This is a genomic window from Nocardia amikacinitolerans NBRC 108937 (assembly GCF_001612615.1).
In the GTDB taxonomy this organism is placed as follows: Bacteria; Actinomycetota; Actinomycetes; order Mycobacteriales; family Mycobacteriaceae; genus Nocardia; species Nocardia amikacinitolerans.
Genome location: NZ_BDAU01000019.1, coordinates 1 through 57,671, shown reverse-complemented (window position 1 = coordinate 57,671; position 57,671 = coordinate 1). Strand labels below are relative to the sequence as shown.

Annotated in this window: 47 protein-coding genes (1 of these 47 running past the window's edge); 29 read left to right on the top strand and 18 right to left on the bottom strand. The window is 69.7% G+C overall.

Going from position 1 to position 57,671, the window contains the following annotated elements; translation table 11 throughout:
• From NAM01S_RS15570 to NAM01S_RS15490, 17 genes are all read left to right on the top strand, one after another.
• On the top strand, nt 1-1,332 hold the 3' portion of the coding sequence (locus NAM01S_RS15570; protein ID WP_084482971.1) for a UDP-N-acetylmuramoyl-L-alanyl-D-glutamate--2,6-diaminopimelate ligase. The gene continues 243 nt to the left of window position 1, outside the view; the window shows 1,332 of its 1,575 coding nt (coding positions 244-1,575); its start codon lies off the left edge, out of view; its stop codon occupies nt 1,330-1,332.
• Between the two features lie 76 nt (nt 1,333-1,408).
• Entirely contained in the window at nt 1,409-2,926 is a 1,518-nt protein-coding gene (locus tag NAM01S_RS15565) for a UDP-N-acetylmuramoyl-tripeptide--D-alanyl-D-alanine ligase (protein ID WP_067785758.1), read from the top strand.
• 100 nt (nt 2,927-3,026) lie between these two features.
• The gene (mraY, locus tag NAM01S_RS15560) at nt 3,027-4,103 is read left to right on the top strand and encodes a phospho-N-acetylmuramoyl-pentapeptide-transferase (RefSeq protein WP_067786151.1); all 1,077 of its coding nucleotides are present in this window, start codon (nt 3,027-3,029) and stop codon (nt 4,101-4,103) included.
• Between the two features lie 49 nt (nt 4,104-4,152).
• On the top strand, nt 4,153-5,595 hold the full coding sequence (gene murD, locus NAM01S_RS15555) for a UDP-N-acetylmuramoyl-L-alanine--D-glutamate ligase (protein ID WP_067785755.1): 1,443 nt from the start codon (nt 4,153-4,155) through the stop codon (nt 5,593-5,595).
• Nucleotides 5,592-7,037, top strand: a complete 1,446-nt coding sequence (ftsW, locus tag NAM01S_RS15550) for a putative lipid II flippase FtsW (RefSeq protein WP_067785752.1) — start codon at nt 5,592-5,594, stop codon at nt 7,035-7,037. Before murD ends, ftsW begins: the two co-directional genes overlap by 4 nt.
• Entirely contained in the window at nt 7,034-8,194 is a 1,161-nt protein-coding gene (gene murG, locus NAM01S_RS15545) for an undecaprenyldiphospho-muramoylpentapeptide beta-N-acetylglucosaminyltransferase (RefSeq protein WP_067785749.1), read from the top strand. Before ftsW ends, murG begins: the two co-directional genes overlap by 4 nt.
• The gene (gene murC / locus NAM01S_RS15540; RefSeq protein ID WP_067785746.1) at nt 8,191-9,678 is read left to right on the top strand and encodes a UDP-N-acetylmuramate--L-alanine ligase; all 1,488 of its coding nucleotides are present in this window, start codon (nt 8,191-8,193) and stop codon (nt 9,676-9,678) included. Before murG ends, murC begins: the two co-directional genes overlap by 4 nt.
• A gap of 6 nt (nt 9,679-9,684) precedes the next feature.
• Nucleotides 9,685-10,425 carry a cell division protein FtsQ/DivIB gene (locus NAM01S_RS15535; RefSeq protein WP_084482970.1) on the top strand — a complete coding sequence of 247 codons (741 nt, stop codon included), beginning with the start codon at nt 9,685-9,687 and terminating at the stop codon, nt 10,423-10,425.
• A gap of 365 nt (nt 10,426-10,790) precedes the next feature.
• A complete protein-coding gene (ftsZ, locus tag NAM01S_RS15530; protein WP_067785743.1) occupies nt 10,791-12,038 on the top strand; it encodes a cell division protein FtsZ in 1,248 nt (415 codons plus the stop codon).
• A gap of 202 nt (nt 12,039-12,240) precedes the next feature.
• A complete protein-coding gene (gene pgeF, locus NAM01S_RS15525) occupies nt 12,241-12,969 on the top strand; it encodes a peptidoglycan editing factor PgeF (protein WP_067785740.1) in 729 nt (242 codons plus the stop codon).
• Complete coding sequence (locus tag NAM01S_RS15520) at nt 12,966-13,727, top strand: YggS family pyridoxal phosphate-dependent enzyme (RefSeq protein ID WP_067785737.1); 762 nt, start codon at nt 12,966-12,968, stop codon at nt 13,725-13,727. Before pgeF ends, NAM01S_RS15520 begins: the two co-directional genes overlap by 4 nt.
• Nucleotides 13,728-13,986: 259 nt before the next feature.
• Nucleotides 13,987-14,784 (top strand): cell division protein SepF, encoded by a 798-nt coding sequence (locus tag NAM01S_RS15515; protein ID WP_067785734.1) that lies wholly within the window; start codon nt 13,987-13,989, stop codon nt 14,782-14,784.
• 89 nt (nt 14,785-14,873) lie between these two features.
• A complete protein-coding gene (locus NAM01S_RS15510) occupies nt 14,874-15,176 on the top strand; it encodes a YggT family protein (RefSeq protein WP_067785731.1) in 303 nt (100 codons plus the stop codon).
• A gap of 66 nt (nt 15,177-15,242) precedes the next feature.
• Nucleotides 15,243-16,094, top strand: a complete 852-nt coding sequence (gene wag31, locus NAM01S_RS15505) for a DivIVA-like cell division protein Wag31 (RefSeq protein WP_067785728.1) — start codon at nt 15,243-15,245, stop codon at nt 16,092-16,094.
• Nucleotides 16,095-16,260: 166 nt separating this feature from the next.
• The gene (locus NAM01S_RS15500) at nt 16,261-16,461 is read left to right on the top strand and encodes a hypothetical protein (RefSeq protein ID WP_067785725.1); all 201 of its coding nucleotides are present in this window, start codon (nt 16,261-16,263) and stop codon (nt 16,459-16,461) included.
• 286 nt (nt 16,462-16,747) lie between these two features.
• Nucleotides 16,748-19,876, top strand: coding sequence for an isoleucine--tRNA ligase (gene ileS, locus NAM01S_RS15495; protein ID WP_067785723.1), 3,129 nt, complete (start codon nt 16,748-16,750; stop codon nt 19,874-19,876).
• A 336-nt stretch (nt 19,877-20,212) separates the two neighbouring features.
• Entirely contained in the window at nt 20,213-20,725 is a 513-nt protein-coding gene (locus NAM01S_RS15490; protein ID WP_372511669.1) for an NlpC/P60 family protein, read from the top strand.
• 21 nt (nt 20,726-20,746) lie between these two features.
• Here the strand turns inward: NAM01S_RS15490 and NAM01S_RS15485 are convergent, their stop codons facing one another.
• Complete coding sequence (locus NAM01S_RS15485; protein WP_084482998.1) at nt 20,747-21,634, bottom strand: UTP--glucose-1-phosphate uridylyltransferase; 888 nt, start codon at nt 21,632-21,634, stop codon at nt 20,747-20,749.
• Nucleotides 21,635-21,925: 291 nt separating this feature from the next.
• On the opposite strand from NAM01S_RS15485, the gene NAM01S_RS15480 reads away from it, so the two are divergent.
• The 3 genes from NAM01S_RS15480 (at nt 21,926) to NAM01S_RS15470 (ending at nt 27,269) form a co-directional block, all read left to right on the top strand.
• Nucleotides 21,926-23,233 (top strand): DNA polymerase IV, encoded by a 1,308-nt coding sequence (locus NAM01S_RS15480; protein WP_157107762.1) that lies wholly within the window; start codon nt 21,926-21,928, stop codon nt 23,231-23,233.
• A gap of 95 nt (nt 23,234-23,328) precedes the next feature.
• Nucleotides 23,329-23,829: a WKL family lipoprotein gene (locus NAM01S_RS15475; protein ID WP_067785720.1), complete on the top strand. Its 501-nt coding sequence runs from the start codon at nt 23,329-23,331 to the stop codon at nt 23,827-23,829.
• A 188-nt stretch (nt 23,830-24,017) separates the two neighbouring features.
• The gene (locus NAM01S_RS15470) at nt 24,018-27,269 is read left to right on the top strand and encodes an arabinosyltransferase domain-containing protein (protein ID WP_067785717.1); all 3,252 of its coding nucleotides are present in this window, start codon (nt 24,018-24,020) and stop codon (nt 27,267-27,269) included.
• A gap of 262 nt (nt 27,270-27,531) precedes the next feature.
• Here the strand turns inward: NAM01S_RS15470 and NAM01S_RS15465 are convergent, their stop codons facing one another.
• Nucleotides 27,532-28,458, bottom strand: a complete 927-nt coding sequence (locus NAM01S_RS15465; RefSeq protein ID WP_067785714.1) for an ADP-ribosylglycohydrolase family protein — start codon at nt 28,456-28,458, stop codon at nt 27,532-27,534.
• Nucleotides 28,459-28,785: 327 nt separating this feature from the next.
• Nucleotides 28,786-29,706 carry an EamA family transporter RarD gene (rarD, locus tag NAM01S_RS15460; RefSeq protein WP_067785711.1) on the bottom strand — a complete coding sequence of 307 codons (921 nt, stop codon included), beginning with the start codon at nt 29,704-29,706 and terminating at the stop codon, nt 28,786-28,788.
• A gap of 139 nt (nt 29,707-29,845) precedes the next feature.
• Between rarD and NAM01S_RS15455 the strand changes: the two genes are divergently transcribed.
• The gene (locus NAM01S_RS15455; RefSeq protein WP_067785708.1) at nt 29,846-32,269 is read left to right on the top strand and encodes a cation-translocating P-type ATPase; all 2,424 of its coding nucleotides are present in this window, start codon (nt 29,846-29,848) and stop codon (nt 32,267-32,269) included.
• A gap of 77 nt (nt 32,270-32,346) precedes the next feature.
• A complete protein-coding gene (locus tag NAM01S_RS15450; RefSeq protein ID WP_067785705.1) occupies nt 32,347-33,165 on the top strand; it encodes a PhzF family phenazine biosynthesis protein in 819 nt (272 codons plus the stop codon).
• 147 nt (nt 33,166-33,312) lie between these two features.
• On the opposite strand, the gene NAM01S_RS15445 is transcribed toward NAM01S_RS15450, so the two are convergent.
• A complete protein-coding gene (locus NAM01S_RS15445) occupies nt 33,313-35,373 on the bottom strand; it encodes an MMPL family transporter (RefSeq protein ID WP_067785701.1) in 2,061 nt (686 codons plus the stop codon).
• Between the two features lie 133 nt (nt 35,374-35,506).
• On the opposite strand from NAM01S_RS15445, the gene NAM01S_RS15440 reads away from it, so the two are divergent.
• Together NAM01S_RS15440 and NAM01S_RS15435 are read left to right on the top strand one after the other, a co-directional pair.
• A complete protein-coding gene (locus NAM01S_RS15440) occupies nt 35,507-36,871 on the top strand; it encodes a sensor histidine kinase (protein WP_169810859.1) in 1,365 nt (454 codons plus the stop codon).
• Nucleotides 36,868-37,524, top strand: coding sequence for a response regulator (locus NAM01S_RS15435; protein WP_067785694.1), 657 nt, complete (start codon nt 36,868-36,870; stop codon nt 37,522-37,524). The genes NAM01S_RS15440 and NAM01S_RS15435 overlap by 4 nt, the downstream gene beginning before the upstream one ends.
• 105 nt (nt 37,525-37,629) lie before the next feature.
• Here the strand turns inward: NAM01S_RS15435 and NAM01S_RS15430 are convergent, their stop codons facing one another.
• The 3 genes from NAM01S_RS15430 to lspA all read right to left on the bottom strand — a co-directional run bounded on the left by NAM01S_RS15430 (nt 37,630) and on the right by lspA (nt 39,996).
• A complete protein-coding gene (locus NAM01S_RS15430) occupies nt 37,630-38,241 on the bottom strand; it encodes a hypothetical protein (RefSeq protein ID WP_174554813.1) in 612 nt (203 codons plus the stop codon).
• A 160-nt stretch (nt 38,242-38,401) separates the two neighbouring features.
• Nucleotides 38,402-39,328 carry an RluA family pseudouridine synthase gene (locus NAM01S_RS15425; RefSeq protein ID WP_067785687.1) on the bottom strand — a complete coding sequence of 309 codons (927 nt, stop codon included), beginning with the start codon at nt 39,326-39,328 and terminating at the stop codon, nt 38,402-38,404.
• Complete coding sequence (gene lspA / locus NAM01S_RS15420) at nt 39,325-39,996, bottom strand: signal peptidase II (RefSeq protein WP_067785683.1); 672 nt, start codon at nt 39,994-39,996, stop codon at nt 39,325-39,327. The genes NAM01S_RS15425 and lspA overlap by 4 nt, the downstream gene beginning before the upstream one ends.
• 124 nt (nt 39,997-40,120) lie before the next feature.
• On the opposite strand from lspA, the gene NAM01S_RS15415 reads away from it, so the two are divergent.
• From NAM01S_RS15415 to NAM01S_RS15405, 3 genes are all read left to right on the top strand, one after another.
• On the top strand, nt 40,121-41,062 hold the full coding sequence (locus NAM01S_RS15415) for a hypothetical protein (protein WP_097246148.1): 942 nt from the start codon (nt 40,121-40,123) through the stop codon (nt 41,060-41,062).
• Nucleotides 41,050-41,772: a sensor domain-containing protein gene (locus NAM01S_RS15410; protein ID WP_067785677.1), complete on the top strand. Its 723-nt coding sequence runs from the start codon at nt 41,050-41,052 to the stop codon at nt 41,770-41,772. Before NAM01S_RS15415 ends, NAM01S_RS15410 begins: the two co-directional genes overlap by 13 nt.
• Nucleotides 41,773-41,890: 118 nt before the next feature.
• On the top strand, nt 41,891-42,358 hold the full coding sequence (locus tag NAM01S_RS15405; RefSeq protein ID WP_067785674.1) for a VOC family protein: 468 nt from the start codon (nt 41,891-41,893) through the stop codon (nt 42,356-42,358).
• 2 nt (nt 42,359-42,360) lie between these two features.
• On the opposite strand, the gene NAM01S_RS15400 is transcribed toward NAM01S_RS15405, so the two are convergent.
• The 9 genes from NAM01S_RS15400 to NAM01S_RS15360 all read right to left on the bottom strand — a co-directional run bounded on the left by NAM01S_RS15400 (nt 42,361) and on the right by NAM01S_RS15360 (nt 51,992).
• Entirely contained in the window at nt 42,361-42,795 is a 435-nt protein-coding gene (locus tag NAM01S_RS15400) for a Rieske (2Fe-2S) protein (protein WP_067786141.1), read from the bottom strand.
• A 298-nt stretch (nt 42,796-43,093) separates the two neighbouring features.
• A complete protein-coding gene (gene acs / locus NAM01S_RS15395) occupies nt 43,094-45,037 on the bottom strand; it encodes an acetate--CoA ligase (RefSeq protein WP_067785671.1) in 1,944 nt (647 codons plus the stop codon).
• Nucleotides 45,038-45,172: 135 nt separating this feature from the next.
• Complete coding sequence (locus tag NAM01S_RS15390) at nt 45,173-46,807, bottom strand: monocarboxylic acid transporter (protein WP_067785668.1); 1,635 nt, start codon at nt 46,805-46,807, stop codon at nt 45,173-45,175.
• Nucleotides 46,804-47,160, bottom strand: coding sequence for a DUF485 domain-containing protein (locus NAM01S_RS15385; RefSeq protein WP_067785665.1), 357 nt, complete (start codon nt 47,158-47,160; stop codon nt 46,804-46,806). Before NAM01S_RS15385 ends, NAM01S_RS15390 begins: the two co-directional genes overlap by 4 nt.
• A gap of 159 nt (nt 47,161-47,319) precedes the next feature.
• On the bottom strand, nt 47,320-49,065 hold the full coding sequence (locus NAM01S_RS15380) for a sodium/solute symporter (RefSeq protein WP_067785662.1): 1,746 nt from the start codon (nt 49,063-49,065) through the stop codon (nt 47,320-47,322).
• Between the two features lies 1 nt (nt 49,066).
• Nucleotides 49,067-49,432 (bottom strand): hypothetical protein, encoded by a 366-nt coding sequence (locus tag NAM01S_RS15375; RefSeq protein ID WP_067785659.1) that lies wholly within the window; start codon nt 49,430-49,432, stop codon nt 49,067-49,069.
• Entirely contained in the window at nt 49,429-50,223 is a 795-nt protein-coding gene (locus tag NAM01S_RS15370) for a LytR/AlgR family response regulator transcription factor (RefSeq protein WP_067785656.1), read from the bottom strand. The genes NAM01S_RS15375 and NAM01S_RS15370 overlap by 4 nt, the downstream gene beginning before the upstream one ends.
• 56 nt (nt 50,224-50,279) lie before the next feature.
• Nucleotides 50,280-51,479 (bottom strand): sensor histidine kinase, encoded by a 1,200-nt coding sequence (locus tag NAM01S_RS15365; RefSeq protein ID WP_067785653.1) that lies wholly within the window; start codon nt 51,477-51,479, stop codon nt 50,280-50,282.
• A 63-nt stretch (nt 51,480-51,542) separates the two neighbouring features.
• Nucleotides 51,543-51,992, bottom strand: coding sequence for a hypothetical protein (locus NAM01S_RS15360; protein WP_067785650.1), 450 nt, complete (start codon nt 51,990-51,992; stop codon nt 51,543-51,545).
• 316 nt (nt 51,993-52,308) lie between these two features.
• On the opposite strand from NAM01S_RS15360, the gene dnaE reads away from it, so the two are divergent.
• Nucleotides 52,309-55,854 (top strand): DNA polymerase III subunit alpha, encoded by a 3,546-nt coding sequence (gene dnaE, locus NAM01S_RS15355; RefSeq protein WP_084482968.1) that lies wholly within the window; start codon nt 52,309-52,311, stop codon nt 55,852-55,854.
• A 97-nt stretch (nt 55,855-55,951) separates the two neighbouring features.
• Here dnaE and NAM01S_RS15350 read toward each other — a convergent pair whose 3' ends face one another.
• Nucleotides 55,952-56,260, bottom strand: coding sequence for an NHL repeat-containing protein (locus tag NAM01S_RS15350; protein ID WP_067785647.1), 309 nt, complete (start codon nt 56,258-56,260; stop codon nt 55,952-55,954).
• Between the two features lie 59 nt (nt 56,261-56,319).
• Between NAM01S_RS15350 and NAM01S_RS15345 the strand changes: the two genes are divergently transcribed.
• Nucleotides 56,320-56,721, top strand: a complete 402-nt coding sequence (locus tag NAM01S_RS15345) for a hypothetical protein (protein WP_067785644.1) — start codon at nt 56,320-56,322, stop codon at nt 56,719-56,721.
• Between the two features lie 267 nt (nt 56,722-56,988).
• Here the strand turns inward: NAM01S_RS15345 and NAM01S_RS15340 are convergent, their stop codons facing one another.
• Nucleotides 56,989-57,603: a class I SAM-dependent methyltransferase gene (locus tag NAM01S_RS15340; protein WP_067785641.1), complete on the bottom strand. Its 615-nt coding sequence runs from the start codon at nt 57,601-57,603 to the stop codon at nt 56,989-56,991.
• Nucleotides 57,604-57,671 lie beyond the last annotated feature (68 nt).

The following is a 57,671-nucleotide window of genomic DNA, read 5'->3' as shown; positions in this document are numbered from 1 at the left end:
GTGTTCACCGACGCCGAGGGTGCCGCACTGGCCGGGGAACTCGGCGTTCCCGTGCTGGTGCGCGAACGCCCGCGCGAGGTGCTCGGCGAACTCTCCGCGGCCCTGTACGGCAACCCCTCCGAGCGCCTGCGCATCGTCGGCATCACCGGCACCTCCGGCAAGACAACCACCTCGTATCTGGTGGAGGCGGGCTTGGCGGCGGGCGGCCTGTCCACGGCACTGATCGGCACCATCGAGACCAGGATCGGCGGCCGCCGGGTGCCGAGCGCGCTGACCACCCCCGAGGCGCCGCAGCTGCACGCGATGTTCGCGCTGATGGTCGAGCAGGGCGTGGACGCGGTGGTGATGGAGGTGTCCAGTCACGCGCTGGCGCTGGGCCGGGTCGACGGCGTGCGCTTCGCGGTGGGCGCGTTCACCAATCTCTCCCAGGATCACCTGGATTTCCACGCCGATTTCGAGGACTACTTCGGCGCCAAGCGCAGGTTGTTCGAGCCGGGCTCGGCCGTCGCCGCACGCACCTCGGTGATCTGCGTCGACGACGAGTGGGGCCGCAGGCTGGCCGCGAGCCTGCCCGCGCCGACCACGGTCGCGACCACCGGACCCGCGGATTGGCACGTGGCGGGCGCGGTCGCCGCGCACGGCCCGGAGCAGCGGTTCACCGCCGCCGGCCCGGACGCGAATGTCGATGTGCGCCTTCGTCTTCCCGGCCGCTACAACGTCGCCAACGCGCTGCTCGCCGTGGCCGTGTGCGCCGCGGCGGGTGTCGATCCCGCCGCCGCGGCGCCCGCGCTGGCCACCGTCGACGTGCCGGGCCGGATGCAGCGCGTCGAGCGGGGACAGGACTTCCTCGCCGTGGTGGACTACGCGCACAAGCCCGCCGCGCTGGAGTCGGTGATCGCGACCCTGCGCGTGCACCTTGCCGCCGACAATCCGGCCGCGCCCGGTCGCCTTGCCGTGGTGTTCGGCGCGGGCGGCGACCGCGACGCGGGCAAGCGACCGCTGATGGGCGAGGTCGCGGCCAGGGGCGCCGACTTGGTCGTCATCACCGACGACAACCCGCGCTCGGAGGATCCCGCCTCGATCCGGGCCGCGATCGGCGCGGGCGCGCTGGCCGTGCCCGCTGACGAGCGCGGCGAGGTGCGTGAGATCGGTGACCGCGCCGCGGCCATCGCCGCCGCGGTGGACTGGGCACGGCCCGGTGACGCCGTGCTGATCGCGGGCAAGGGCCACGAGACGGGCCAGGAGATCCGCGGCGTGAAACACCCTTTCGACGATCGCGATGTCGTGGCGGACGCCTTGTCGCGCAGGGTGGCCGCGGAGGCGCGGGCATGAACTTTCAGGCGGCACAGCATGTTCAGCGAGCACAGCGAAGTCCGCACGGGACGGACGCGGAGGACTTGACGGTTTCATGATCGAGATGACACTGCGGGAGATCGCGGAGGTCGTCGGCGGCACGCTGCACGACGTACCCGACCCGGAGGTGCGAGTCACCGGTTCGGTCGAATTCGATTCGCGCCGAATCGGTTCCGGTGATCTCTTCCTCGCCCTGCCGGGCGAGCGAGTCGACGGACACGAGTACGCGGCGGCCGCGGTGGACGCGGGCGCGGTGGCGGTGCTCGCCGCGCGCCCGGTCGGCGTGCCCGCCATCGTGGTGACCCCGAGCCCTGGCACGGTGCCCGCGACTTCCGTTGCGCTGGTCCATGATTCGGACGGCTCCGGCGCCGCGGTGCTGGCCGCGCTCGCCGCACTGGCGCGCGCCAGCGTCGAACGGCTCACCGCCGAGGGCACCCTCACCGTCGTCGGGGTCACCGGTTCCTCGGGCAAGACCTCCACCAAGGATCTGCTCGCCGCGGTGCTCGCGCCGCTCGGCCCTGTCGTCGCGCCGCCCGGTTCGTTCAACAACGAGCTCGGCCACCCCTGGACCGCGCTGCGCGCCGACGAGAAGACGCGCTTCCTGGTGCTGGAGCTCTCCGCGCGCGGACCCGGCCACATCGCCGCGCTCGCGAAGGTGGCGCCGCCGAGCATCGGCGTGGTGCTCAATGTCGGCACCGCGCACCTCGGCGAGTTCGGCAGTCGCGAGGCCATCGCGCAGACCAAGGGCGAACTCGTCGAGGCGCTCCCGGAGACCGGTCTCGCCGTGCTCAACGCCGACGACCAGCAGGTCGCCGCGATGGCGAGTCGGACGAAGGCCAAGGTGGTCCGGGTCGGGCAGGCCGCCAACGCGGACATCAGGGCCACCGACGTGCGCCTCGATTCCGAGGCCCGCGCCGGTTTCACGCTGCACACCCCGGCGGGCAGCACGCCGATCCAGCTGGCCGTGCACGGCGAGCATCAGGTCGGCAACGCGCTGTCCGCCGTCGCGGTCGCGCTGGCCTGCGGCGCCGACCTGGACACCATCGCGCAGGCGCTGTCCGGCGCCCAGCGGGTGTCGGAGCGCCGGATGGACGTGCGCACCACCGCCGATGGCGTCACCGTCGTCAACGACTCCTACAACGCCAACCCCGACTCGGTGCGCGCCGCGCTCAAGGCGCTGGTGACGATGTCGCGCGCGGGCGACAAGCCGCGGCGCAGCTGGGCCGTGCTCGGTGAAATGGCCGAACTGGGCGAGGAGTCGGTGCTCGAGCACGACGGCATCGGCAGGCTCGCGGTGCGCCTCGACGTGGACCGTCTCGTCGTCGTCGGCACCGGAAGGCCCTCCCGCGCGATGCACCAGGGAGCGGTGATGGAAGGCTCATGGGGCGAGGAGTCGGTCCTCGTGCCCGATATCGGCGCGGCCATCGCGCTGCTCGACGACGAGGTCGAAGCGGGCGATGTGGTGCTGGTCAAGGCGTCCAAGTCGGTCGGCCTCTGGGCGGTCGCCGAACACTTGACCGGCGCGGAACGTGCCACGGGGCGCGGGGGCAGTAGCGCGGAGGCAGGGCAGTGAGCGAGCGGAGCGAGCGAACAATGGGCACAGCGGCCGTCGGGTGTACGACGACGCCGAGGATCGGTCGGGCGACGGAGCTGAGCGTCAGCGAGGCGCGGTCGTGAGGCAGATTCTCTTCGCGGCGGCTATCGCGCTGGCGGTGTCGATCCTGCTGACCCCGCTGCTGATCAAGTTCTTCGCCAAGCAGGGCTTCGGCCAGGAGATTCGGGTCGACGGCCCGGCCAGCCACCAGGCCAAGCGCGGCACGCCCACCATGGGCGGCGTCGCCATCCTGATCGGTATGTGGGCCGGTTACCTCGGCTCGCACCTGATCGGCATCGGCTACGACGCCGAGGGACCGACCGCGTCGGGCATGCTCGTCCTCGGACTGGCCACCGCGCTCGGCGCCGTCGGCTTCACCGACGACTTCATCAAGCTGCGCAAGCAGCGCAACCTCGGCCTCACCGCGGCGGGCAAGTACATCGGCCAGATCACCTCGGCCGTCATCTTCGGTGTGCTCGCGCTCCAGTTCCGCGGCGAGAACGGTCTGACGCCCGCGAGCCGCCACCTGTCCTACGTGCGCGACATCAACACGGTGTCGGCCGGGGTGATCATCTTCCTGGCGTTCGTGTGCTTCGTGGTGGTCGCCTGGTCCAACGTCGTGAACCTCACCGACGGTCTGGACGGACTCGCCGCAGGCTCGATGAGCCTGGTGCTCGGCGGCTACGTGATCATCACGTTCTGGCAGTACTACCACGCGTGCGCGACCAAGCCCGAGACCGGTTGCTACAACGTGCGCGACCCGTTGGACCTGGCGCTGGTCTGCGCGGCGGGCGCCGCGGCGTGCATCGGCTTCCTGTGGTGGAACGCCGCGCCCGCCAAGATCTTCATGGGCGACACCGGGTCGCTGGCGCTCGGCGGTCTGCTCGCGGGCATCTCCATCACGACCAGGACCGAGCTGCTGATGATCGTGATGGGCGCGCTGTTCGTCGCGGAGGGCGTGTCGGTGGTGTTGCAGGTGGCGGTCTTCCGCACCACCCGCAACCGGCTGTTCAAGATGGCGCCGTTCCATCATCACTTCGAGCTCAGCAAATGGGCCGAGACGACTGTGATCATTCGATTCTGGCTCTTGGCCGCCATGGCCTCCGCAGTCGGCCTCGGCTTGTTCTACAGCGAATACCTCTCCGCGGTCGGGTGATCTAGCGATGGTCGAACATTCTCCGCGGGCCCTGCGCTCTCCCGGGCCCATGCTCGAATTCCTCAAGGGCCGTGACGTGCTCGTCGCGGGCTGGGGCGTCTCCGGCCGCTCGCTGGTCGAACCGCTGCGCGATATCGGCGCGCATCCGGTGGTCACCGACGCGGGCGCGAAGGCGCTCGCCGAGGCGGCCGAACTCGGCCTGGAAGTAGCCACCTGCGTCGAACTCGAGTCGGCCGATCTGAGCCGCTTCGCGCTGGTGATCACCAGCCCGGGCTGGCGACCCGACTCGCCGGTGCTGGTCTCGGCGGTCACCGAGGGCATCCCCGTGTGGGGCGACGTCGAATTCGCCTGGTGGGTCGATCAAGCCAGGATCTACGGCCCGGTCCGCAAGTGGCTGGTGGTGACCGGAACCAACGGCAAGACCACCACCACCCAGATGACCCACGCCATCCTGCGCGCCGCCGGCATCGCCAGCGTGGCCTGCGGCAATATCGGCACCCCGATCCTGGACGCGTTGCGCCGCAACCCCGGCCCGCAGGTTCTCGCGGTGGAACTGTCCTCGTTCCAGCTGCACTGGGCGCCGTCGGTGCGGCCGGAGGCGGGCGTCGTGCTGAATGTGGCCGAGGATCACCTGGATTGGCACGGCGGCCTGGACGCCTACGCGGCCGCCAAGGCGCGGGCGCTGGTCGGACGGGTCGGCGTGGTCGGCCTGGACGACCCGGTGGCGGCTTCGCTGGCCCGTCGCTCCAAGGCCCGCCGCACCGTCGGCTTCCGCATCGGCGTGCCCGCCGACGGCGAACTCGGCGTGGTGGACGGCAAACTGCTCGACCGCGCGTTCACCAAGGCCGCGATTCTGGCCGAGGTCGGCGACATCAGCCCGCAGGGACCCGCAGGCGTCGCCGACGCGCTAGCCGCCGCCGCGCTGACCAGGGCCATCGACGTGGCGCCGCAGTTCGTCAAGGAGGGGCTGCAGGAGCACAAGGTCGGCCCGCACCGGGCGGCCTTCGTGCGCGAGCTGGCGGGCGTCGATTTCATCGATGACTCCAAGGCCACCAATCCGCACGCTGCGCGGTCCTCGATCCTCGCGCACCCGCACGTCATCTGGATCGCGGGCGGCCAGCTCAAGGGCGCCAACGTGGAGGATCTGATCGAGGAGGTCGCCGACCGGCTCGTCGCCGCGGTGCTCATCGGGTCCGACGCGCCGGTGATCGCGGCCGCGTTGGCGCGACACGCGCCCCAGGTCCCGGTCGTCGAGGTGCGCGCGGGGGACGATGCTGTGATGGCTGACGACCCGTCGAGATCCGACAAGGCCGACGCCGTCATGGCGCAAGCCGTCCGCGAGGCCGCCGGATTCGCCCGCTCGGGCGACACCGTGCTGCTGGCTCCCGCGGCCGCCTCCCTCGACATGTTCGCCGATTACACCCACCGCGGACGCAGTTTCGCCACCGCGGTGCACACGCTGGAAGACGGTGACATCGGGCGGCGGCTATGACGGAGACGACGCGAGCACCCGCCGCCAGGTTCATGGCTTGGCTGGCGCGCCCGCTCGCGTCGTTCCATCTGATCGTCACCATCGCCACCCTGCTGACCGTGCTCGGGCTGGTGATGGTGCTGTCCGCCTCCAGCGTCGAGGCGTATGCCGAGCGCGGGTCGGCGTACTCGCTGTTCGTCCAGCAGGCCATGTTCGCGGCCATCGGCTGCGTGCTGTTCTATGTCGCGCTGCGCATTCCGATGCGCAGGTTGCGGCAGTGGTCGTTTCCGCTTTTCGCGCTGTCGGTGCTCGCGCTGGTGCTGGTGCTGATTCCCGGTATCGGCAGCGAGGTGCAGGGCTCGCGGCGCTGGATCGACCTCGGTCCGGTGTCGGTGCAGCCCTCCGAGATCGTCAAGGTGACGCTGGTGGTGTGGGGCGCGCACCTGCTCGCCTCGCGCCGGTCGGAGCAGGCCGCGCTGAAAGACATTCTGGTGCCGCTGGTTCCGGCGGGCATGCTGGTGTGTCTGCTCGTGGTGCTCGAGCCCAACCTGTCCACCACCATCGCGCTCGGCATCGTGCTCGCCGCGCTGCTGTGGTTCGGCGGGCTGCCGGTGCGGCTGTTCGTCACCATCGCGGTGTCCGGCGTCGTGGCCGCGGCGGTGCTCGCCCTCTCCGCGGGCTATCGCTCGGACCGCATGCGCGCCTTCTTCAATCCCGGCGAGGACCCGCAGGGCATCGGTTACCAGGCGCGGCAGGCGCAGTACTCGCTGGCCGACGGCGGCATCTGGGGCCGCGGGCTCGGGCAGAGCCGGGCCAAATGGAGCTACCTGCCCAACTCGCACAACGACTTCATCTTCGCCATCATCGGCGAGGAGCTCGGTTTCCTCGGCTGCGCGCTGGTGCTCGGGCTGTTCGCGCTGTTCGTCTACACCGGCCTGCGCATCGCCAGCCGCTCGGTGGACCCGTTCCTGCGGTTGCTCACCGCGACCGCGACCACCTGGATCACCGCGCAGGCGCTGATCAACGTCGGTTACGTGGTCGGCTTGCTTCCGGTGACCGGTCTGCAGCTGCCGCTGGTCTCGGCGGGCGGTTCCTCGCTGGCCATCACGTTGTTCATGTTCGGCGTCATCGCCAACGCCGCACGGCACGAGCCGGAGGCGGTGGCGGCGCTACAGGCCGGGCAGGACGGGCGGTTCAGCCGGCTGCTTCGACTACCCAAGCCCGAGGTGTACTCGCCCGCCAAGGCGGAGGCCGCCAGGGCGCGCAACGCCGCCAAGGCCGCCGCGCAGAGAGCAAGGCAAGCCGACCGGTCGCGCCAAGCGCCGCCGCGCCGTGGACAATCCGGCGGGCAGCCGCGACGCCGCTCGCCGGAGAGCAGGGGCACCAGTTCGCTGCGTGCCACCAGGGCTTGGGAGCCGAACTATCCGATGCCACACGCTAGAGAACGGGGAAGATCCAGGTGAATGCGGGACCCGGGAGTACCGCCGACGCAACACAGCGGTCCGCGAAGGGATCCGGGCTTTCGGTGATCGTGGCGGGCGGTGGCACGGCGGGACATGTCGAACCGGCCCTCGCCGTGGCGGATGCGCTGCGGCGCCTCGACGATTCGATCCGAGTGACGGCACTGGGCACCGAGCGCGGTCTGGAGACCCGGCTGGTGCCCGAGCGCGGCTATCCGCTCGAGCTGATCCCACCGGTGCCGTTGCCGCGCAAGCCGACCGCGGATCTGCTGCGGCTGCCCGGCCGGGTGCGCGCCGCGGTGGCCGAGACAAGGGCCGTCATCGACGCGGTGCAGGCCGACGTGATCATCGGCTTCGGCGGTTATGTCGCGCTGCCCGCCTACCTGGCCGCGGGCAAGGGAGTGCTACGGCGCAGGCGCGCGGTGCCGGTCGTCGTGCACGAGGCCAACGCGAAGGCGGGCATCGCGAACAAGGTGGGCGCCCGCCGCGCCGCGCGGGTGCTCGCCGCGGTGCCGGATTCCGGCCTGCCGCGCGCCGAGGTCGTCGGCATCCCGGTCCGCGAGGCCATCACTTCTTTGGATCGCGCGGCGCTGCGCGCCGAGGCCCGCGCGCACTTCGGTCTGCCCGCCGAGGGACCGGTGCTGCTGGTGTTCGGCGGGTCGCAGGGCGCGCGCAGCCTGAACGAGGCGGTGTCGGGGGCCGCGCCGCAGCTGGCGGCGGCGGGCGTCTCGGTGCTGCACGCGCACGGCCCGAAGAACACGCTCGAGGTCGCCGAGGGCGACGACACCGCGCGCTATGTGGCGGTGCCGTATCTGTCCAGGATGGATCTGGCCTACGCCGCCGCCGACGCGGTGGTGTGCCGGTCCGGCGCGATGACGGTCGCCGAGGTGTCCGCCGTCGGCCTTCCCGCGTTCTATGTGCCGCTGCCGCACGGCAACGGCGAACAGGAATTCAATGCCCGTCCCGTGGTCGCGCAGGGCGGTGGCAGAATTGTGCCCGATGCCGAACTGTCCCCGAAGTACGTGATCGACGAGGTGATACCGCTGCTCATGGACTCCGACCGGTTGACCGAGATGGGCCGCGCCGCGGCAGGCGCGGGGCACCGCGACGCCGCCGACGAAGTGGCGCGCATCGTGGTGGAATTGGGGCGCGGCCGATGAGCGACGAGCGTTCGGCACTGCCGCCCGAGCTGGAGCGGGTGCACATGGTTGGCATCGGCGGCGCCGGGATGTCCGGCATCGCCCGCATCCTGCTCTCCCGCGGCGGCGCGGTGTCGGGTTCGGACGCCAAGGAGAGCCGCGGTGTGCTCGCGCTGCGTGCGCGCGGCGCGCAGGTCAACATCGGTCACGACGCGGGCGCGCTCGATCTGCTGCCCGGCGGCCCGACCGCGGTGGTGACCACCTACGCGGCCATCCCGAAGACCAATCCCGAACTGGTGGAAGCGAATCGGCGCGACATCCCGGTGCTGCTGCGCCCGGCGGTGCTTGCCTCGCTGATGCGCGGACACCGCACCCTGCTGGTCTCGGGCACCCACGGCAAGACGTCGACGACCTCGATGCTGATCGTCTCGCTGCAGCACTGCGGCCTCGACCCGTCCTTCGCGGTCGGCGGCGAGCTCAACGAGGCGGGCACCAACGCCCATCACGGCACCGGCGAGGTCTTCGTCGCCGAGGCCGACGAGAGCGACGGCTCGCTGCTGCAGTACGACCCCGACGTCGCGGTGGTCACCAACATCGAGTCCGATCACCTCGACTTCTTCGGAACCGACGCCGCCTACGTGCAGGTCTTCGACGATTTCGCGGACCGGCTCGCCGCGGGCGGCCTGCTGGTGGTGTGCCTGGACGATCCTGGCTCGCGCGCGCTGGCCGAGCGGGTCGGAACCCGTTTGGCGGACAAGGGCGTTCGGGTACTCGGCTACGGCTCCGGCGAACTCGCCGACGCCCCGGTCCCCGTCGGCGTCCGGCTGCACAGCTGGGAGCCGCGCGACGTGGGCGGGCTCGCCCAATTCCAGCTGGCCGACGAACCGGCGCCGCGCACGCTGCGACTCTCGGTGCCGGGGCGGCACATGGCGCTCAACGCGCTTGCCGCGCTGCTCGCCGCGCGTGCGGCGGGCGCCGACGTGGACGAGATCATCCAGGGCCTCGAGGGTTTCGGCGGTGTGCACCGGCGGTTCCAGTTCGTCGGCAGGGAGAACGGCGTGCGGGTCTTCGACGACTACGCCCACCATCCCACCGAGGTGCGCGCGGTGCTCGGCGCCGCGGCCGAACTGGTGCAGCAGGAGGCGCGCGACGGCGCGCGGTCGCGTCAGGGCCGGGTGATCGTGGTGTTCCAGCCGCACCTGTACAGCCGCACCGCCACCTTCGCCGAGGACTTCGGCGTCGCGCTGAGCCTGGCCGACGAGGTCGTCGTGCTGGACGTCTACGGCGCGCGGGAGAAGCCGCTGCCCGGCGTGAACGGCGCGCTCGTCGCCCAGTCGGTCACCAAACCCGTGCACTACCAACCGGATATGTCCCGGGTCGGTCGCCAGGTGGCCGGGCTCGCGCTGCCCGGCGATGTGGTGATCACCATGGGCGCCGGCGACGTCACGATGCTCGGCAGCCAGATACTCGACGGGCTACGGGCGCGTCCCCAGTACGGGCGGTGAGCCGCGATGCGGCAGGGGGGTGAGCGGCGGGCGGCCATTGGCTGGCTCGATCGGTTCGACCTGCTGCGCCGCCCCGGCGGTCCGGCCCGGCTGCGCCGCATGCGGCTGTGGGGATTGCTGGGCGTGTGCGTTCTTACCGTCGTCCTGTTGATCTCCTGGTTCACGCCGGTGCTCTCGGTGCGCACCGTCGAAATCGAAGGACTCGTCGCGGTGCAGGAAGCGCAAGTGCGCGAGCGACTCGAAATACCTTCGGGCCGCTCGATGCTGCGCATCGATACCGACGCCATGGCGCGGCGGGTGGCGAGTATTCCGAAAGTGAGTTCGGCGCGGGTGCAGCGGGTGTATCCGTCGACCGTCAAGGTGACGATTGTCGAGCGGGCGCCGGTGTTGTTCTTCGAGAGTCCGGAAGGCGCGCATCTTCTGGATGCCGAAAGCGTCGAATTCGCCATCGAAGCCGCGCCCATCGGGGTACCGAAGTTGATCACCGAACAACCCGGCGGCGCCGATCCGGTGACCCGCGCCGCGGTGGCGGTGCTCGCGGTATTGCCGCCCGCCCTGAATATCCAGGTGGGCGAGGTTGTCGCACGGTCGATTTCGGATATCTCCTTGAATCTGCACGACGGGCGCACGGTACTCTGGGGCGGTGCGAACGATGCCGAACGCAAGGCGGCCGTGGTGTTGCCGCTGTTGACGCGGGAGGGAACGGTGTTCGACGTGTCGAGCCCGAATCTGGTCACGGTAAAGTGATCGATACCCATTGTGCCCAGGGAATTTTCGGGGGCGCTCTGCCGAGAGGCGCAGGGCCGTCGCCGGGATGGGGCTCGGGGGGCAACCGTCCAACCATACGGTGTGTGGAGTGGCGAACGAGAGGGATCACACAAGATTCTGTCACTCGTGTCGGCGCGCCTGCGCCCGTATCGCGGCGGCTGCGAATAGCGTTCCGCACCAGTCGGATACTTGACATAACGCTAACCCTGTGGTTGAGGTTTAGGGTTTGCCCGGGCCGCGGATCGTGGAGTGAACGGTCCCGGGCGAACAACCGAGGGTGGCCCATAGCGAAATGTCCCGAATCCGAAAATGACAGGCTTTAGATCGAAGGAAGGCGAGAGCCCATGACGCCCCCGCACAACTACCTTGCGGTGATCAAGGTCGTCGGTATCGGCGGCGGCGGCGTGAATGCCGTCAACCGGATGATCGAACAGGGACTCAAGGGAGTCGAGTTCATCGCGGTCAACACCGACGCGCAGGCGCTGCTGATGAGCGATGCCGACGTCAAGCTCGACGTCGGCCGTGAACTCACCCGCGGTCTCGGCGCGGGCGCCGACCCGGAGGTCGGCCGCAAGGCCGCCGAGGACCACAAGGACGAGATCGAAGAGGTGCTCAAGGGCGCCGACATGGTCTTCGTCACCGCGGGCGAGGGCGGCGGCACCGGCACCGGTGGCGCGCCGGTCGTCGCGAGCATCGCGCGCAAGCTCGGCGCGCTCACCATCGGTGTGGTCACCCGGCCGTTCTCGTTCGAGGGCAAGCGCCGCGGCAACCAGGCCGAGGTGGGCATCAACCTGCTGCGCGAGTCCTGCGACACCCTCATCGTCATCCCGAACGACCGGCTCCTGCAGCTCGGCGACGCCGCGGTCAGCCTGATGGACGCCTTCCGCTCCGCCGACGAGGTACTGCTCAACGGTGTTCAGGGCATCACCGACCTGATCACCACCCCCGGCCTGATCAACGTCGACTTCGCCGACGTCAAGAGCGTCATGTCCGGTGCGGGCAGCGCGCTCATGGGCATCGGCTCGGCGCGCGGCGAGGGCCGGTCGGTGAAGGCGGCCGAGGCGGCGATCAACTCGCCGCTGCTCGAGGCATCGATGGACGGCGCGCACGGCGTGCTGCTCTCCATCGCGGGCGGGTCGGACCTCGGTCTGTTCGAGATCAACGAGGCGGCCTCGCTGGTGCAGGAGGCCGCGCACATCGAGGCCAACATCATCTTCGGTACCGTCATCGACGATTCGCTCGGCGACGAAGTGCGGGTCACCGTGATCGCGGCCGGATTCGACGGCGGCGGACCGGCCCGGCGCACCTTCGACCCCGCGACCACCCGCGGCTCGATCGGTTCGGGGCGGGCGGGCGAAATCGGTCAGAGCAGCAGGCCGAGCGAGATCGCCGCGTCCACTCGCAGCGCCGAGACCACCTCGGCGGGCACGTCGAGCAGCGTGACCCGCGGCGCCGTGCCGAGCTACCGGGACAGCGAGCGCGCCCGGCTCGCCGAGCCGACGGTCTCGCACAACAGCCGCTCGCACATTCAGCCCCCCGACGGCGGCGACGACGATGACGACGTCGACGTGCCGTCCTTCATGCGCCGCTGACCCGATCGTCTCGGAGTGCCGGGACGACGGCCGCGCGACGCGAGAGTGTCGCGCGAGGTGAGGTTCGCCGCACGGCGTGCCGCGCCGCGACGCGCCGCACACGCGAATCCGTCGACCGAGCACGGGGATTCGCCGCGCGCGTGGTTCGATGCCCGCTTCGCGAGCCGCCGCGGCACCGTCCGAAGCCACTAGGCTCGGAGGCATGACTGCTGCCCACACACTCACCGTCCGACGGGTCACGACGACCAGGGCGGGCGGCTTCTCCGCCCCGCCCTACGACTCGTTCAACCTCGGCGACCACGTGGGCGACGATCCGGAGGCCGTGCGCCGCAACCGCGAGCGCCTCGCCGCGGGCATCGGCCTGACCCCGGACCGGCTGGTCTGGATGGAGCAGATCCACGGGCGCGCCGTCGAAATCGTCGACGGCCCGCGCCCCGAACCGGTACCTGCCACCGACGCGCTCGTCACGACCGTGCCGAACCTGGCGCTGGTCACGCTCAGCGCCGACTGCGTTCCCATCCTGCTCTCCGACGACGAGGCGGGCGTCGTCGCCGCCGTGCACGCAGGCCGCATCGGCGCGCGCATCGGCATCGTGCCGCGCGTGCTGGACGCGATGGTGTCGGTGGGCGCCAGGCTCGACCGGGTCGGCGCGTTCCTCGGACCGGCTGCCTCGGGCAGGCAGTACGAGGTGCCCGCCGCGATGCGTGACGACGTCGAGAAGCACCTGCCGGGCAGCGCGACGACCACCGTGCGCGGCACGCCCGCGCTCGACCTGCGCGCCGGCATCCGCAGGCAGCTCACCGAGGCCGGGATCGCCGCGGTCGCCGAGGACCCGCGCTGCACCATCGAGGACAAGACGCTGTTCAGCCACCGTCGCGGCGCGCCGACCGGACGCATCGCGGGCGTGATCTGGATCGAGGGGCCGCGATGACCTGGCGCGGTGAGGCGACGGAAACCGTTGTGGCACAGGCCGACGCGCGCACCGCGGAGCTGGCGGACCGGCTCGACGGTCTGCTCGCGCGGATCGACGCCGCGTGCCGTGCGGCGGGGCGCGAGCCGGGTTCGGTGCGGCTGCTGCCGGTGACGAAGTTCTTTCCGGCCGCCGACGTGGCGATTCTGTACGGCCTCGGCCGCAGGGAGTTCGGCGAATCGCGCGAACAGGAAGCCACCGCGAAGGTCGCCGAACTGGGCGACCGCCCGGACATCCGCTGGCACATGATCGGTCGGCTGCAGCGCAACAAGGCGAAAGTGGTCGCGCGCTGGGCACATACCGTGCACTCGGTGGACAGCGAACGCTTGGCAACGGCTCTTGACAGGGGCGCGGTCGCCGCGCTGGAGGCGGGCGAGCGCACCGAGCCGCTGCGGGTGTTGCTCCAGGTGAGCCTGGACGAGGACCCGGAACGCGGCGGCCTCGCCGAAGATGATCTTGGTCGCCTCGCGGATCACATCGCGGCCGCCGAAGGCCTGCAGCTCGGGGGCCTGATGGCGATTCCGCCACTCGACGCGGAGCCTCATAGCGCATTCGCCAGGCTTGCGACTTTGCACACGCGGTTACTCGCCGGTCACCCCGCGGCAACCGAACTTTCCGCAGGTATGTCGGGGGATCTGGAATCGGCGATCGAACACGGCTCGACGGTTGTGCGTGTCGGTACCGCCCTGATGGGCACTCGACCGATAACCTCGGGCTAGCAAAGAAACCTCATCAGTCACATTCGACACATAAGATTGAGACAGACGAGGGCTGAGCAAGACTTCAACACCCGGCCGCCACCGGGGCCGAAGGAAGGTCGACCAGAATGAGCGAGCGCAGCGAGCATGGACTCGACGCAGCCACCATCGTGGTCATCACCGAGTCGAGCGACGGGGAGGGGTAAGTCATGGGCGAGCGTTCAATCGACGCAGCCACCGGTGTCGTCATGACCGGGGCGAGCGACAGCGAGGTGCGGGCATGAGTACGCTGCACAAGTTCAAGGCGTACTTCGGCATGGTGCCGCTCGAGGACTACGAAGACGATTACGTCGACGATCGCGCTCCGCGCGCGAACGAGCGTGGTGGCGCGCGCCCACGCAACTACTCCGACCGCGGCGGCTACGGCGCCGACCGGTACGCCGAAGATCGTTACGGCGCAGACCGTTTCGGCCAGGACCGGTTCGACGAGGACGTCGACTACCCCGAGCCCGCCTACAAGTCGCCCTACCAGGCCGGCTACCCGGCGGCCCGCCGCGACGAGTACGCCGACGAGCCCTACGGCGACGATCGCTACGAGTCGCCGCGGCGTCCCACCCGTATCGATGCGGCCGCGTCGTCCGGCCGGTTCCGCGCGGGCGGCGGCGCAGGCATGTTGCGGGGAGCCACCAGGGGTGCGCTCGCCGTCGATCCCGAGGCCGAGGAGCGGCGGCTGGAGGAGCGCGTGCGCCCCGAGCCCGCGCCAGCTCGCAGGCCGGGGATCTTCGAGGACGGAGGCCCCTTGTCCAAGATCACGACGCTGCGCCCGCGCGATTACAGCGAGGCCCGCATCATCGGCGAGCGTTTCCGCGAGGGAAACCCGGTGATCATGGACCTGGTCGATCTGAGCAACGCCGACGCCAAGCGGCTCGTCGACTTCGCGGCCGGACTGGCGTTCGCCCTGCGTGGCTCGTTCGACAAGGTCGCGACCAAAGTGTTCCTGCTCTCACCTGCCGATGTCGACGTATCGGCCGAGGAGCGGCGCAGGATCGCCGAAACCGGGTTCTACAACCAGAAATAGCGGTCTGATCCGGGGGGTTCGTCGGTCTTGTCGCGCGCGGGGCGGTGTGGTCATTTTGCGCAACGCCGATTTTCGGGCAGAGTGAAGTCGTGGCCTTGTTCGCGGTGCTGTACTTCGTACTGTTCATCTTCTGGCTGTTGCTGATCAGCCGGGTGATCGTCGAGTTCGTTCGTAGCTTCGCCCGTGACTGGCGACCGACCGGTGTCGTTGTCGTCATCCTGGAGGTGATCTTCACGATCACGGACCCTCCGGTGAAACTACTGAGACGGCTGATACCACCGGTGTCCCTGGGGGGAATTCGCCTGGATCTGTCGATTATGGTCCTGCTATTCATCGTCTTCATCCTGATGTCGATCGTGAGCAGGCTCGGCCAACCGGTAGCTCCGGTGTGACAGAATGGGCCAAGATACCTTGCTAGATCTGCTCGATCTCCAAAAGACGCGTGAAGGGATCCTTCCATGCCGCTGACCCCAGCCGATGTGCACAACGTCGCGTTCAGCAAACCGCCGATCGGGAAGCGCGGCTACAACGAGGATGAAGTCGATGCCTTCTTGGATCTCGTGGAGCAGGAGCTCTCGCGTCTGATCGAGGAGAACGCCGACCTGCGTCAGCGGGTCGCCGAACTCGATGCGGAACTGGCCGACGCCAAGAAGAATCGGCAGGCGGCCCCGGCAACCGTCAAGGCCCCGGTACAGCAGGCTCCGCCGCCAGAACCGATCAAACCCCCGGTGCCCGCACCGCCGCCGGCTCCGATGCCCGCGGCCGCGCCCGCGCCGAAGGACGCCCCGGGCGCCGATGCGAACCTGCAGGCGGCCAAGGTGCTCAGCCTCGCCCAGGAGATGGCGGACCGGCTGACCAGCGACGCGAAGACCGAGGCGGAGAACCTGCTCTCCAACGCGCGGGCGAACTCCGAGCGACTGGTCGGCGACGCCAGGACCCGTTCCGAGGCGATGATCGCCGACGCCCGCCAGAAGTCGGACGCGATGCTGTCGGACGCGCAGACCCGTTCGGACAACCAGCTGCGCCAGGCCAAGGAGAAGGCCGACGCGCTGCAGGCCGACGCCGAGCGCAAGCACACCGAGATCATGGCGACCATCACCCAGCAGCGCAGCGTGCTGGAGAGCCGGATCGAGCAGCTCAAGACCTTCGAGCGCGAGTACCGCGTGCGGCTGAAGTCGTACCTGGAGTCGCAGCTCGAGGAGCTGGAGAACCGCGGCTCGGCGGTCCCGGTGGACGGCGGCGAGGCCTTCGCGGACACGAACACCGCGAGCAACCTCGCGCCCGCGTCGTTCGCCAAGGGCGCCAAGTAATCTCGCCCTCGGCGTTCCCCGCGCCGTCGGTCGCGAAAGCAGTTGTTCGAGTAGTCACTACAGGTAAAGTCGAGTCGCCTGGCATGCCCGACGGACCAGCCGGACGACGCGTGTCACAGCCCGTGCATGGCCGTAGCGAAGGCGGAGTTACGCCGAGGGGGTCATCATGCTCGTTCTGACACTCGCCATGGCGGCGATCGGCTTTGCCCTGCTCGTCACGGCGCTGACCACCGGGTCGGTGCTGTGGGCATGGGGGTGCATCGTCGTCTGCGTCATCGGCGCGGTGTTGCTGTTGGTGAGCGCGCTGTCCATGCGCAGGCCGGAGAACGACGCACCACCACCGCCGGGGCGGCACGCCAAACGCTGAGGCCGGGCGCGGGAATATCGTTTGCCCAGGCTGGTTAGAATCGAGACAGAACGGCGTCGATCCGGCCATCACCGGGGAGCCTTCGGAAGAACGGCGCCGAGGCGCTCAGTAGAACCGAACGGGTGAGCCCGTCACAGCTCGCAACGAGTGGTCCGGTGGCCCCGGTGGGGCTGGCCAGGACAAACGGGGTGGTACCGCGGTTTCGGCGCACCGAGCGCCGGGGTCGTCCCCGTGCCAACCACTGATACGCGCCTGCGGCGCGGTGGCACGAGGAGACGCATCCGCGATGGCGGACGACAGCAAGAGCGCATACCCCCGCGTGGATCTGGGCGCAGGCTCCGGGGCGAGCTTCCCCGAGCTGGAAGAACGCGTGCTCGAGGCATGGGCGGCCGACGACACCTTCCGCGCCAGCATCGAGAACCGTTCGGGTGCAGCGGAGTTCGTCTTCTACGACGGCCCGCCCTTTGCCAACGGTCTGCCGCATTATGGTCATTTGCTCACCGGCTATGTGAAGGATTTGATCCCACGTTTCCAGACGATGCGCGGCAAGCGCGTCGATCGGCGTTTCGGATGGGACTGTCACGGCCTTCCCGCGGAAATCGAAGCGGAAAAGCAGCTCGGTATCACGGACAAATCACAGATCGACGCCATGGGGTTGGCGGAATTCAATGCCGCGTGCAAATCCTCGGTGCTGCGCTACACGGGGGAATGGCGCGACTATGTCACCCGCCAGGCCCGCTGGGTGGACTTCGACAACGACTACAAGACCCTCGATCTGGACTTCATGGAGTCGGTCATGTGGGCCTTCAAGTCGCTCTACGACAAGGGGCTGATCTACCAGGGCTTCCGCGTGCTGCCCTACAGCTGGTACGAGCAGACACCGCTGTCGAACCAGGAGACCCGCCTGGACGACGCCTACAAGATGCGCCAGGACCCGGCCGTCACCGTCGACATGGTGTTGCGTGTCGCCGATGACCATCCGCTGCGCGAACTCGACGGCGCCAACGCGCTGATCTGGACCACCACGCCGTGGACCCTGCCGTCCAACCTGGCCATCGCCGTGCACCCGAACGTGCGCTACGTGCACCTGCGCGCCGCCGACGGCAAGCGCTACCTGCTGGCCGCCGAGCGCGTCTCGCACTACGCGCGGGAGTTCGGCGAGGAGCCGCAGGTGCTCGGCGAGTTCGACGGCGCGGCGCTGGTCGGGCTGTCCTACGCGCCGCCCTTCGACTTCTTCGTCGGTCATCCCAACGCGCACCGGGTGCTCGCCGCGGACTACGTGACCACCGATTCCGGTACCGGCATCGTGCACCTGGCTCCCGCCTTCGGTGAGGAGGACATGGAGGTCGCCACGGCCAACGGCATCGAGATCGTGCAGCCGCTGGATCCCGGCGGCAAGTTCACCTCGATGGTGCCGCCGTACGAGGGCCTGATGGTCTTCGACGCCAACCCGGTGATCATCAAGGACCTCAAGGCCGCGGGAAAGCTGTTGCGGCACGAGACGATCGAGCACTCCTACCCGCACAGCTGGCGCTCCGGGCAGCCGCTGATCTACATGGCGGTGCCGTCCTGGTTCGTCGCGGTCACCAAGTTCCGCGACCGGATGGTCGAGCTGAACAAGCAGATCACCTGGGTGCCCGAGCACATCCGCGACGGCCAGTTCGGCAAGTGGCTGGAGGGCGCGCGCGACTGGAACATCAGCCGCAACCGCTACTGGGGCAGCCCGATCCCGGTGTGGGTCTCCGACGATCCGGCCTACCCCCGGGTCGACGTGTACGGCTCGCTGGACGAGCTCGAGCGCGACTTCGGCGTGCGCCCGACCGACCTGCACCGGCCCATGATCGACGAGCTGACCAGGCCCAACCCCGCCGACCCGACCGGCAAGTCGACCATGCGCCGGGTGCCGGAGGTGCTGGACTGCTGGTTCGAGTCCGGCTCGATGCCCTACGCGCAGGTGCACTACCCGTTCGAGAACAAGGACTGGTTCGACGGCCACTTCCCGGGCGACTTCATCGTCGAGTACAACGGGCAGACCCGCGGCTGGTTCTACACCCTGCACGTCCTCTCGACCGCGCTGTTCGACAGCCCTGCCTTCAAAACCGTTGCCGCGCACGGCATCGTGCTCGGTGACGACGGGCTGAAGATGAGCAAGTCGAAGGGCAACTACCCGGACGTGAACGAGGTGTTCCACCGGGACGGATCCGACGCGATGCGCTGGTTCCTGATGAGCTCGCCGATCCTGCGCGGCGGCAATCTCATCGTCACCGAGCGCGGCATCCGCGAGGGCGTCGGCCACGCGCTGCGTCCACTGTGGAACGCGTGGACCTTCCTGCAGCTGTACGCCTCGAAGCCCGGCGTGTGGCGCACCGATTCGCCGCACGTGCTCGACCGCTACATCCTGGCGAAGCTGGCGCAAACCCGCGACGTGATGACCGACGCGCTGGAGGTCTACGACATCGCTGGCGCGTGCGAGGAACTGCGTTCGTTCGCCGACGCGCTCACGAATTGGTATGTGCGCCGGTCGCGTTCGCGCTTCTGGTCGGAGGATCGGGACGCGGTCGTCACCCTGCACACCGTGCTCGAGGTGGTGTCCAGGCTGGCCGCTCCGCTGCTGCCGCTGATCGCCGAGGTGATCTGGCGCGGGCTCACCGGCGACCGCTCGGTGCACCTGGCCGACTGGCCGAAGGAGGGCGAGCTGCCGGAGGATCCAGAGCTGGTCGCCGCGATGGACGAGGTACGCACGGTCTGCTCGACGGTGCTGAGCCTGCGCAAGGCCAAGAACCTGCGGGTGCGCCTTCCGCTGGCCGAGGTGACCATCGCGGCGGGCGACGCCGAGCGGCTGCGCCCGTACGCCGACATCATCGCCGACGAGGTCAACGTCAAGAAGGTCGACCTGACCACCGACGTCGCCGTGCACGGTCGCTTCGAGCTGGCGGTGAACGCCCGGGCCGCGGGTCCGCGCCTCGGCAAGGACGTGCAGACGGTGATCAAGGCGGTCAAGGCGGGCGAGTGGTCCGAGGACGCCGACGGTGTCGTCAGCGCCGCCGGAATCACCTTGCTCCCCGAGGAATACACCCAGCGACTGGTCGCCGCCGAGCCCGAGTCCACCGCGGCGCTGCCCGGTAACGCGGGTCTGGTGGTGCTGAACTCGGCGGTCACCGAGGAGCTGGAGGCCGAGGGCTGGGCCCGCGACCTGATCCGCGACCTCCAGGAGACCCGCAAGTCCCTCGGCTTGGACGTCTCCGACCGGATCACCGTGGTCCTCGAGGTCCCCGCCGAGCGCCTGGCCTGGGCCCAGACCCACCGCGATCTGATCGCGGGCGAAATCCTCGCCACCGCCCTCGATTTCGGCCCCGCAGGCACCGACGCCGCCGAACTCGTCGGTGACGTCAAGGCCGCGGTCACCAAGGCCTGAGCCGATCGTCGGGGTGGGCGTATCCGTCCACCCCGACGACCCGACTCGATCTAGCGCAGCGGTAGTGATTTAGATCACACGCTGATGATTTGCTGGAAACCTCTCCTGTTTCCGGAAAGCCCGGCAGAATCGGGCCTGTTGCTGTTGGTACGCAGATCGATCAGTGGTGCCGCAGTGATTCTCGTGAGGCATGTTCTACCTGAGGTGCGCTGTTCGGCGGTGTGCGGCCGGATGGGCGCGGAGGTCTGCGGCTTCGCTCGATGACGGGCGGTGCCGCGCGTCAGCGAGGCCGCTCGTCGCGGCTTGTTTGCCGGACCGACAGGAGAGGTGCGTTTCGTGATCGGAAAAGTGTTGCGCCGACTGCTCGTCGGCCTTGTCGTCACCACGATCGTCAACCTGTTGCTTGCCGGACCCGCCTGGTCCGACACCCGCGGCATCTCCGGCAGCGCCGGTTCGTCCGGCTCCGGAAGTTCGAGCGGCTCGGCGGCGCTGCCGCTGCCGAGTCCACGCGGCCTTGCCGCACTCGCCATCGCCACGACCCAGACCGGCAAGCCCTACGTCTGGGGCGGCACCGGCCCGCACGGCTGGGACTGCTCCGGGCTCGTCCAGTGGGCGTTTCGGCAGGTCGGCGTCGACATGCCGAGGACGACCTGGCAGCAGGCGACCGTGGGCGTCCCCGTCCCGGTCCGCGCGATGGCGCCGGGCGATGTCGTCGTGCTGAACGACGACGGCTCGCACGTCGGCATCTACGCGGGCTTCGGGCAGATCTTCAACGCCTACGGCCGTGGCGTCCCGGTCGGCCTCTCGCCGATCAAGCAGTTCACGATCTACGCCGTCCGTCGGTTCTGACGGCGCGAAAACCGTTGTGGTTCAGGCGAGGTGGTCGGTGGCCAGCTCGCGAAGCAGCGGGCCGTACTCCGGATTCGCCAGCGCGGAGGCGAACTGTGCGACCAGGTAGTCGCCCGGATTGCCGGTGTCGTACCAGCGGCCGCGAATCACCTGACCGAACACCGGATTCTCCGAGGCGTGCACGTTGATGGCGTCGGTCAGGTAGACCTCGCCGGTGCGGTGCTCGTACCAGGCCGCGGTCTGCCTGCGCAGCTCGTCGATGATCCCGGGGGTCACCACGTAGCCGCCGATGGCGGCGTAGGCGGACGGCGCGTCCTCGGGCTTGGGCTTCTCCATCAGGCCGGTGATGCGCAGCAGACCGTTGCCCTGATCGTCGGCGACGACCGGAACGCCGTAGCGCTTGGACTCGGCGGGGTCCATCGGCATCAGCGCGAGCACCGGCGCCGCGGTGGCCTCGTAGGCGTCGATGAGCTGCTGGGCGCGCGGCACCTCGGCAACGAACACGTCGTCGGGCCAGAGCACGAGCATCGGCTCGTCACCGGCGTTGCGGGCGGCGTTGAGCACGGGGGTGCCGTTGCCGTAGGGGCCGTGCTGGTCCAGGTAGGTGATGTGGCCGAGGCGGGACAGTTCCCCGACCTCCTCGACGGCGTCGGCGTAAGCGGTCTTTCCGTCCGCGCGCAACTGCGCAACGAGAGCCGGATTGGGGCGGAAGTGGTCCTGGATCAACGACTTTCCGCCGCTGACCACGATGGTGATATCGGTGATGCCGGAGGCGACCAGCTCGCGGACGGTGTGCTCGATGACCGGCTTGTCGCCGACCGGCAGCATCTCTTTCGGGATGGCCTTGGTCAGCGGGAGCAACCGGGAGCCGATACCGGCCGCCGGGATGACTGCCTTACGGATCTTCATGCGTCCGATCATCACATACGAACCGGCGGGCAAGGCGCGATCCCCGTCGTTCGTTGCCGTGTCGAAAAACCTGGCGCGCGATGTATCCGCCCAGGTCAAGGCCGCTGGATCGCAGAATCGGCGGCTGCCGGGACGCTCCGCAGATCCGCAGCAATCGATCAGGCAACACCCAGCCGCCGCGGCGGCGGACCTGTCGGTGGGTTGGCGTAGATTCCGGTCGTGCGGACGGATCGGGCGACGGAAAGGGCGGCGGTCGGCCGCACCTCCAGGCGCTGGGTGCTGCATATAGATATGGACGCCTTCTTCGCCTCGGTCGAGCAGCTGACCCGCCCGACCCTGCGCGGCCGTCCGGTGCTCGTCGGTGGAACCGGAGGACGCGGTGTCGTGGCGGGGGCCAGTTACGAGGCGCGGGTCTTCGGCGCGCGTTCCGCGATGCCGATGCACCAGGCCAAGCGCCTGGTCGGGGTCACCGCCGTGGTGGTGCCGCCGCGCGGCGCGGTCTACGGGGTGGTCAGCGGGCGGGTGTTCGAGGCGCTGCGCAGCCGCATCCCGGTGCTGGAGACGCTCTCGTTCGACGAGGCGTTCGGCGAACCGGAGGAACTGGCCGGCGCCGACGCGGATCGGGTCTACGAATTCTGCGCGGAGCTGCGCGCGCTGGTGCGCGAGCGCACCGGGCTTGTCGCCTCGGTCGGCGCGGGCAGTGGGAAGCAGCTCGCCAAGATCGCCTCCGGCCTGGCCAAACCCGACGGCATCCGGGTGGTCGCGCCCGACGAGCAGCAGGCACTGCTCGCCGGTCTTCCGGTGCGCAAGCTGTGGGGGATCGGCCCGGTCGCCGAGGGCAGGCTGCGTTCGCTCGGCATCGAGACGGTCGGTGCCTTCGCCGCGCTGCCCGAATCCGAAGCCGTGTCGTTGCTCGGCGGCAGCGTCGGGGCGGCGCTGCACCGGCTGGCCCGCGGCATCGATGACCGGCCGGTCGCCGAGCGCGCCGAGGCCAAGCAGATCAGCGCCGAGAACACCTACGAGACCGACATCGTCACCCTGGCCCAGCTGCGTCCCGCGATCGAGACCATGGCCGCGGCCGCGCACGCCAGGCTCGGCAAGGACGGCCGTGCCGCGCGCACCGTGGTGCTGAAGCTGAAGAGGTCGGATATGAGCGTGGTGACGCGCTCGTTCACGCTGCCCTACGCCACCACCGACCTGGCCACGCTCACCACCGCCGCCCAGCGGTCGGCCATCGATCCCGCCGAGCTCGGCCCGATTCGCCTGGTCGGCGTCGGCTTCGGCGGGCTGTCCACGGTGCGGCAGGAATCGCTCTTTCCGGAGCTGGACCAGAGCCCGGCCGACGACGCGCTCGATCCCGAATGGGAGTCGAGCGAGCCCGCGGCGCCCGCCGCCGAGCCGAGCCCGGCCGCGCGCCTCTGGTATCCGGGAATGGATGTGGCGCACCCGGATCACGGCCACGGCTGGGTGCAGGGAGCGGGGCACGGCGTGGTCACCGTGCGCTTCGAGACCAGCTCGACAGGGCCGGGCCCGGCGCGTACCTTCAGCGCCGACGACATCAGTCTGTCCCGGGCGGACCCGCTCGGCAGTCTCGAGTGACCGGTAGCCTGATGCCTCGGGCAGTGCCGCCGGTTCCTGGTGGACGCTGCCGCGGTTACGACACGGACCCCTCCTCGAACGCAAAGGACGAGCAGTTGAAGCTTCGTACGACTGGACGCATCGCGATCGCTGGCCTCGCCATCGTTGCCTCCCTGGGCCTGACCGCCTGCGGTGGCGACGACTCGAGCGACACCGCCAAGACGACCAAGACGACGACCAGCGCCAAGGCCACCACCGCTCAGGCGAACCTGCCCGCGGTGCCGACCGTGGCGGAGCTGAACGCGCAGCTGCAGAAGGCGCTCGACCCGGCGGTGCCGAACTCGGAGAAGCTGGAGATGGTGCAGGGCGCCGAGGCCGACCCGGAGCTGCCCGCCCGCCTGTCCGAGGCGTACAAGTCGACCGGCGCCACCGTCGAGGTCACCGAGGTGACCGCGTTCGGTGACACCATCAACGCCAAGGCCAAGATCGTGCTGAACGGCCAGGAGAACATCGCCGACGTGCCGTTCGTCGCCGAGGAAGGCAAGTGGAAGGTCCAGAAGGCGTGGGCCTGCCAGATGCTGACCGCGCTCGGCCAGCAGTCGACCGCCTGCGCCTGATTCGCGGTGTCGCGGCCCGGCCTTCGAACCGGGCCGCGTATCCGGCGGACGAGTTCGTCCGCCGAACCCGTGTGTCCGCGAGAAATCGCAGGTCGGCCACCCGATTCGGCCGCGCGCCGTACCGCAGCGCGGGCGTCGGGTTTCGCTCTCAGATTCGATCGTTACTATCTGGCCTCGTGGCTGACACGATGGTGTGGGCGGGGCAGACGTCCGTCGAGGATTCCAGAGACGGGACGGCACAACGGAATACGAGCGGGGGATGGGCGCGGCCCGTCGCTTTGATCGCGGCGTTGATCGGCGCGCTGTGCGCGGTGGCCGTTCCCTTGCTCCCGATCCGGGTGGACGAGGCGACGCTGTCCTGGCCGCAAGCGGGCTCGGCGCGCAGCGTCGAAGCGCCTTTGATCGCCTACGCGCCGTCGACCTTCGACGCCACCCTGCCGTGCACGGCCATCCAGCAGCTCGCCGTCAACGGTGGCACGCTCGCCGCCACCGCGCCCAACGGCGCGCCGGACCGCGAGCGCTACGGCTTTCTCGCGCGGGTGACGACGCCCACCGCCGACGCGCCCGCCCGGCTCGACGTGATCCTGCGCAACCAAGCGCTGCTCAGCACGCCGGTCGACCAGCTGCCCGCCGGGTGCGAACTCGTCGTGCACGCCGACACGACCACGGCGACCGCGAGCATGGGCGGATTCGAGGCGCCAGGCTTCCCGGTGACGCTCACCGGTGACTACCGCCCGCAGCTGGTCGGCATCTACAGCGATCTGGCCGCAGCGGACGGCGCGACCGTCACCGCGGCCTTGGACACCCGCTTCACCTCCAGCCCGACGCCCCTCAAGCGGGCCGTCATCTGGCTCGCCGTGCTGGCCACCCTCGTCGCGCTGGTCGCCCTCTACCGGATCGACCGCGAGGACGGCAGGCGAACCCACCGACTGCTGCCGCAGCGCTGGTGGACGTTCTCGGTGCTCGACGGCGTTGTGCTCGGCGTGCTGGTGCTCTGGCACTTCATCGGCGCAACCACCTCCGACGACGGTTACCAGTTCGGCATGGCGCGCGCGTCCGGCGCGGCGGGCTACATGTCCAACTACTTCGCCTACTTCGGCGTCCCCGAAAACCCGATCGGCACACCGTATTACGACCTGATCCGGATCATGGCCGAGGTGACGACCGCCAGCCCGTGGGTCCGCCTGCCCGCGCTGGCCTGCGGCGTGCTGCTGTGGCTGGTGCTGAGCCGCGAGGTGGTGCCGCGACTCGGTGTCGGGGTGCGGCACAGCAAGATCGCGCTGTGGACCGGCGCGCTCGGCTTCCTCGCGGTGTGGCTGCCCTACGACAACGGCCTGCGCCCCGAACCGCCAGTCGCGCTTGGACTGCTGCTCACCTGGTGTTCGATGGAGCGCGCGATCGCCACGCGGCGCTTGCTGCCCGCCGCGCTCGCCGTTCTGATCGCGGCGTTCACCGTCACCGCGGGTCCGTCCGGCCTCATCTGTATCGCCGCGCTGCTGTCCGGCCTGCGTCCGGTCGCCAGGATCGTGATGGGCAAGGTGGGCTCGGGGACCCTGCGGCAGCGCGTGCTCGGCTACGCGACCCTGCTCGCGCCGCTCGGCGCGGCCGGTGTGGTCGTGCTCGCGATCGCGTTCGCCGACCAGCCGCTGTCCGCCGCCTTCGAGATGCAGCGGGTGCACCACGACATCGGTCCCGACGTGCCGTGGTTCCAGGAATATCTGCGCTACCAGTACCTCTTCCAGGGCGAGGTCGACGGTTCGGTCGGCCGCCGAATCGGCATTCTCGCGATGCTGATCGGCATCGTGGTGTGCGTCGCCGTGCTGTTGCGCAAGGGCGGGCGCATTCCGCTGACCGCCGCAGGCCCGTCCCGGCGCATCCTCGGGACCACCGCGGGCGCCCTGCTGCTGATCATGGTCACGCCGACCAAGTGGACCCACCACTTCGGCGTGTTCGCCGGTGTCGCCGGGTGCGTCGCGGTGCTGACCGCCATGGCGGTGGGCCCCAAGGTGCTTCGGTCGCCGCGCAATCGCGCGCTGTTCGCGGCGCTGATCGCGTTCCTGCTCGCGCTGGTGTTCTCCGGGCCCAACGGCTGGTGGTACGTCTCCGCGTACGGCATGCCGTGGTGGGACAAGCCGCCGTCGGTGGCCGGGATCATGCTGAACGACCTGTTCCGGCTGCTCGCGGTCGCGCTGCTCGCGGTGGCCGCTTGGTGGCATGTGCACGCGCCGGAACCCGGTACCCCGCAGCGGGTTTCGCGGCTCGGGTGGCGGGTGTCGCTGCTGCCTCCGTTGACCGTCGCGCTGGCGCTGCTCGTCGTGTGGGACATCGGCTCCTTCGCCAAAGCCGCGGTGGCGCAGGGCAAGTCGTTCTCGCTGGCGCGCTCGAACATCGAGGCGGTGACGGGCAAGCCGTACGGGCTCGCTGGCCACGTCCTGGTGGAGACCGATCCGAACGAGGGGATGCTCGCGCCGCTGACCGGCGACGCGCAGACCACGCTCGCGGGCAACGCGACCGGCTTCACGACGGGCGGGGTGGCCGAGGATCTGCGGCCCGACGACGAGGGCAGCAGCTCGACCGGCAGCATCGCCGACGCGCTCGCCACCAAGTCGTCCTCCGAGGAGGAAGCCGGAACCGCCACCGCCGCATTGCCTTTCGGTCTGGACCCGGCCCGTGTCCCGGTGCTCGGCAGCTACCGTTCCGGTGACGCGGGCCCGGCCGAGCTGACCACCGGCTGGTACCGGCTGCCCGATCCGGGCGACCGCGCCGGGATCATCGCGCTGAGCGCCGCGGGCCGGATCTGGTCGGTGGACGCCGACGGTGTCGTGACGCCCGGCCAGTCGTTGCAGATCGAGTACGGCGCAACGGATTCCGCGTCCAGCGCGCAGCCGATGGGCCGGGTCGTCCCGATCGACATCGGACCGGCGCCGTCCTGGCGCAACCTGCGGGTGCCGTTCGCCGACATTCCGGCGCAGGCCGACGTGATCCGGCTGGTCGCCGTCGACCGCGATCGCAACCCGAAGCAGTGGCTGGCGGTGACGCCGCCGCGGGTGCCGCGAACCAAGACACTGAACGAAGTGGTCGGCACGACGACCGCCCTGGTGGACTGGATGGTCGGCCTGCAATTCCCCAACCAGCGCCCCTACGACCACCGCCACGGCATCGCGGAGATCCCGGGCTACCGCATCCTGCCCGACCGCCCCGGCGCCGCCGTCACCAACCTGTGGCAGAGCCACGACAGCGGCGGCCCGCTCGGCTGGAGCGGAATGCTGTTGCGCGCACGGACATTGGCCACGTATCTGAACGAGGACTGGGACCGCGACTGGGGTGAACTCCAGCTGTTCACGCGCATCGATGACAGCGCCGTTCCGGCCGAACCCGCGATCGTCCAGCGGGATCGCTCCGGGCTGTGGAGCCCTGGGCCTATCAACACGAACTACTGACGCCACCGGGCGCGCATCCATGCGGATGCGCGCCCGGATCTGGTGTTCGGAGGTCGCCCAGACGCAGCCGCGGGCTCGGGCCCAGACGCGGGCGGAGACTTCGCAGGCCTTCCTTGCGCTTCGCAGAGCCTGCGAAGCGTAGGGAGGTCCTGCGAAGTCAGGGCGCAGGCGCAGGCGCGGGTTCGAACGTGGGCACGGGCCAGGCGGGGGAGCGGACCATCGGGAGCCGGTCGCCGGGCGAAGCCCGACCGGCCCTGCGCGTTCAGGCCGGGGCGTTCGCCGTGACGATGCGGGTGGCGAGGGCGATCAGGTCCTCGCCGGTCAGGCCGGGGTAGCCGTGCAGCATGCTGCGCCAGCGGGCGGGGACGGCGGAAGCGCCCCACCGCGCGCCGAGCAGCCCGCCGACGATGGCGGCGGTGGTGTCGGTGTCGCCGCCCGCGCGGACGCAGAGTTCGAGTGCCAGCGGGAGGTGTTCGGGGCCGGAGGCGTCGGCAGTGGTGATCGCCCACCAGGCGGTCTGGAGCGCGTGCACGACCCAGCCGTTGTTCGGAAAGTGCGCGGGCGCACCGTTTTCGGCCTGATCGAGCAGCCGGTTCCAGTAGTCGGCGCTGTCGGTGGTGGCGACGTACTCGCGGACGCCGTCGAAGGTCGCGGTGAGCACCGCGTGCCGGACGGCGTAGGTCCAGATCTCGCACGCCTCGACGGCCTGCTGATCGTGATGGGTGAGCAGGCCGACCGCGCCTGCCATTCGCACGCACTCGGCGGCGTCGTCCAGGTAGCACAGCGCGATTGGGGCGGTCCGCATCAGCGAACCGTTCCCGCCGGTCAGCCCGTCCAGCGACATGGCCTGCTGGTGCATGGCCGCCGCCGAGGGCGGTCGGGCGGAGAGCACCCGGTTGGTCTGGATGCCGATGTCGGGCGGTGCTGAGTCGTACCACCGCACGAAACCCGCTGCCACCGCGTCGAGTTCGAGTCCGGGCCCGTCCGCGGCGGCCTGGGCGATGGCCAGCGCCATCGAGGTGTCGTCGGTCCATTCGCCGGGCGCCCAGTCGAACGCGCCGCCGCCGATCATGTCGATCTCCTGTTCGGGTCCCGGCCGGGTGAACTCGTATCCGGCGCCGAGCGCGTCGCCCGCCGCGGTGCCGAGCAGCGCACCGGCCGCCCTGTCGAGTCGCCCGTCGTCCAGCATCGTGAAAACCCCTCCGGTCCCGCGTCGATCGCGGCAAATGTACCGGAGCGGTCGTGCCGCGAACCCCTGTCGAATCGGACAAGCGTCGGCCGCGTTCTCTGTGCCGATACGACGAAAGAGCCGGTGGGCCTGTCGATTCGATGTGGGACCGCCATGTGCGCGGTCGTGTCCGCGGTGCGGTGCGTCGGACGGCGGGCGAGACGCTCGGCGCCGAACGGGTAACGGCGGCAAGGATGTCGATGACACGGTGCGCCGCCGCATCCTGCCCAACCCCACGAGAGCGCCAACGGGCGACGACCGCCGTCGAGGAAGCCTGTCCGCAGACCCTCAGGGCGTCGGCGCGTCGCTGGGCGCCACCGGAGCCGGGGTGCGCCGACCGCGCCGGGCGCGCAGCAGGGCGTCGGTGGTGAAGATCGCCAGCGCCGCCCAGATGAGCGCGAAACCGGCCCAGCGGGACGCGGGCATCGGTTCGTGCGCGACGGCGACGCCCCAGGCCATCTGGAGCGCCGGGGTGAGGTATTGCAGCAAACCCATGGTGGACAGCGGAACTCGTTGCGCGGCGATGGCGAACAGCAGCAGCGGCACCAGCGTGACCGGTCCGGTCGACATCAGCAGCGCGCTGTGCCCCGCGCCGGAGGTGAACGCGCTGCTGCCGGTGAACAGCAGCACGAGGACGAACGCGAGCGCGAACGGCGCGGCGACGATGCCCTCGGCCGCGATGCCGCGCAGCGCGTCGAGCGGGATGACCTTCTTCACCAGTCCGTACAGCGCGAACGAGCAGGCGAGGGCGAGGGCGATCCAGGGTGGCCTGCCGTAGTCGACGGTTAGCACCGCGACCGCCGCCGCGCCAAGCCCGAGCGCGGCCCACTGCGCCCGCCGCAATCGCTCGCGGAAGATGATCACGCCGAAGCCGACGGTCACCAGCGGGTTGACGAAGTACCCGAGCGCGCACTCCACCACGTGACCGGAGGTGACGCCGTAGACGTAGACGCCCCAGTTGATCGAGATCGCCGCCGAGGCGAGCGCGGCCAACCGCCAGGTCCGCGCATCGATGCCCGCCATCTCGCGCAGCCGTCCGGTGACGACCAGCACGGCGAGCACCACCACGAGCGTCCACAGGATGCGCTGCGCGAGCACCTCCACCGCGCTCGCAAACGCCAGCAGACCGAAGAACGCGGGAAACAAACCCCAGATCAGATAGGCACTGGTGCCGAAGGCAACACCGGGGATGGATCTGATTCGCCGCACCGTGCCAGGTTAGTGCGCGGGCGTTGTTCATGGGATGAATCGTCGGTGCGCGCGGGGTCTGTGGATAAGGTCTCGGTCTATCCACAGCCCCGCACATGGCCGGAGCGGATGGGCCACTGTGCCTACTAGTCTGACGTGCATGTCGATAACCGTGCAGGCGTCGGGCGCCACCGGACTCACCACGGCCGAGGTCGAGCAGCGTCGCCGCGACGGACTCACCAACGACGTGCCGGACCGGGCCAGCCGCTCGGTGCGCGACATCGTCCGCGCCAACGTCTTCACCAGGATCAACGCGATCCTGGGTGTGCTGTTCATCCTGGTGCTGTCGACCGGTTCGATCATCGACGGCATGTTCGGCCTGCTGATCGTGGCCAACAGCGCGGTCGGCATCATCCAGGAGGTTCGGGCGAAGCGGACGCTGGACCAGCTGGCCATCGTCAGCCAGGCCAGGCCCACCGTGCGCCGCGACGGTGTCGCGCACGAGGTCGCGCCGAAGGACGTGGTGCTCGACGACCTGATCGAGCTCGGTCCCGGCGACCAGATCGTGGTGGACGGCGTGGTCGAGGAGTCCGCGCTGCTGGAGATCGACGAGTCGCTGCTCACCGGCGAGGCCGACCCGATCGACAAGGCCGTCGGCGCGGAGGTGATGTCGGGCAGCTACGTGGTGTCCGGTTCCGGCGCCTACCGCGCCACCAAGGTCGGCCGCGACGCCTACGCGGCGAAGCTGGCCGAGGAGGCGAGCAAGTTCACCCTGGTGCACTCCGAGCTGCGCAGCGGCATCGACAAGATCCTGAAGTTCATCACCTACCTGCTGATCCCCGCCGGTCTGCTCAGCATCTACAACCAGCTGTTCTCGAGTGGCGAGAGCTGGCGGCCCGCGGTGACGGGCATGGTCGCCGCGCTGGTGCCGATGGTGCCCGAGGGGCTGGTGCTGATGACCTCCATCGCGTTCGCGGTGGGTGTGGTGCGACTCGGCCGCCGTCAGTGTCTGGTCCAGGAGCTGCCCGCGATCGAGGGCCTGGCCCGCGTGGACGTGGTGTGCGCGGACAAGACCGGAACGCTGACCGAGAACGGCATGCGGCTGTCGGACATCAAGATCATCGACGGCTTCGACGACGCCGAGGTGCGCAAGGCGCTGGGCGCGATGGCGGGCGACGACCCGCGTCCCAATGCCAGCGTGCAGGCCATCGCCGAGGAGCTGACCGATCGGCCCGGCTGGCAGTACACCGCGGTCGCGCCGTTCTCCTCGGCCAAGAAGTGGAGCGGCTTCTCCTACGGCGAGCACGGCGACTGGCTGCTCGGCGCGCCCGACGTGCTGCTCGACTCGGGCTCGGAGGAGGCGCGCACGGCGGAGGAACTCGGCTCGTCGGGTCTGCGCATCCTGCTGCTCGCCCAGAGCGATCGTCCGGTGGACGCGCCCGACGCACCGGGCGAGGTGCGGCCCGCGGCGCTGGTCGTGCTGGAACAGAAGATCCGCCCCGATGCCCGCGACACCCTCGATTACTTCGCCAGCCAAGATGTTTCGATCAAGGTGATCTCCGGCGACAACGCCGTCTCGGTGGGCGCCGTGGCGTCCTCGCTCGACCTGCCCGGCGGTGATCACGCCGTCGACGCGCGCCGGTTGCCTGAGGACCGTGAGCAACTGGCCGACGTGCTCGAGCACGAGACGACCTTCGGCCGGGTCCGCCCGGATCAGAAGCGCGCCATGGTCGGTGCGCTCCAGTCGCGCGGCCACACCGTCGCCATGACCGGCGACGGCGTGAACGACGTGCTCGCGCTGAAGGATTCCGACATCGGCGTTGCCATGGGCGCGGGCAGCCCGGCTACCCGCGCGGTCGCGCAGATCGTGTTGCTGGACAACAAGTTCGCGACGCTGCCCTACGTCGTCGGCGAGGGTCGCCGGGTGATCGGCAACATCGAGCGCGTTTCGAATCTGTTCCTCACCAAGACCGTGTACTCGGTGCTGCTCGCCTTCCTTGTCGGTCTGGCGGGCGTCGGCTCGCAGATCTTCGACTACGAGCCGATCGGCTACCCGTTCCTGCCGCGCCACGTCACCATCGCCGCCTGGTTCACCATCGGCATTCCGGCGTTCATCCTCTCCCTCGCCCCGAACAACGAGCGCGCACGCACCGGATTCGTCTCGCGCGTTATGCGTTTGGCGATCCCGTCCGGTGTGGTGATCGGCGTCGCGACGTTCGTGGCGTACCTCATCGCCTACGCGGGACCGGAAGCCAGCGAGACGCAGAAGGAGCAGGCGGGCACCACCGCGCTCATCACGTTGATCATGATCGCGGTGTGGGTGCTCGCCATCGTCGCCCGGCCGTACGTGTGGTGGAAGGTGGTGCTGATCGCGGCGTCCATGGCGGCCTACGTCGTGCTGTTCACGGTGCCGTTCACCCGCGAGTTCTTCAAGCTCGACCCCTCCAACGTGGCGCTCACCACCTCGGCGTTCATCTGCGGCGCGATCGGCATCGTGCTGGTGGAGGCGATCTGGTGGATCAGCGCCGCGCTGCACGGCGAGCAGCGCAGGCTCATCCCGGCCACGCCGGGCGGTAGCGCCTAGTCCTTCCACCTGCACGCTTTCGGCGCGAGAAGCCTTGTGCGAAGCGGTCATTCGAAGTTGGAGTACCTTCTCCGAATATGGAGGTACTGCTGCACCAGATCGACGCGTTCGCCGACGCACCGTTCTCGGGCAATCCGGCGGCCGTGATGCCGCTGACGTCGTGGTTGCCGGACGAGCTGCTGCAAAACCTGGCCGAGGAGAACAACCTCGCCGAAACCGCCTTCTATACCTCGCAGTTACCTCCGGAGGCGGTCGGCCCGCCGGTGGATCACCCGGCGTTCCACCTGCGCTGGTTCACCCCGGCGGCGGAGGTCGACATGTGCGGGCACGCCACCCTCGCCGCCGCGGCCCAAGTCTTGGAGGACATGCATCCCGGCGCCGACCGGGTGAGCTTCTTCACCAGGAGCGGCTGGCTGCACGTCGATCGCACCGACGACGACGAGTACGTGCTCGACCTGCCGACGGTCGCCTCCGTCGAGGTGGAGCCCGACCCGGCCCTGGTGGCGGCATTGGGCGTGACGCCGGTGCGCGCCTTCTCCGGCACCGACGAGGTCGTCGTGCTCGCCTCGGAAGACGAAGTGCGCCGGGCCCGTCCGCTGTTGAGCGCGTTTCCGCCGCTGCCGCGCGCGGCCGTGCTCACCGCCCCCGGTGCGGAAATCGATTTCGTCTCACGGGTTTTCGCGCCCGGTCTCGGCGTGCCGGAGGATCCGGTCACCGGATCGGCCCACGCCCAACTGGCTCCGCTGTGGGCCGCCGAACTCGGACGCACCGAGCTGACGGCCCGCCAGCTGTCCCGTCGCGGCGGCACGCTGCGCTGCGCGCTGGTCGACGACCGAGTTCTGCTGCTCGGCCGCTGCCGCCGCTACCTCGACGGCGTGGTCACCCTGCCCGACTGACGGACGCGCATCGGACGCGCCGTCGTACGCACCGCCTGGGCTCCGGCCGTGCGCGGGTGATGGGCGGTGTCCGGCAGATGCGCGAGGCCGACGATGGACGGCGTCCGGCTGGATCTCGTCGAGGCGAGAGCCAGCCGCGTTCGTTTGCTATCGCGCCGCCACGGTCTCCGGCTCGAGGGATGCGGACGAGGCGGCGGGTCTCGACATCCGGGACGGCCACCACACTCGATCTCCCGCGATCAGCGTCAGCGCCGGAACGAGGACAGACCGAACCAACAGGGTGTCCAACAGGACGCCGAAGGCCACCGCGAAGCCGAGCTGGGCCAACGACACCAGCGGCAGGGTCACCAGTACCGCGAACGTGGCGGCCAGCACGATGCCCGCGGAGGTGATCACGCCGCCGGTGACCGCGAGACTGCGCAAGATGCCTTGGCTGGTGCCGTGCCGCACGGCCTCTTCCCTTGCCCTGCTGACCAGGAAGATGTTGTAGTCGACGCCGAGGGCGACCAGGAACAGGAAGGCGAGCAGGACAAGGCCGGAATCCAGACCGTCGAAGCCGAACAGCTGCTCGAAGGCGAAAACGCTTGCGCCGAGCGCGGATCCGAACGACAACACCACGGTGAGCACCAATCCGACGGGTGCGGCCAGCGACCGCAACAGCAGGCCGAGGACCGCGGTGACCACGAGCAGCACCAGCGGGATCACCACCCGCCGGTCGCGCGCCGATGCCGTCGCGATGTCGCGGTTCGCCGCGCTGGGGCCGCCGACCACCGCGCCGGGCGCGACCTCGCCGAGAGTGTCGCGCAATCGCTCGATGGTCGCGTATTCGGCGGCCGAATCGGCCGGATCGCGCGGGATCGCGACGATCTCGCCGACGGTCGGCCCGAACCGCCCCGCTTCGACCGCGCCGATGCCCGGATCGGCCGCGACCGCCGACATCGCCGCGTCGCGAACGCCGTTGGGCGCGAGGATGAGCAGCGGTGTGCCCGCGCGGTCCGGGAAGTGCGCGGCGATCAGCGACTGCCCACGGACGGACTCCGGGGTGTCGACGAACTGCTCCGCCCGGCCCAGCGAGGCGGTGTCGCCGAGCAGGCCGAGGCTCAGCAGCGCCAGCACCGCGACCGAGGCGAGCGCGGAGACCACCGGCCTGCGGGCGATGGTCGCCCCGATCCGGACCCACATGGTCTGGGCTGTCGTCGTTTCGGTCCGCACCCGCGGCACCCGCGGCCAGAAGATCCACCGCCCGCACACCACCAGCAGCGCCGGGAACAGCGTCACCATCATCGCGAGAGTGCAGACGATGCCCGCCGCGCCCACCGGGCCCATGCCCGCGGCGTTGTTCATGTCGGCGGCGAGCAGACACAGCAGTCCGAGGCTGACGGTGGCGGCGGAGGCGGTGATCGCGGGCACCGAGTTTCGCAACGCCGCGGACATCGCCGCGCCGACGTCGGTGCGGTGGTGCAGCTCCTCGCGGTAGCGCGCGACGATCAGCAGCGCGTAGTCGGTGCCGACGCCGAACACCAGGATGGTGAGTATCGCGGCGCTCTGGTCGTTGACGGTGATGTCGAATGCCTTGGCCAGCCCATAGACCGCCGCCATCGACAACACGTTCGCCCCCGCGACGGCGATCAACGGCACCAGCCACAGCACTGGGCTGCGGTAGGTCAGCAGCAGGATCACCGTGACCACGAGCGCGGTCACCAGAAGCAGCCGCTCGTCGATCCCTTCGAACGCGCCCTCGAAATCCGCTTGCAGCGCACCGGGTCCGGCGACCTGGACGGTGAGCCCTTCGGGATGCTCGGCGACCATCGCGCGGAACTGCTCGATGTATTCCGCTGACTCACCGTAGGATTCGCCGACCGCGACCGGAAACATCAGGGCCGCACCATCGTCGGAGGGCAGCGGCTGATCCGGCCCGCCCTGCGCCTCGTATTTCGTGCGCAGCGCGGTGTAGTGGGCGGCGGCCGTGGCTCGGTCGGCCTCCGTGACACCGCCCGCGCGGTGATACACCACCAGGAACACATTCTCGGTGCCGCCGGGCAGGGTGGCCTCCAGTTCGGCCGCCATCGTCGACTGCGCCAAGGCGGGAAGGTAGTCGATCTCCCGGTCGGATTTCACGTCGTCCAGCCCGCCCGCCCACGGTGTCAGCGCGGCGAGCACCGCGATCCACAGGCCGATGAGCAACCACGCTCGGCTCTTCGTCCCCATCACTGTCTCCTCGTTTCGGACATGGCAAGCAGCGTCGCGGGAATTCGGACCGAAAGCGTCCGACCGGGGAAGGCTGTTGGAGATACGCCGCGCGGAGTACGCCGGTCGGGCTCGGCTGCCGGAGAATGGCGGGATGAACAGACGGTGGGTGGCCGACGGCGCGTTGGCCGTTGTGCTGCTGATCGTCGAGCTGATCGCCGCGGTGCCGCTCGCGGGCCCGCGTCCGCTTGACGCCTTCGGTGCGGTGCTGCTCACGCTGGCGACAGCGGTGGTCGTGGTTCGCCGGAGCTGGCCCCTCGGGGTGTTGTTCGCGCACTTGGCACTGGCGATTCCCTACCACGCCAACGAATTTCCGCACGAGGCCGTCGTGCCCGCGACCATCGTCGCGCTCTACACCGTGGCCAGGTATGGCACCCGGGTGCGTACGGCGCTGGTGGTCGCGATGGTCCTGCTGTTCGGTGTCGGTGGAATCTTGTTGTCGCGCACCGAGAACGAGAACACGGCACTCCAGGCGTTCGGCGCCGTCGGCTGGATCGTGCTGGCCTGTGTTGCGGGCGAGGCCGTCCGGCTGCACCGCGCCTACCTCGCCGAGGCGCTGGACCGGGCCGAACGCGCCGAACGCTCGCGCGACGCCGAAGCGCGCAGGCAGGTGGCGGAGGAGCGGCTGCGCATCGCCAGGGATCTGCACGACCTGCTCGCCCACACCATCACGGTGATCCAGGTTCAGGCCGGGGTAGCCGCGCACCTGCTCACCGAAGGGAGGGCAGATCGGGCCACCGTCGTGGCCGCCCTCGACACCATCGCGGACGCGTGTGCCGACGCGCGCGCCGAATTGGCCGCGACCGTCGGCGTGCTGCGCACACCCGGCGGGGAACCCCGTGGCCCGCTGCCCGCTCTTGCGCAGCTGTCGGCACTGGCCGAACCCGCAGAGGTGGCGGGTGTGATGGTGGAATTCGAGATAGTGGGCGAGGCGCGTGCCCTCTTGCCGACCGTCGAGATGGTCGCCTATCGGATCGTGCAGGAGGCGCTCACCAACGTCGCCAAGCACGCTCGGGCAACCCGCGCGCTGGTCCGCCTCGACTACGAGGTCGATCGGCTGACCGTGCGCGTCACCGACGACGGTCGCGGAACTTCTGATGGAGCACCGGGTTTCGGCATTCGCGGCATGGTCGAGCGGGCGGAGGCAGTCGGCGGTTCGCTCCGGACGCTCGGCACGGACGCGGGTTTCACCGTCACCGCCGAGCTGCCGATTCCGGGTGCGCCGGAAGCGGCTGGCGCGATGGCTGATTCGCGGCGATCAGTGGGTGATGCGCATCGGGGTGGCGCGCAGGTGCCGACGGGCGACGGCGGGCGATCCGACGGTGGGGACGTCAGCCGAGGCGGGATGGACGCGCGTGATGTCGGCGTGCGGGTGGACGGCGGCAGCGGTGTTCGCGGTGCGGGCGGCAGCGGCGTGCGCGGTGGTGATCGGAGCGAGACCAGCGGAGTCGCTTCGTGATTCGGGTGTTGCTTGCCGACGACCAGGCTCTAGTGCGTGGTGCGTTCGCGCTGTTGGTCGCCTCGGCGCCCGATATGACGGTGGTGGGGGAGGCGGCGACGGGACGTGCGGCGGTGGCGTTGGCTCGTGCCGAACGGGCCGACGTGGTGGTGATGGACATCCGCATGCCGGATATGGACGGCATCGCCGCGACCACGTCCATCGCCGCGGACGAGAACCTCGCCGGCGTCCGGGTGCTGGTGCTCACCACCTACGACACCGACGACAACGTGCTCGCCGCTCTGCGAGCGGGCGCGAGCGGCTTCCTCATCAAGGACACCAAGCCCGCCGCGCTGCTCGACGCGATTCGCACGGTGGCGGCCGGGGAGGCGCTGCTGTCGCCGAGCGCGACCTCCGCCGTCATCGCGCGGGTCAGGTCCGCGCCCGATCCCACACCGCGCCCGACGCTTGGCGCGCTCACCGACCGCGAACTCGATGTGCTCGTCCTGGTCGCACGCGGCCTGACCAACGCCGAGATCGCCGAGACCCTCGTGCTCAGCCCGTTGACGGTGAAGACCCACGTCAGCCGGATCCTCGCGAAACTGCTCGCCCGCGACCGCGTTCAGCTCGTCATCGCCGCCTACGAGGCGGGTCTCGTCACACCCGCCACCTGAGAACCGCTGCGGCGCGCCGGATGTCGTGTCGCTTGCCCGCCCGTTGTGCGAGCTGTTCGCCGAGTCTCTCGGTGCCAGGCCGGGCCTCGAGTCTCGCGGCGCTGGTCAGTTGTCGGGAACCGGGGCGTCGTCCGGTCCGGGGACGACGGTTTCGGTGTGCTCCGGCAGCAAAGGACTCACCGCGAAGTGGCCCGCGACGGCGTCGGCCGGTAGGGCTTCGACCGCGCGGATACCATTGGCGGCGGCCAGGTTTCGGAGCTCTGGCAGGGGGCCGCGGACGACGAGCCCGACGGTGCAGGCGCATCCGGCTCGCAGGCGGGATATGGAGACCGTCATGACGCGCGTGTAGCGCTCGCCGACCGCGCCGGTGCGCTCCAGTTGGTCCTGCACCTGCCACGCGGCCGCGTCGGCGGACGCCACGGCCACCGCGTCGCCCGCGGGCACCTGCACCGCGACCAGCGGCGTCTGCACGCGCGGTATCGGAACGCGGTGCAGCACTTGGCCGATGCGCAGACCGCCGCTGTGCGCGGGAATCGCCTGCGGCGCGATCGGTTCGGTGAACGAGACCAACGCCCAGTGCTGCTCGGTGTCGGTACCGGAGAGCGAATCCCGCGCTCTGGCAAGGTAATCGGCGACCGGCTCGGCGCGGTCGGGGCCGAGCCGATCGGTGCCGACGCCGAGTTCGCGCGGCGGATTCAGCACACCGAGCAGGGCCATGAACGCGATGACACCGGCCGCCAAGGCCCCCGCCAGCGCCGCACGCAATACCCGCGCCCCACGGAGGCCGTTCGCGTCGTTCGTTGCCGCGCCTTCCGAGCGCTCTTGCGGCCGATCGGCAGCCGTATCGCCGCCACCTTCCGCATCGGACCCCGGCCGCTCACGCATTGCGCAGGACGTCCAGCGCGTTCTTCAGATCGTCCGGGTACTCGCTGGTGATCTCCACCCAGCGTCCGTCGGCGGGATGGTTGAAGCCGAGCGAGCGGGCGTGCAACCACTGCCGTTCCAGGCCGAGGCGTTCGGCGAGGCGCGGGTCGGCGCCGTAGGTGAGGTCGCCGCAGCAGGGGTGCCGGATCGCCGAGAAGTGCACGCGAATCTGGTGGGTGCGGCCGGTCTCCAGGTGAATGTCAAGCAGGCTGGCCGCCTGGAACGCCTCGACGGTGTCGTAGTGGGTGACGCTCGGCCGTCCGTCGGCGGTGACCGCGAACTTCCAGTCGTTGCCGCGGGCCCGGCCGATGGGCGCGTCGATGGTGCCGCTGCTCGGATCGGGATGTCCCTGCACCAGCGCGTGATAGCGCTTGTCGACGGTGCGCTGCTTGAACGCCCGCTTGAGCACGGTGTAGGCGTGCTCGGACTGGGCGACCACCATCACACCGGAGGTGCCGACGTCGAGCCGGTGCACGATGCCCTGGCGCTCGTGCGCGCCGGAGGTGGAGATCCGGTATCCGGCCGCGGCCAGCCCGCCGACCACGGTCGGACCCGTCCAGCCGACGCCGGTGTGCGCCGCGACGCCGACCGGCTTGTCCACCGCGACGATGTCGTCGTCGGCGTAGAGGATCTTCATACCCTCGACCGGCGCGGCCTCGATGGTGAGTTCCCGCTTGGGCTCGGGGAATTCGACCTCCAGCCAGGCGCCGGCGACGAGCCGGTCGGACTTGCCCGCAGGCACGCCGTCCAGCTGCACCGAGCCCTCGGCGGTCAGCGCCGCCACCGCGGTGCGCGACAACCCGAGCAACCGGGAGAGGCCCGCGTCGACCCGCATGCCGTCGAGCCCGTCGGGCACGGGCATGGTTCTGGTCTCTCTCATGCCGCGTTCTCCTCTCCGGTGCCGTTCGGCGTGTCCTTCTTGGGCTGGTCCTTCTCGGATTCGGGCTCGGCGGGCGGTTCGGGCCGCGCCGTCGCCGCCCGCTCCTCGTCCGCGTCGCGGCCGGTCCGGGTGCCGTCCGGCTCGAAGCCGAACACCGTCAGCACCACCAGCAGGATCGCGCCGCAGACGATCGCCGAGTCCGCCACGTTGAACACCGGCCACCAGCCGATCGCGACGAAGTCGACGACGTGGCCCTGCAACGGTCCCGGCGCACGGAAGAGCCGGTCGACCAGGTTGCCGAGCGCGCCGCCGAGCACCATGCCGAGCCCGATCGCCCACCACAGCGAGCGCAGCGTGCGCCCGATCCGGATCACGCCGATCACCACGGCCGCGGCGACCAGCGTCAGCAGCCAGGTCATGCCGGTGGCCATGGAGAACGCGGCGCCGGGATTGCGCACCAGGGTGAACCGCGCGAAATCGCCGATCAGATACACGGGCTCGCCCGGCCGGAGGTTGGCCACCGCGATCGTCTTGGTGAGCAGATCGAGGCCGAACAACACCGCGGCGATGATCAGCAGGGTCCGCAACCGTAGCGGCGGGGTCGTCTTCCGCGCCGGGTCGGCGGTGTTGTCCTCGGGCGGCCGGTCGTCACTCACGCCGATCATCATCTCTCGAGCGCCGGGAGCGCCGCGCCGCGCCTCCTCGCGGCGTGTTCGCAACGCGCCTGGCGGCACGCAAGGCGAATGTCCCAGCTGACACTCAGGAAGCGGTCGTATCGTGTTGCTCGTGACGGTGTTGTCTTCTTCTCACCTGCCCCGGTTCGCGCGCTCGAGTGTGTTGCTCGTCGTGCTCGCGGTCGGGCTTTCCGCCTTCGGCGTCGCTTGTGGCGACGACACCGAGGCGCCCGCGGCCACCGAAGGGACCGAGCCGCTCGGCATGCCCAAGGAAGTGACCGTGCCGATCTCTGCCGCGGCGGCCACGCTGCTCTCGCCCGGCGCCGAGCCGCGCGACGTGCTGCGGCCGCATTTCGTCGTCGGCACCGACCAGCGGGTGACCCTGCGCACCGATCACCGCATCGAGCAGCAGATCAATGACCAGCCCAAGCGCGACTTCTCCACGCCCGCGCTGACCATCCCGATGACCGCCGAGACCAGCGCCGAGGGCGTCGATCTCACCATCGGCGCGGTGTCCACGCCCGACCCGTTGTTGAACAAGGCGCTCACCGCCGCCGACGGCTCGCACGCCGGTTTCGATTTCAGCGACGACGGCGCCATCACCGCGCTGCGGCTCGCGCCGTCACCGGACACCTCCAACGCCGCGCGCGCCGCGCTCGAGCAGGCGTTCTACCAGGCCGTGTACCGCTCGATCATGTTCCCCGACGAGCCGGTGGGCGAGGGCGCCGTGTGGACCGTGCACCAAGAGGTGACCGGCGGAGTGACGCTCGACCAGGTCACCACCGCGACGCTGACCGAGCGCGACGGCGACCGGCTCACCATCCACCTGAATGTGACGCAGACCCCGAAATCCTCGGAGTGGTCGCTGCCCAACGACGCGGGCACCCTCGACATCGAGGACTACGTGATGCAGGGCACCGGGACCATCACCGTCGACCTCGGCTTGCCGCTGCCGGTGGCGGGCTCCATCACCGTCGGCGGTCATCAGGCTTACCGTGATCCGCGCAGCGCGAGCATGTTGCAGCAGACCATCACCACGCAGGTGTCGTGGGCGGAGTGAAACGCGGCCTGCTGCTCGGGGTAGTGAGCGCGGCGGTGGTCGCGGGCTGCGGATCGGAGCGGGAGGAGCCGTCCGTTCCCGAGCTGCCGCCGCTCGGTCCCGCGGTCGCGGCCGCTTCGGTGCCGGGTCCGCCGCTGACCGATCCGGCCGAGCTGGCTCGCCGTCTGCTCGGTCCCGCCGACCTGCCCGGCATGACGCCGGTGCTCGATGCCCGCACCCCGGGACAGGCGCAGACCGCAGGACCCACGGCCGAGACGCGTCCCGCCCAGTGCGCGCGGGTGCTGCTGCCGTTGGCCGAGCAGGGCACCGAACCGCTGACCTGGAATACCGTCGCCTACAACGGTCCGAGCTTCTCCAGTATCGATATCGATGCCGCGAGTTATGCACCGGAGAAATTGTCGGACGCCTTTTCCGCGGTGCAGCGGACATTGCGCGAATGCACCGAATATTCGGGCAACGACGCGGACGGGACGTCGATCGAATACCGGCTCGGCGGTTTGGCGCAACCGTCCGTCGGGGACGCCTCGACGGCATTCCAGCTGCGCACCTCCAGCGCCGGATTCACCTTGGTCTCGGTGGCGTCGATCGTCCAGGTGGGCTCGGTATTGGCGCAGGTCACCATAACCGCGCCGGAGTCGGTGGAACCGGCGGCGCTGACCGAGCTGACGGCCGATCAGGTGGACAGGTTGCGCGGTGTCGCCGGGCCGTGAGCGGCGGGTGTGGTTTCGGGCGTTCGTCCGTAGATCTTTCCGCCGATCGGGCGATTTCGGCGGCGGTCGGGAATAGGCTCGCCCTATCCGACACAAACGCCTCGATCGGAGGTCCCCAATGTCCGATGTGAAACCCATCCCCGACGGATATCCGGCGGTATCGCCGGGCCTGGCGATCGACGGCGCCGCGGCCGCGATCGATTTCTACAAGCAGGTGTTCGGCGCGGCGGAGCGAATGCGCATGCCGCGCCCCGACGGCAAGATCGCGCACTGCGAGCTCACCCTCGGCGATTCGGTCATCATGCTCGGCGACCCCGCGCCGGAGATGGAATTCCTCGACCCCAAGACGGTCGGCGGCACACCCGTCAACATCTACGTCTACGTCGAGGACGCCGACGCGGCCTTCACGGCCGCCATCGCCGGTGGCGCCAAGGAACTCTCGCCGATGACCACCCAGTTCTACGGTGACCGCAGCGGCGCGTTCGAAGACCCGTGGGGACACCGTTGGACGGTGGCCACGCACGTGGAGGACATCTCCCCTGAGGAGATGGACCGACGCATGGCGGAGATGTTCGGCGACGACTGACGTCAGCCGGCGACGACCGAATCACCCTCCACCCGAACGACTCTGGATGCCAGCGGGCGATGGGCCGGTCCGGCTACGACGGAGCCGTCCAAGCCGAACTTGCTGCCGTGACAGCGGCAGTTGACGGTGCCGCCGGTCACCTCGCCGACCCGGCAGCCCGCGTGCGTGCAGGTGCTGTCCAGACCGACGAAGACGCCCGCGCTCGGCTGGGTGACCACCGTGTCACCGGCGATCACGCCGCCGCCGACGGGTACGTCGGCGGTCTTGGCGAGGACCGTCGGGCCGCCGGACCGCGCCGCGGACGCCGGAGCGGACGCCGCCGTGTCGTCACCGGAGGCGCCGCACGCCGCGAGCGCGGTGGCGGCAAGCGCCCCGGCTCCGACCACCACCGTGCGGCGGTCCAGTAGTAGATGGTCGTTATCGCAAGCGCGCTTCATGCGGATCTCCTCGACTTCCAGCCACGGCGGCGCCGAGCCGAACCCGCCCGAACCGCCGCTCGCACTGACCACGTCACCGGCCCCCGGGCGGTTCACTCGCCAACGCGCGGCGATGCTACGACCGCGGGTCGACGGCGCGCAGGTGTCGGCCAGGTCCGGGTTCCAGTGGACCCGCTTCGGTCGAAGGATGAACCCTGTCGCCGGACGGACTGTGTAACGGGCGGGCCGGTCGCAGGGCGGGCCGGTCGGCGGCGGACCCGATCCCCCTCACGGACCGGGTACGCCGCCGCGCGCCGGGTCAGCCGCGGGCGATGGCCTCGAAGACTTTGGGGTCGACGAGGGTGGAGGTGTCGCCGAGTTCGCGGCCTTCGGCGACGTCGCGCAGCAGGCGGCGCATGATTTTGCCGCTGCGGGTTTTGGGGAGTTCGGGGACGACGTGGATTTCGCGTGGTTTGGCGATGGGGCTGATTTCGCGGGCGACTTCGGCTTTGAGTTCGTCGATGAGTGCTTGGCCTGTGTCTTTGGCTTCGGCGGTGAGGATGACGAAGGCGACGATGCCTTGGCCGGTGGTGGGGTCGGTGGCGCCGACGACGGCGGCTTCGGCGACGCCGGAGTGTCCGACGAGGGCGGATTCGACTTCGGCGGTGGAGATGCGGTGGCCGGAGACGTTCATGACGTCGTCGACCCGACCGAGCACCCAGAGCGCACCGTCCTCGTCCACCTTCGCGCCGTCACCGGCGAAGTACCAGCCCTCGGAAGCGAAACGAGCCCAATAGGTTTCGCGGAATCGCTCCATGTCGCCCCAGATGCCGCGCAGCATCGACGGCCACGGCTGGTCCAGCACGAGGAGTCCAGAGCGGCCGCGCTCGAGGCCGGTGCCGTCGTCGTCGACGACTTGGGCGGAGATGCCGGGCAGGGGGGTCATCGCGGCGCCGGGTTTGGCGGCGGTGACGCCGGGCAGCGGCGAGATCATGATCGCGCCGGTCTCGGTCTGCCACCAGGTGTCCACGATCGGAGTCCGATTGCCGCCGATCACCTCCCGGTACCACCGCCACGCCTCGGGATTGATCGGCTCGCCGACCGAGCCGAGGAGTCGCAGCGAGGAGAGGTCGTGTGCGTCGGGGATCTCGCGGCCCCATTTCATGAAGGTGCGCACCAGGGTCGGGGCGGTGTAATAGATGGTGACGCCGTACTTTTCGATGATCTCGAAGTGCCGGTGCTCGGTGGGCGAGTTGGGGGTGCCTTCGTAGACGACCTGGGTTGCGCGGTTGGACAGCGGTCCGTAGACGATGTAGCTGTGGCCGGTGACCCAGCCGATGTCGGCGGTGCACCAGTAGACGTCTTGTCCGGGTTTGTGGTCGAAGACGTAGTGGTGGGTGTAGGAGGCTTGGGTGAGGTAGCCGCCGGAGGTGTGCAGGATGCCCTTGGGTTTTCCGGTGGTGCCCGAGGTGTAGAGGATGAACAGCGGGTGCTCGGCGTCGAAGGGCTGTGCCTCGTGCTCGGGGGAAGCGGCCTCGACGGTCTCGTGCCACCACAGATCGCGACCTTCGGTCCACGGCACCTCGATGCCCGTCCGCCGCACCACGAGCACGTGTTCCGCGCTGGACTTCCCGTCGGCGAGCGCCTCGTCGACCGCGGCCTTGAGCGGTGCGGCGGCCCCGCGTCGCCACTGTCCGTCGGTCGTGATCACCAGTCGCGCACCCGCGTCGTCGACGCGCTGGCGCAGGGCGGTGGGGGAGAAGCCCGCGAACACCACCGAGTGGGTCAGCCCGAGGCGGGCGCAGGCGAGCATCGAGACGATCGCCTCGGGCACCATCGGCATGTAGATGGCCACCCGGTCGCCCGCCTCGAGCCCGAGCTCGGTCAGGTAGTTGGCGGCCTGGGACACCTCGTCGAGCAACTGCCGGTAGGTGATGTCGCGCGAGTCACCAGGTTCGCCTTCCCAGTGGATGGCGACCTGATCGCCGTGTCCGTCGAGGACGTGGCGGTCCACGCAGTTGTAGGCGACGTTGAGCTGTCCATCGACGAACCATTTGGCCACCGGCGCGTCGCTCCAGTCCAGCACCCGGTTCCATGTCCGATGCCAGTGCAGTCGCTCGGCCTGTTCGGCCCAGAACGCGTCGCGGTCCTCGGCGGCCGCCCGATACAGCGAGGCGTCGGCGTTCGCGGCGGCGGCGAACTCGGCGCCGGGCGGGTAGGACACGGGGACAGCGGTGCCGGGTTCGGTGGTGGCGCTGGTCAAGTCACATCTCCAATCGAAAAAGCCTGAGCGGCAACGGGAACAGGTGTCGGGTCCCGGTGTTGCCGGGACCCGACGGGCGCCGCGCCGTTGCGGCGAGTCCTGCGGCGGTCCCGGCGTCGGCCGGGACCGGGAAGGTCAGTGCACGACCGCCTTCTCCGCGCCCACTCCGGTGAGCGAGCGAACCTCCATCTCGGCGGCCTTCGCTGGGTTCTCCTGTGTCCGGCCGCCCACCAGGGTGCCGATCACGCCGAGCGCGAAAGCCATTGGGATGGAGACGATTCCGGGGTTCGACAGCGGGAACCAGTCGAAATCCGAGCCGGGCAGCATGGCGCTCTTGCTGCCAGACACGGCGGGCGAGAACACGATGAGCACGATGGTCGAGATCAGGCCGCCGTACATGCTCCACAGCGCGCCGGTGGTGTTGAAACGCCGCCAGAACAGCGAGTACACGATCGTCGGCAGATTCGCCGCCGCGGCGACCGCGAAGGCCAGCGCCACCAGGAACGCGATGTTCTGCCCGTTGGCCAGGATGCCGAGGCCGATGGCGAGCACACCGATCACCACCGCGGTGATCCGCGAAACCCGCACCTGCGCCGACTCGTCCGCGTTGCCCCGCTTGAGCACGCTGCCGTAGATGTCGTGCGCGAACGAGGCCGCCGCGGTGATGGTGAGGCCCGCGACCACCGCGAGGATGGTGGCGAACGCGACCGCGGAGATGATGCCGAGCAGCAGCACACCGCCGAGTTCGAAGGCCAGCAGCGGCGCCGCCGAGTTCTGGCCGCCCGCCGCGGCGAGGATGCGATCCGGACCGACGATCGCGGCCGCTCCGTAGCCGAGCACCAGCGTGAACAGGTAGAACGCGCCGATCAGGGCGATCGCCCAGACCACCGAGCGCCGGGCCTCCTTGGCGGTCGGCACGGTGTAGAAGCGCATCAGCACGTGCGGCAGACCCGCGGTGCCGAGCACGAGGGCAAGGCCGAGCGAGACGAAGTTCAGCTTGGAGGTCTCGTTCGCGCCGTACTGCGCGCCGGGGGCGAGCACGTCACGCGAGGCGACGGCCTTGTTGGTGGAGTCGGAGACCATCTGCTGCGCCGAGCCGAGGATGTCGGAGAAGTTGAAACCGAACTTGGCCAGCACCATCACCGTCATCAGCGCGGCGCCGGTGATGAGCAGCACCGCCTTGATGATCTGCACCCACGTGGTGCCCTTCATGCCGCCGACCAGCACGTAGACGATCATCAGCACGCCGACCACGGCGATCACCACCGACTGCCCGGCGCGGTCGTCGATGTCGAGCAGCAGCGCGACAAGGCCGCCCGCGCCCGCCATCTGGGCCAGCAGGTAGAACAGCGAGACGGTCAGCGTGGACAGCGCGGCGGCGGTGCGCACCGGCCGTTCCCGCAGCCGGAAGCTCAGCACGTCGGCCATGGTGAATTTGCCGGTGTTCCTGAGCATCTCGGCGACCATCAGCAGCGCGACCAGCCAGGCCACCAGGAATCCGATGGAGTACAGGAAGCCGTCGTAGCCGTAGACGGCGATGGCGCCCGCGATGCCGAGAAAGCTTGCCGCCGAAAGGTAGTCGCCCGCGATGGCGATGCCGTTCTGCGGGCCGGAGAAGCCGCGTCCGCCGGTGAAGTAGTCCGCGGCGCTGGCGTTGTCGCGGCTGGCCCTGATCACCACGACCATGGTGACGGCCACGAACAGGCCGAAGATGGCGATGTTCGCGACGGGGTTGCCGACCGTGTCGGCGGCAAGGTACTGCGTTGTCATGCCCGCTCACCCTCCAGGTAGACGCGGATGGCCGCGGCGCGCGGATCCAGTTCCTTGTTGGCGAAGCGGACGTAGAGCGCGGTGATCACGAAGGTGGACACGAACTGGCCGAGACCGAGCAGCAACCCGACGTTGATGTCGCCGAAGACCTTGCTCGCCATGAAGTCGTGCGCGTACGCGCCGAGCAGCACGTAGCTCAGGTACCAGACCAGGAACAGCGCCGTCATCGGGAACACGAAGCGGCGCAGCCGGTTGCGCAGCTCCTGGAATTGCGGACTGGCCTGTACGGCCGCGAAGTCCTCGGCGCTCGGCGTGCGCGGTGGCTTGGTGCCGTCGAGGTCGATACTTGTCATCGGAGCGTCCTAGCTTGTGACGTGGATTACTGGGGTGAAGGTAGACCGCGCCGAGCCCCGATATGTCTTGTGGCGCAGGTCACTCTGTGAAGGCTGGGATCTGTGCGGTGAGCGGTCGGCTCGGTGCGACGAACGGTCGGCGGCCGAGCGGCCTCGACGTCAGCTCGCGCGCAGTCCGCGCTCGCGGTCGGCGCCCATGCCGAGCCGTTCCGGCGCGTGCATGCGCACGAAGATCCGCCGCACCGTGCGTGGGGCCTGGCCGCGCGTCAGCTTGCTCACCACGATCATCGTCAGGAAGGCCAGCGGCACGCTGATCGCAGCGGGGTAACCGAGGATCGCGGCGAGCCAGCCGTCGGCCACCGCCTCGGACGCGCCGCCGAGCACCGACACCGCCGTCGCCCCGCCCGCGACCAGACCGCCCGCGATCAGGCCCGCTCCGGCGCCCTTCGCGGTGAGCCCGCGCCACCAGATGCCGAGCACCAGCAGCGGACACAGCGTCGACGCGGCCACCGAGAAGGCCAGCGCGACCGTGCGGGACAGGTCGAGCGAGGCGACCGTCAGAGACAGCGCGAGCGGCACGGCGCCCGCCGCTAGCGCCGCCATCCGGAAGTCCCTGATCCGGCCGCGCAGCATGTCCGTGCTGAGCACGCCCGCGATGCTGACGAGTAGCCCCGAGGACGTGGAGAGGAACGCGGCGATGGCGCCCGCCGCGGCCAGCGCCGCGAGCAGCTGCCCCGGCAATCCGCCGAGCACCGAACCGGGCAGCAACAGCACCGCCGCGTCGGAGGTTCCGGTGATCAGCAACTGCGGCACATAGAGCCGCGCGAACACCCCGAGCAGGATCGGGAACAGGTAGAACGTGCCGACCAGGCCGATGACGGCGAGCGCGGTGGCGCGCGCGGCCCGGCCGTCGGGATTGGTGTAGAAGCGCACCAGCACGTGCGGCAAACCCATGGTGCCGAGGAAGGTGGCGATGATCAGCGAATACACCTGGTAGGTCGGGTGCGTACCGCCGAAGCCGCCGCCGGGCGAGAGCCAGCTGGCGCCGTCGGCGGGCGCCCCCGCCACCACCGGTACCGCGGAACCGGATTCGAGCACCATCTCGGTGCCCGCGGCCAGCTCGTGCTCGCCGGGCGACAACGCCACCGGGCCGTCGACCCGGCGGCCGTCCACCGTGCCGGTGATCGAAACCTGTTGTCCGACACCGACCTGCACCACCACGTCGGTGGTGACGTCGACGGTGGTGCGCTCGGTGACGATCGGCGGCGCGGCTGTGCCGAGTTCGCGGTCCTGGGCCAGGAAATGACCGAGCAGCACAAGGGCGGGCAGCGCGACCGCGGTGAACTTCAGCCAGTACTGGAACGCCTGGACCAGCGTGATCGACCGCATGCCGCCGCCGGTGACATTGGCGATCACGATGACGCCGACCGCGACGGCGCCGACCCAGCTGGGCACGCCGAGCAGAATCCGCAGCGTCAACCCGGCCCCCTGAAATTGCGGGATCAGATACACCGCGCACACCAGCACGACCACGACCGCGGCGAGCCTGCGCAAACGCACCGAGCCGAGCCGGAATTCGGCGAAGTCCGGCACCGTGTAGGCCCCCGAGCGGCGCAGCGGGGCGGCGACGAAGAGCAGCAGCGCCAGATAGCCCGCGGTGAATCCGACCGGATACCACAGCGCGTCCGCGCCGTACTTGGCGATCAGCCCCGCGACGCCGAGAAACGAGGCGGCCGAGAGGTATTCGCCGGAGATCGCCGCGGCGTTCCAGCCGGGGCCGACGCTGCGCGAGGCGACGAGGAAATCGGAGGTGGTGCGCGCCAGCCGCACACCGTAGGCGCCGATGGCTACGGTGGCGAACGCGGCGAGCAGCAGCGCCGCGAGGGTCAGGGCGGGCGCGCCCACGTCAGTCCCCGGCCAGGTCGAGGAAGTCCTCCTCGTTGCGTTCGGACAGTCGGACGTACAGACGCCCGACGACGTACAGCGCGGGGAACACCGCGACACCGAGCAGCAGCCAGGGCAGCCGCACGCCGAGCACGACGGCCGAGGCGAGCGCGTCGATTCCGAGCAGCAGCGGAATCGCGCCGAGCACCAGCACCGTGACCACCGCGAGCCGCAGCGCGAGGCCGAGTTGGGCGCGAATCAGACCGCCGATCAAGGCTTCCCCGATCTCGGTCTGCTCGGCCACCTCCACGCGGGTGCGCACCCGTCGCGCGCCGCGCCGCTCAGCGAGCACCACCCGCTGGCGCGCGGGCCGCTGCGGGCCGGTCACCGGGTCGTCCAGTTGTGCCGCGGCCCGTGCACCAGTCGCTGCTTGAGCTCGCGCACCTGGCGGCGGCTGACCGGCAGCTCCACCGCCGCCGCGCTGCCCTCGGCGCGCAGGCACACCACCGTGCCGCTGCCCACCGTGCGCAAGCCAGTCACCATCCGCAGCGCCACCAGGTAGGAGCGGTGCACGCGCAGGAAACCGGCGTTCTCCCAGCGGGATTCGAGTGCGGTGAGCGGGATGCGCACCAGGTGCGAGCCCGCGCTGGTGTGCAGCCTCGCGTAGTCGCCGTCCGCCTCGACCCAGCTGACGCTGGAGCGATGCACAAGGGTGGTGACACCGCCGAGTTCGACGGGAATCACCTCGTTCGGGTCGGTGCGCGGCGCGGCGGGCGGCGGGGGAGTGGCGCGCGTCTGGGTGATGCGCCGCACCGCCTCGGCAAGGCGCGCCTCGCGCAGCGGTTTGAGCAGGTAGTCCACCGCGCCGAGATCGAAGGCGCTCACCGCCCGGTCGTCGTGCGCGGTCACGAACACCACCGCGGGCGGGTTGGCGAACTCGGAGAGGATGCCAGCCAGCTCCATGCCGTCGAGCCCTGGCATGTTGATGTCGAGGAAGACGGCGTCCACCGGATGGGTGCGCAGTACCCGCAGCGCGCTGGTCGCCTCGCCCGCGGTGTGGATCTCGCCGACGCCGCGCTGGGTGCGCAGCAGATACACCAGCTCGTCCAGAGCGGGCTTCTCGTCATCCACGGCGAGCACGCGCAGCGGGCTCGCCGAGTCATCGGTGTTCTGCGTCACAACCGCTCCATCGTAAGGGCACGGTGATCGGCGCCGTTTCGGATACCCCGACCGCGTCAGGCGCGCACGCCGGGGCGGAACTTCGGCACCCGCAGACTGACCTTGGTGCCCGCGCCGGGCGCGGTCTCGACGATCAACCCGTAGTCGTTGCCGAAGGCCGCGCGCAGCCGGTCGTCCACGTTCGCCAGCCCCACGTGCGCGGATTCGCCGGAACCCGCGGGGCCGGAACCCGTTTCGACCGCGTCGAGCGCGCCGGAGCGCAGCAGATCGGGGTCCATGCCCGCGCCGTCGTCCTCGACGCTGATCAGGCAGTCGGTGCCCGCGTCGGTGGCCACGATGGCGATGGTGCCGCCGCCCTGCCTGCCCGCGATGCCGTGCCGCACCGCGTTCTCCACCAGCGGTTGCAGTGCGAGGAAGGGCAGTACCACGCCGAGCACCTCCGGCGCGATGCGCAGCCGCACCTGGAGCGCGTCGCCGAAACGGGCCCGTTCCAGCGCGAGATAGCGCTCGATGTTGCGCAGTTCGTCCGACAGCACGGTGAATTCCCCCGCGGCCCGGAAGGAGTAGCGGGTGAAGTCGGCGAACTCGAGGATGAGCTCCCTTGCCCGATCCGGATCGGTGCGCACGAACGACGCGATGGTGTTGAGCGCGTTGTAGATGAAGTGCGGGCTGATCTGGGCGCGCAGCGCGCGCACCTCGGCGCGGTCCAGCCGGGCGCGCGACGCGTCGAGGTCGGCGAGTTCCAGCTGGCCGCAAGCGTAGCGGGCCACCTCGGCGAGCGCGCCGAGCAGCCCCGGTCCCGGCTTGCCGTTGGTGACCACGCCGAGCGCGCCCGCCGCGCCGCTGTGTTCGATCAGCAACGGCTGCGCCACGAGCGTCCGCGCGCCGTGCTCGCCCTGCCCTGGACCGGCGACCAGCACCGGTCGTTCGCTCGCGGTCGCCCGCCGCGCCGCGTCGGCGAAGACCTCGGCGAGATCGGCATGGGGTCCGTCCCAGGCGAGCACCTCGCCGTCGGGGTCGGCGACGCCGAGTGCGTCCGCGCCGGTCAGCGCGCGCAAATGGGGCGCGGCCTCCCGCGCGGACTGCTCGGTGAGCCCGCGGCGCAGCGGCACGGCCGCCAGCGAGGCGGTGTGCAGCGCCGAGTGCACGGCGCGTTCGGCGGGTGTGGTGACCACCCGCCGCGTGCGCAGCCACACCAACAGCGCGCCGCCCGCCACCAGCGTCGCCGTGACGACGGCGACCACTGTCGCGGTCACCGGACCACGGTCAGGAATCGCCCGATCATGGTCCGATTATGGACGCGCCGCCGCGGGCGCGGGTCAGCCCTTGGAGACCGCGAACTGGATCGTGCCGGGCTGCGGCATGTGCGCCGCACCGACCGTGATCGTCGCGGTGAACTTCCCGACGCCGGGGCTGAAGATCGCCGACTTGCCGTCGTTCATCCAGAAGCCGGGACCGTTGGGCGTCTGGGTGACCTTCCCCGTCTCGCCGGTCTCGGTATTGCGCCAGTTCAGCGTCACCGGGACGCTACACGGCCCGACGCCCCACATGTTCGAGGCGACGGTGAAGGCCGCGGACTGCGGGTACGCGTCGCCGTTGACGGAGGCGTCGATCTGCGCGACGCATGCTCCGGTGGTCAGCGCGTAGATGGTGGTGAACTCGCCGCCGTTGGCCACGGCGGGTGCCGCGGTGACGGCGAGCGCGGCCGCGGAGAGCGCGGCGGCCGCGGGGACTGTCTTGACTAGCGTGCTGGTCAGCTTGGTGGTCATTCGACACCTCGTCCGAATTGTCGCGGATTTATCGACCTGCGTACGCGGATGCGAGAGTACCAAGATCGAGCCTTCGGTCCGCACGCTTTCGATCGATCTCCCCACTCGCGGGCGCGCTGTCGTTCCCGGCGGCGCGGGGCCCTTCGCGACCGGTGTTTCCGGCCGATCTGGGCGGCCGCTCGCGACGCGCCGGTGATCTTCTTCACGACGCGCCGATGATCATCCAGGCGGCGCGTGCCGGTGCGAATTCGTGTCGCAGGGGGCGCTTAGACTCGGTGCACCAACCCCCGTCGAGACCTTGGGAGGAAGGACTGTCTTGGCCGAGTCCGGATCGTTCGTTCACCTGCACAACCACACCGAGTACTCCATGCTCGACGGCGCGGCCAAGATCTCTCCGCTGTTCACCGAGGCGAAGCGACTCGGGATGACGGCGGTCGGCATGACCGACCACGGCAACATGTACGGCGCTTCCGAGTTCTACAACTCCGCCAAGAAACACGACATCAAGCCGATCATCGGCATCGAGGCCTACATCGCGCCCGGTTCCCGGTTCGACACCAAGCGCGTGCAGTGGGGCGATCCGAGCCAGAAGGGCGACGACGTCTCGGGTTCGGGCGCATACACCCACATGACGATGGTCGCCGAGACCGCGACCGGCCTGCGCAACCTGTTCAAGCTCTCCTCGCTGGCCTCCATCGAAGGACAGCTCGGCAAGTGGGCGCGCATGGACGAGGAGATCATCGCCCAGTACGCCGAGGGCATCATCGCGACCACCGGCTGCCCGTCCGGCGAGGTCCAGACCCGGCTGCGCCTCGGCCACGACCGCGAGGCGCTCGAGGCAGCGGCCAAGTGGCAGGAGATCTTCGGCAAGGACAACTTCTTCCTCGAGGTGATGGATCACGGTCTGTCCATCGAGCGACGGGTCCGCGAGGGGCTGCTGAACATCGGCAAGCAGCTGGGCATTCCGCCGCTGGCCACCAACGACTGCCACTACGTGACCAAGGATCAGTCGGCCAACCACGAGGCGCTGCTGTGCGTGCAGACCGGCAAGACGCTCTCGGACCCGACCCGGTTCAAGTTCGACGGTGACGGCTACTACCTGAAGTCGGCCACCGAGATGCGCGCCCTGTGGGACGCGGAAGTGCCTGGCGCGTGCGACAACTCGGTGCTCATCGGCGAGCGCGTGCAGTCCTACGACGACGTGTGGAACTTCAAGGACCGCATGCCGGTGTTCCCGGTGCCGGAGGGCGAGACCCAGGACTCGTGGCTGCGCAAAGAGGTGGACCGCGGGCTGGCCCGCCGGTTTCCCGACGGCGTGCCGCAGGAGTACTACGACCGCGCCTACTTCGAGCTCGACGTCATCCGGCAGAAGGGCTTTCCCGCCTACTTCCTCGTCGTCGGCGACCTCGTCAAACACGCGCGGGAGGTCGGCATCCGCGTCGGTCCCGGTCGTGGTTCGGCGGCCGGTTCGCTGGTCGCGTACGCGCTCGGCATCACCAATATCGACCCGATTCCGCACGGCCTGCTGTTCGAGCGGTTCCTGAACCCCGAGCGGCCCTCCGCGCCCGATATCGATATCGACTTCGATGATCGCCGCCGCGGTGAGATGGTCCGGTACGCCACCGAGAAGTGGGGCACCGACCGGGTCGCCCAGGTGATCACGTTCGGCACCATCAAAACCAAGGCCGCCATCAAGGACTCGGCGCGAGTTCAGTTCGGCCAGCCCGGTTTCGCCATCGCCGACCAGATCTCCAAGGCGCTGCCGCCGCCGATCATGGCCAAGGACATCCCGCTCTCGGGCATCATGGACCCCGATCACGAGCGGTACAAGGAGGCCGCCGAGGTCCGCGAACTCATCGGCAACAACCCCGATGTCGCCAAGATCTACGAGACCGCCCGCGGCCTGGAAGGCCTGATCCGCAACGCGGGCGTGCACGCCTGCGCGGTGATCATGTCCTCCGAGCCGCTGATGGACGCGATCCCGGTGTGGCGCCGCCCCCAGGACGGCGCGATCATCACCGGATGGGACTACCCGTCCTGCGAGGCCATCGGCCTGCTGAAAATGGACTTCCTCGGTCTGCGCAACCTCACCGTCATCGGTGACGCGCTGGACAACATCAAGGCCAACCGCGGCATCGACCTGGACATGGACAACCTGCCGCTGGACGATCCCGCCACCTACGAATTGCTCTCGCGCGGCGACACTCTCGGCGTCTTCCAGCTCGACGGCGGGCCGATGCGCGACCTGCTGCGCCGCATGCAGCCCACCGGGTTCAACGACATCGTCGCCGTGCTCGCGCTGTACCGCCCCGGCCCGATGGGCATGAACGCGCACAACGACTACGCCGACCGCAAGAACGGGCGCCAGCCGATCAAGCCGATCCACCCGGAGCTCGAGGAACCGCTCAAGGACATCCTCGCCGAGACCTACGGTCTGATCGTCTACCAAGAGCAGATCATGTTCATCGCCCAGAAGGTCGCCTCCTACTCCATGGGCAAGGCCGACGCGCTGCGCAAGGCCATGGGTAAGAAGAAGCTCGAGGTGCTGGAGGCCGAGTACAAGGGCTTCCACGAGGGCATGACCGCGAACGGGTTCTCCGAGGGCGCGGTGAAAGCGCTGTGGGACACCATCCTTCCGTTCGCCGGCTACGCGTTCAACAAGTCGCACGCGGCGGGCTACGGCCTGGTCTCCTTCTGGACCGCCTACCTCAAGGCCAACTACCCGGCCGAGTACATGGCGGGCCTGCTCACCTCCGTCGGTGACGACAAAGACAAGGCGGCGGTCTACCTGTCGGACTGCCGCAGGCTCGGCATCACGGTGCTGCCGCCGGACGTCAACGAGTCCGAGCAGAACTTCGCCTCGGTCGGCAAGGACATCCGCTTCGGCCTCGGCGCGGTGCGCAACGTCGGCGCGAACGTGGTGGCCTCGATCATCCAGGCGCGCAAGGAGAAGTCGAAGTTCACCGATTTCTCCGACTACCTGAACAAGATCGACGCCGTCGCCTGCACCAAGAAGGTCACCGAATCCCTCATCAAGGCGGGTGCTTTCGACTCCCTCGGGCATCCGCGCAAGGGGCTGATGCTGATCCACTCCGACGCCATCGACGCGGTGATGACCACCAAGAAGGCCGAGGCCATCGGACAATTCGACCTGTTCGGCGGCATGGACGCCGACGAGTCGGTGGCCTCGGTGTTCAATGTCGCTGTGCCGGACGAGGAATGGGAGTCCAAGCACAAGCTGGCGCTGGAACGGGAGATGCTCGGCCTCTACGTCTCCGGGCATCCGCTCAACGGCGTGGAGCACGTGCTCGCCGCGCAGGCAGACACCCCGATCCCCACCATCCTCGAAGGCGACGTGAAGGACGGTGCGCAGGTCACCATCGGCGGCATCCTCGCCTCGGTGAACCGGCGCATCAACAAGAACGGCCTGGCCTGGGCGTCGGCCCAGCTCGAGGACCTGACCGGTGGCATCGAGGTGCTGTTCTTCCCGCAGGCGTACTCGGTGTACGGCGCCGATGTCGTGGAGGACGCGGTGGTGCTTGTGAAGGCGCGCGTCTCGGTGCGCGACGACCGAATCTCGTTGATCGCCAACGACCTCGCCGTCCCCGACCTGTCCTCCATCGGGGTCGCCAAACCGCTCGCGGTCACCATCTCCACCCGGATGTGCACCCCGGACAAGATCAGCGAACTCAAGCGCGTCCTCTCCCGCCACCCCGGCACCTCCGACGTCCACGTCCGCCACGTCGGCGCCCGCGACAAGACCACCCTGCTCAAACTCGACGACAGCCTGCGCGTCTCCCCCTCCTCGGCTCTCTTCGGCGACCTCAAGGCCCTCCTCGGGCCCAGCTGCCTGGCGAGTTGAGTGGCGTTGATCGCGCCGGTCGCCCGAGGCTTCGGTTGGCGCGGAAAGGGACTGCCGCCGGATCTTGGTGGCAGTCCCTTTGTGCGACGTTGATCGTTCAGCCCAGCTTGCTGCCCGACATCACGCCGAGAACATTGGCCGCGTCGGCGATGTGGAGGTTATTGAGCGAGCCGTCCACGAGGCCCCTGGTGAGCGGCGTCGCGGGTGCTCCGGCTTCTTTGATGCCGCTGACGGTATAGGTGGCGATGATGTTGCCTTGCGGGTCGAGTACCAGCAGACTGTGCGGAATCTGCCTGCCGTCGGTGGCGACCAGGGTGGGGATTCCGTCGGTGTGAGTGCGAACACCGACCGGTTCGCGTCGAGGCCGTTTGCCAGGCGCTCTAACCGCGTCTTCAGCCGACCACAAGCCGGCGTGGGAACACTTGGCGGCGTTCGATATTCCCCTCTCACCACAGGACAACGATCATGGCAACGATCCTCCGCCCTTTCCGTGCCGCACTCCTCGCGCTCACCGCTCTGACGGCCACCCTCGTGTTCGCCGTCGCCGGCGCGGGCGCCGCGCAGGCGGGGGTGTACGCGGAAATCAGGTTCGCGCCGGGTACCAGCGAGGCGACGCTGGACGGAGCGGTCGTTCGCGGCGACGCCGACAGCTACCTGCTCGAGGCGCGCGGCGGGCAGTCGCTCTACACCGCGATCGTCGCGCTGGAGGACAACGTGAACTTCAGCATCTCCGCCCCGGACGGCCTGGTGCTGGTGGTCGAGGAGACCGCGACCGAGATCGTGCTGCCCTATGACGGCCTGTACCGCGTGCTCGTCGCGCCGACCCGCGGCAACGCCAGCTACACGCTGCACGTCGAAATCCACTGACGTAGCTTCGGCCGTGCGCGGTCCGTCGATTTCCTCGACGGGCCGCGCACAGCTGTGTCGCCGGGCTGATCGGCGCTGCCAGACCGAGTTGTCCACAGTCCGCACACGGCGGGAGCGAAGGGGGAGGTGCGCACGGCGGGCGCTGCCGGACGGAGTCCGTCGACAGCCGCGCACGGCCGGAGCGAAGGCGGATGTACGCACGGCGGGCGCTGCCGGACGGAGTCCGTCCACAGTCCGCGCACGGCCGGAGCGCAGGCGGAGGTACGCCTACGCGGAGACCCCGACGCCCAGTGTCAGTGCGGCGAGGAACTTCGGTCCCTCGCCGTAGAACACGTCCAGCTCGCGGATCTCGAACCCGGCGGCCCGTACCAAGCCGAGGATGTCGCGGTCGAGGTTGCACCCGCCCGCGACCTTCTTCTGGATCGGATTGAGCCGGTGCTGCCAGGTCTGGACCTTGGCGTCCGGCGCGAGCCCGTGCTCGACGAAGTGGAATGTCCCACCGGGCACCAGCACCCGGCGAACCTCCGCGAGCGCGGTCGCCACATCGGGAATGGTGCACATCGTCCAGGTCGACAGCGCGGAGTCGAAGGTGTTGTCCGGGAAGGGTAGCGACTGGCCGTCCAGCCCGGCCCGCTCGATCGGCACCGTCGCCCGTTCCAGGCGCTTGCCCGCCAGTTTCCAGCCAAGATCCGCCGGTTCCACCGCGCTGATCGACCGCACGGTGTCCGGATAGAACGGCACGTTGAGCCCGGAGCCGAAGCCGATCTCCACCACCCGGCCGTGCAGACCGGCGCACGCCCGCTGCCGCTGCGGTTCGTTGACCCGCAGGCCGCAGGCGAACTCCACCAGCCGGGGCACGACCTGATTCTCGTACAGTCCCACCCGTTCACTCTCGCAGCCCGAGTGCGACTGCGCCAGTGCGCACGAGGGTCGCAGCGCTGGTGCGCAGG

Coding starts and splice junctions, on each gene's coding strand:
- NAM01S_RS15565 (WP_067785758.1), top strand. CDS start 1,409: ATGATCGAGATGACACTGCGGGAGATCGCGGAGGTCGTCGGCGGCACG.
- murD (WP_067785755.1), top strand. CDS start 4,153: ATGCTCGAATTCCTCAAGGGCCGTGACGTGCTCGTCGCGGGCTGGGGC.
- ftsW (WP_067785752.1), top strand. CDS start 5,592: ATGACGGAGACGACGCGAGCACCCGCCGCCAGGTTCATGGCTTGGCTG.
- murC (WP_067785746.1), top strand. CDS start 8,191: ATGAGCGACGAGCGTTCGGCACTGCCGCCCGAGCTGGAGCGGGTGCAC.
- NAM01S_RS15535 (WP_084482970.1), top strand. CDS start 9,685: ATGCGGCAGGGGGGTGAGCGGCGGGCGGCCATTGGCTGGCTCGATCGG.
- ftsZ (WP_067785743.1), top strand. CDS start 10,791: ATGACGCCCCCGCACAACTACCTTGCGGTGATCAAGGTCGTCGGTATC.
- pgeF (WP_067785740.1), top strand. CDS start 12,241: ATGACTGCTGCCCACACACTCACCGTCCGACGGGTCACGACGACCAGG.
- NAM01S_RS15520 (WP_067785737.1), top strand. CDS start 12,966: ATGACCTGGCGCGGTGAGGCGACGGAAACCGTTGTGGCACAGGCCGAC.
- NAM01S_RS15515 (WP_067785734.1), top strand. CDS start 13,987: ATGAGTACGCTGCACAAGTTCAAGGCGTACTTCGGCATGGTGCCGCTC.
- wag31 (WP_067785728.1), top strand. CDS start 15,243: ATGCCGCTGACCCCAGCCGATGTGCACAACGTCGCGTTCAGCAAACCG.
- NAM01S_RS15500 (WP_067785725.1), top strand. CDS start 16,261: ATGCTCGTTCTGACACTCGCCATGGCGGCGATCGGCTTTGCCCTGCTC.
- ileS (WP_067785723.1), top strand. CDS start 16,748: ATGGCGGACGACAGCAAGAGCGCATACCCCCGCGTGGATCTGGGCGCA.
- NAM01S_RS15485 (WP_084482998.1), bottom strand. CDS start 21,634: ATGAAGATCCGTAAGGCAGTCATCCCGGCGGCCGGTATCGGCTCCCGG.
- NAM01S_RS15480 (WP_157107762.1), top strand. CDS start 21,926: ATGGACGCCTTCTTCGCCTCGGTCGAGCAGCTGACCCGCCCGACCCTG.
- NAM01S_RS15470 (WP_067785717.1), top strand. CDS start 24,018: ATGGTGTGGGCGGGGCAGACGTCCGTCGAGGATTCCAGAGACGGGACG.
- NAM01S_RS15465 (WP_067785714.1), bottom strand. CDS start 28,458: ATGCTGGACGACGGGCGACTCGACAGGGCGGCCGGTGCGCTGCTCGGC.
- NAM01S_RS15455 (WP_067785708.1), top strand. CDS start 29,846: ATGTCGATAACCGTGCAGGCGTCGGGCGCCACCGGACTCACCACGGCC.
- NAM01S_RS15450 (WP_067785705.1), top strand. CDS start 32,347: ATGGAGGTACTGCTGCACCAGATCGACGCGTTCGCCGACGCACCGTTC.
- NAM01S_RS15445 (WP_067785701.1), bottom strand. CDS start 35,373: ATGGGGACGAAGAGCCGAGCGTGGTTGCTCATCGGCCTGTGGATCGCG.
- NAM01S_RS15440 (WP_169810859.1), top strand. CDS start 35,507: ATGAACAGACGGTGGGTGGCCGACGGCGCGTTGGCCGTTGTGCTGCTG.
- NAM01S_RS15430 (WP_174554813.1), bottom strand. CDS start 38,241: ATGGCCCTGCTCGGTGTGCTGAATCCGCCGCGCGAACTCGGCGTCGGC.
- NAM01S_RS15425 (WP_067785687.1), bottom strand. CDS start 39,328: ATGAGAGAGACCAGAACCATGCCCGTGCCCGACGGGCTCGACGGCATG.
- lspA (WP_067785683.1), bottom strand. CDS start 39,996: ATGATGATCGGCGTGAGTGACGACCGGCCGCCCGAGGACAACACCGCC.
- NAM01S_RS15405 (WP_067785674.1), top strand. CDS start 41,891: ATGTCCGATGTGAAACCCATCCCCGACGGATATCCGGCGGTATCGCCG.
- NAM01S_RS15400 (WP_067786141.1), bottom strand. CDS start 42,795: ATGAAGCGCGCTTGCGATAACGACCATCTACTACTGGACCGCCGCACG.
- NAM01S_RS15390 (WP_067785668.1), bottom strand. CDS start 46,807: ATGACAACGCAGTACCTTGCCGCCGACACGGTCGGCAACCCCGTCGCG.
- NAM01S_RS15385 (WP_067785665.1), bottom strand. CDS start 47,160: ATGACAAGTATCGACCTCGACGGCACCAAGCCACCGCGCACGCCGAGC.
- NAM01S_RS15360 (WP_067785650.1), bottom strand. CDS start 51,992: ATGACCACCAAGCTGACCAGCACGCTAGTCAAGACAGTCCCCGCGGCC.
- NAM01S_RS15345 (WP_067785644.1), top strand. CDS start 56,320: ATGGCAACGATCCTCCGCCCTTTCCGTGCCGCACTCCTCGCGCTCACC.